62 protein-coding genes, 1 tRNA gene and 3 pseudogenes (1 of these 66 only partly in view) are annotated in these 54,471 nt (G+C 56.3%); 44 read left to right on the top strand and 22 right to left on the bottom strand.

The features are described from left to right. Positions 1-582, bottom strand: a pseudogene (locus tag L9059_RS16140) (endonuclease); it reaches 392 nt to the left of the window's first position. Between the two features lie 57 nt (positions 583-639). On the opposite strand from L9059_RS16140, the gene L9059_RS16135 reads away from it, so the two are divergent. Both L9059_RS16135 and L9059_RS16130 read left to right on the top strand, forming a co-directional pair. Further along, positions 640-1,323, top strand: coding sequence for a hypothetical protein (locus tag L9059_RS16135; RefSeq protein ID WP_247291988.1), 684 nt, complete (start codon positions 640-642; stop codon positions 1,321-1,323). An 899-nt stretch (positions 1,324-2,222) separates the two neighbouring features. After that, positions 2,223-2,552, top strand: a complete 330-nt coding sequence (locus tag L9059_RS16130; RefSeq protein ID WP_247292057.1) for a hypothetical protein — start codon at positions 2,223-2,225, stop codon at positions 2,550-2,552. Between the two features lie 678 nt (positions 2,553-3,230). On the opposite strand, the gene L9059_RS16125 is transcribed toward L9059_RS16130, so the two are convergent. The 8 genes and pseudogenes from L9059_RS16125 to L9059_RS16090 all read right to left on the bottom strand — a co-directional run bounded on the left by L9059_RS16125 (position 3,231) and on the right by L9059_RS16090 (position 12,319). Beyond that, entirely contained in the window at positions 3,231-4,289 is a 1,059-nt protein-coding gene (locus tag L9059_RS16125) for a hypothetical protein (RefSeq protein ID WP_247291987.1), read from the bottom strand. 319 nt (positions 4,290-4,608) lie between these two features. Continuing rightward, the gene (locus L9059_RS16120) at positions 4,609-5,175 is read right to left on the bottom strand and encodes a hypothetical protein (protein ID WP_247291986.1); all 567 of its coding nucleotides are present in this window, start codon (positions 5,173-5,175) and stop codon (positions 4,609-4,611) included. 1 nt (position 5,176) lies between these two features. Continuing rightward, positions 5,177-7,048, bottom strand: coding sequence for a hypothetical protein (locus L9059_RS16115; RefSeq protein ID WP_247291985.1), 1,872 nt, complete (start codon positions 7,046-7,048; stop codon positions 5,177-5,179). A 10-nt stretch (positions 7,049-7,058) separates the two neighbouring features. Continuing rightward, the gene (locus tag L9059_RS16110) at positions 7,059-9,176 is read right to left on the bottom strand and encodes a hypothetical protein (protein WP_247291984.1); all 2,118 of its coding nucleotides are present in this window, start codon (positions 9,174-9,176) and stop codon (positions 7,059-7,061) included. Further along, complete coding sequence (locus L9059_RS16105) at positions 9,169-10,320, bottom strand: tyrosine-type recombinase/integrase (RefSeq protein WP_247291983.1); 1,152 nt, start codon at positions 10,318-10,320, stop codon at positions 9,169-9,171. The genes L9059_RS16110 and L9059_RS16105 overlap by 8 nt, the downstream gene beginning before the upstream one ends. 95 nt (positions 10,321-10,415) lie before the next feature. Further along, positions 10,416-10,784 (bottom strand): annotated as a pseudogene (locus tag L9059_RS16100) (endonuclease); the annotation flags it as partial. Between the two features lie 4 nt (positions 10,785-10,788). Continuing rightward, on the bottom strand, positions 10,789-10,989 hold the full coding sequence (locus tag L9059_RS16095) for a DUF1654 domain-containing protein (protein ID WP_282615502.1): 201 nt from the start codon (positions 10,987-10,989) through the stop codon (positions 10,789-10,791). Between the two features lie 235 nt (positions 10,990-11,224). Then, complete coding sequence (locus L9059_RS16090) at positions 11,225-12,319, bottom strand: asparaginase (protein ID WP_247291981.1); 1,095 nt, start codon at positions 12,317-12,319, stop codon at positions 11,225-11,227. Positions 12,320-12,668: 349 nt separating this feature from the next. On the opposite strand from L9059_RS16090, the gene L9059_RS16085 reads away from it, so the two are divergent. From L9059_RS16085 to L9059_RS16050, 8 genes are all read left to right on the top strand, one after another. Beyond that, positions 12,669-13,106 carry a hypothetical protein gene (locus L9059_RS16085; protein WP_247291980.1) on the top strand — a complete coding sequence of 146 codons (438 nt, stop codon included), beginning with the start codon at positions 12,669-12,671 and terminating at the stop codon, positions 13,104-13,106. 175 nt (positions 13,107-13,281) lie between these two features. Further along, positions 13,282-14,238 carry a sugar ABC transporter substrate-binding protein gene (locus tag L9059_RS16080; RefSeq protein WP_247291979.1) on the top strand — a complete coding sequence of 319 codons (957 nt, stop codon included), beginning with the start codon at positions 13,282-13,284 and terminating at the stop codon, positions 14,236-14,238. Between the two features lie 56 nt (positions 14,239-14,294). Next, positions 14,295-15,848, top strand: coding sequence for a sugar ABC transporter ATP-binding protein (locus L9059_RS16075; RefSeq protein WP_247291978.1), 1,554 nt, complete (start codon positions 14,295-14,297; stop codon positions 15,846-15,848). After that, positions 15,845-16,822, top strand: a complete 978-nt coding sequence (locus tag L9059_RS16070) for an ABC transporter permease (RefSeq protein ID WP_247291977.1) — start codon at positions 15,845-15,847, stop codon at positions 16,820-16,822. The genes L9059_RS16075 and L9059_RS16070 overlap by 4 nt, the downstream gene beginning before the upstream one ends. A 3-nt stretch (positions 16,823-16,825) precedes the next feature. Beyond that, positions 16,826-17,845, top strand: coding sequence for a LacI family DNA-binding transcriptional regulator (locus tag L9059_RS16065; protein WP_247291976.1), 1,020 nt, complete (start codon positions 16,826-16,828; stop codon positions 17,843-17,845). A 41-nt stretch (positions 17,846-17,886) separates the two neighbouring features. Continuing rightward, positions 17,887-18,804, top strand: coding sequence for a ribokinase (gene rbsK / locus L9059_RS16060; RefSeq protein ID WP_247291975.1), 918 nt, complete (start codon positions 17,887-17,889; stop codon positions 18,802-18,804). Beyond that, positions 18,801-19,205 (top strand): D-ribose pyranase, encoded by a 405-nt coding sequence (gene rbsD / locus L9059_RS16055; protein WP_247291974.1) that lies wholly within the window; start codon positions 18,801-18,803, stop codon positions 19,203-19,205. The genes rbsK and rbsD overlap by 4 nt, the downstream gene beginning before the upstream one ends. A gap of 41 nt (positions 19,206-19,246) precedes the next feature. Further along, positions 19,247-20,275 carry a nucleoside hydrolase gene (locus tag L9059_RS16050; protein WP_247291973.1) on the top strand — a complete coding sequence of 343 codons (1,029 nt, stop codon included), beginning with the start codon at positions 19,247-19,249 and terminating at the stop codon, positions 20,273-20,275. A gap of 34 nt (positions 20,276-20,309) precedes the next feature. Here L9059_RS16050 and L9059_RS16045 read toward each other — a convergent pair whose 3' ends face one another. Next, complete coding sequence (locus L9059_RS16045; protein ID WP_247291972.1) at positions 20,310-20,522, bottom strand: hypothetical protein; 213 nt, start codon at positions 20,520-20,522, stop codon at positions 20,310-20,312. Positions 20,523-20,655: 133 nt separating this feature from the next. Here L9059_RS16045 and L9059_RS16040 point away from each other — a divergent pair, with 133 nt between their 5' ends. Together L9059_RS16040 and L9059_RS16035 are read left to right on the top strand one after the other, a co-directional pair. Continuing rightward, a complete protein-coding gene (locus tag L9059_RS16040) occupies positions 20,656-20,961 on the top strand; it encodes a hypothetical protein (protein ID WP_247291971.1) in 306 nt (101 codons plus the stop codon). Positions 20,962-21,127: 166 nt separating this feature from the next. Next, on the top strand, positions 21,128-21,448 hold the full coding sequence (locus L9059_RS16035; RefSeq protein ID WP_247291970.1) for an I78 family peptidase inhibitor: 321 nt from the start codon (positions 21,128-21,130) through the stop codon (positions 21,446-21,448). Positions 21,449-21,520: 72 nt separating this feature from the next. Here the strand turns inward: L9059_RS16035 and L9059_RS16030 are convergent, their stop codons facing one another. Together L9059_RS16030 and L9059_RS16025 are read right to left on the bottom strand one after the other, a co-directional pair. Then, positions 21,521-21,733, bottom strand: coding sequence for a cold-shock protein (locus tag L9059_RS16030; protein WP_003179963.1), 213 nt, complete (start codon positions 21,731-21,733; stop codon positions 21,521-21,523). Between the two features lie 290 nt (positions 21,734-22,023). Next, a complete protein-coding gene (locus tag L9059_RS16025) occupies positions 22,024-22,326 on the bottom strand; it encodes a hypothetical protein (RefSeq protein ID WP_247291969.1) in 303 nt (100 codons plus the stop codon). Between the two features lie 373 nt (positions 22,327-22,699). On the opposite strand from L9059_RS16025, the gene thrS reads away from it, so the two are divergent. The 9 genes from thrS to L9059_RS15980 all read left to right on the top strand — a co-directional run bounded on the left by thrS (position 22,700) and on the right by L9059_RS15980 (position 30,155). Beyond that, the gene (gene thrS / locus L9059_RS16020; protein WP_247291968.1) at positions 22,700-24,622 is read left to right on the top strand and encodes a threonine--tRNA ligase; all 1,923 of its coding nucleotides are present in this window, start codon (positions 22,700-22,702) and stop codon (positions 24,620-24,622) included. Next, entirely contained in the window at positions 24,622-25,173 is a 552-nt protein-coding gene (infC, locus tag L9059_RS16015) for a translation initiation factor IF-3 (protein ID WP_176469887.1), read from the top strand. Before thrS ends, infC begins: the two co-directional genes overlap by 1 nt. A gap of 60 nt (positions 25,174-25,233) precedes the next feature. After that, a complete protein-coding gene (gene rpmI / locus L9059_RS16010; RefSeq protein ID WP_008145659.1) occupies positions 25,234-25,428 on the top strand; it encodes a 50S ribosomal protein L35 in 195 nt (64 codons plus the stop codon). 27 nt (positions 25,429-25,455) lie between these two features. Further along, positions 25,456-25,812 carry a 50S ribosomal protein L20 gene (gene rplT / locus L9059_RS16005; protein WP_007905879.1) on the top strand — a complete coding sequence of 119 codons (357 nt, stop codon included), beginning with the start codon at positions 25,456-25,458 and terminating at the stop codon, positions 25,810-25,812. Between the two features lie 109 nt (positions 25,813-25,921). Beyond that, entirely contained in the window at positions 25,922-26,938 is a 1,017-nt protein-coding gene (gene pheS, locus L9059_RS16000) for a phenylalanine--tRNA ligase subunit alpha (protein WP_247291967.1), read from the top strand. A gap of 26 nt (positions 26,939-26,964) precedes the next feature. Continuing rightward, positions 26,965-29,346, top strand: coding sequence for a phenylalanine--tRNA ligase subunit beta (gene pheT / locus L9059_RS15995; protein WP_247291966.1), 2,382 nt, complete (start codon positions 26,965-26,967; stop codon positions 29,344-29,346). 3 nt (positions 29,347-29,349) lie between these two features. Next, the gene (gene ihfA / locus L9059_RS15990) at positions 29,350-29,652 is read left to right on the top strand and encodes an integration host factor subunit alpha (protein ID WP_002553164.1); all 303 of its coding nucleotides are present in this window, start codon (positions 29,350-29,352) and stop codon (positions 29,650-29,652) included. Then, a complete protein-coding gene (locus L9059_RS15985; RefSeq protein ID WP_247291965.1) occupies positions 29,633-29,989 on the top strand; it encodes a MerR family transcriptional regulator in 357 nt (118 codons plus the stop codon). Before ihfA ends, L9059_RS15985 begins: the two co-directional genes overlap by 20 nt. An 89-nt stretch (positions 29,990-30,078) precedes the next feature. Continuing rightward, positions 30,079-30,155, top strand: a tRNA-Pro gene (locus L9059_RS15980). 83 nt (positions 30,156-30,238) lie between these two features. Here L9059_RS15980 and L9059_RS15975 read toward each other — a convergent pair. The 7 genes from L9059_RS15975 to L9059_RS15945 form a co-directional block, all read right to left on the bottom strand. Beyond that, the gene (locus L9059_RS15975; RefSeq protein ID WP_247292056.1) at positions 30,239-31,390 is read right to left on the bottom strand and encodes a tyrosine-type recombinase/integrase; all 1,152 of its coding nucleotides are present in this window, start codon (positions 31,388-31,390) and stop codon (positions 30,239-30,241) included. Continuing rightward, positions 31,291-31,707, bottom strand: coding sequence for a hypothetical protein (locus tag L9059_RS15970; protein ID WP_247291964.1), 417 nt, complete (start codon positions 31,705-31,707; stop codon positions 31,291-31,293). The genes L9059_RS15975 and L9059_RS15970 overlap by 100 nt, the downstream gene beginning before the upstream one ends. A gap of 133 nt (positions 31,708-31,840) precedes the next feature. After that, positions 31,841-34,534 carry a toprim domain-containing protein gene (locus tag L9059_RS15965; RefSeq protein WP_247291963.1) on the bottom strand — a complete coding sequence of 898 codons (2,694 nt, stop codon included), beginning with the start codon at positions 34,532-34,534 and terminating at the stop codon, positions 31,841-31,843. Positions 34,535-34,536: 2 nt separating this feature from the next. After that, positions 34,537-34,782, bottom strand: a complete 246-nt coding sequence (locus L9059_RS15960) for a hypothetical protein (RefSeq protein ID WP_247291962.1) — start codon at positions 34,780-34,782, stop codon at positions 34,537-34,539. 72 nt (positions 34,783-34,854) lie between these two features. Beyond that, a complete protein-coding gene (locus L9059_RS15955) occupies positions 34,855-35,220 on the bottom strand; it encodes a hypothetical protein (RefSeq protein ID WP_247291961.1) in 366 nt (121 codons plus the stop codon). Continuing rightward, the gene (locus L9059_RS15950) at positions 35,217-35,696 is read right to left on the bottom strand and encodes a YmfL family putative regulatory protein (RefSeq protein WP_282615496.1); all 480 of its coding nucleotides are present in this window, start codon (positions 35,694-35,696) and stop codon (positions 35,217-35,219) included. Before L9059_RS15950 ends, L9059_RS15955 begins: the two co-directional genes overlap by 4 nt. A 29-nt stretch (positions 35,697-35,725) precedes the next feature. Continuing rightward, complete coding sequence (locus L9059_RS15945; protein WP_155001762.1) at positions 35,726-35,926, bottom strand: DNA-binding protein; 201 nt, start codon at positions 35,924-35,926, stop codon at positions 35,726-35,728. A 92-nt stretch (positions 35,927-36,018) separates the two neighbouring features. On the opposite strand from L9059_RS15945, the gene L9059_RS15940 reads away from it, so the two are divergent. Together L9059_RS15940 and L9059_RS15935 are read left to right on the top strand one after the other, a co-directional pair. Next, positions 36,019-36,366: a helix-turn-helix domain-containing protein gene (locus tag L9059_RS15940; RefSeq protein ID WP_247292055.1), complete on the top strand. Its 348-nt coding sequence runs from the start codon at positions 36,019-36,021 to the stop codon at positions 36,364-36,366. Between the two features lie 99 nt (positions 36,367-36,465). Then, complete coding sequence (locus L9059_RS15935) at positions 36,466-36,663, top strand: hypothetical protein (protein WP_247291959.1); 198 nt, start codon at positions 36,466-36,468, stop codon at positions 36,661-36,663. Between the two features lie 52 nt (positions 36,664-36,715). On the opposite strand, the gene L9059_RS15930 is transcribed toward L9059_RS15935, so the two are convergent. The 3 genes from L9059_RS15930 to L9059_RS15920 form a co-directional block, all read right to left on the bottom strand. Then, on the bottom strand, positions 36,716-36,973 hold the full coding sequence (locus L9059_RS15930; RefSeq protein WP_247291958.1) for an Ogr/Delta-like zinc finger protein: 258 nt from the start codon (positions 36,971-36,973) through the stop codon (positions 36,716-36,718). A 65-nt stretch (positions 36,974-37,038) separates the two neighbouring features. Next, positions 37,039-37,893 carry a phage portal protein gene (locus tag L9059_RS15925; protein ID WP_191637792.1) on the bottom strand — a complete coding sequence of 285 codons (855 nt, stop codon included), beginning with the start codon at positions 37,891-37,893 and terminating at the stop codon, positions 37,039-37,041. Further along, entirely contained in the window at positions 37,829-39,892 is a 2,064-nt protein-coding gene (locus L9059_RS15920) for a terminase large subunit domain-containing protein (RefSeq protein WP_247291957.1), read from the bottom strand. Before L9059_RS15920 ends, L9059_RS15925 begins: the two co-directional genes overlap by 65 nt. A gap of 162 nt (positions 39,893-40,054) precedes the next feature. On the opposite strand from L9059_RS15920, the gene L9059_RS15915 reads away from it, so the two are divergent. From L9059_RS15915 to L9059_RS15815, 21 genes and pseudogenes are all read left to right on the top strand, one after another. Further along, the gene (locus L9059_RS15915) at positions 40,055-40,963 is read left to right on the top strand and encodes a GPO family capsid scaffolding protein (RefSeq protein WP_247291956.1); all 909 of its coding nucleotides are present in this window, start codon (positions 40,055-40,057) and stop codon (positions 40,961-40,963) included. A gap of 1 nt (position 40,964) precedes the next feature. Then, a complete protein-coding gene (locus L9059_RS15910; RefSeq protein WP_247291955.1) occupies positions 40,965-41,981 on the top strand; it encodes a phage major capsid protein, P2 family in 1,017 nt (338 codons plus the stop codon). Further along, a complete protein-coding gene (gene gpM / locus L9059_RS15905) occupies positions 41,981-42,697 on the top strand; it encodes a phage terminase small subunit (RefSeq protein WP_247291954.1) in 717 nt (238 codons plus the stop codon). The genes L9059_RS15910 and gpM overlap by 1 nt, the downstream gene beginning before the upstream one ends. A gap of 97 nt (positions 42,698-42,794) precedes the next feature. Next, positions 42,795-43,256: a head completion/stabilization protein gene (locus L9059_RS15900; protein ID WP_247291953.1), complete on the top strand. Its 462-nt coding sequence runs from the start codon at positions 42,795-42,797 to the stop codon at positions 43,254-43,256. Next, entirely contained in the window at positions 43,253-43,699 is a 447-nt protein-coding gene (locus L9059_RS15895; protein WP_247291952.1) for a phage tail protein, read from the top strand. The genes L9059_RS15900 and L9059_RS15895 overlap by 4 nt, the downstream gene beginning before the upstream one ends. Then, positions 43,689-44,369 (top strand): phage virion morphogenesis family protein, encoded by a 681-nt coding sequence (locus L9059_RS15890; RefSeq protein WP_247291951.1) that lies wholly within the window; start codon positions 43,689-43,691, stop codon positions 44,367-44,369. Before L9059_RS15895 ends, L9059_RS15890 begins: the two co-directional genes overlap by 11 nt. Positions 44,370-44,381: 12 nt before the next feature. Further along, complete coding sequence (locus L9059_RS15885; RefSeq protein WP_247291950.1) at positions 44,382-45,497, top strand: DUF2586 domain-containing protein; 1,116 nt, start codon at positions 44,382-44,384, stop codon at positions 45,495-45,497. A 6-nt stretch (positions 45,498-45,503) separates the two neighbouring features. After that, positions 45,504-45,956 (top strand): phage protein, encoded by a 453-nt coding sequence (locus L9059_RS15880; protein ID WP_247291949.1) that lies wholly within the window; start codon positions 45,504-45,506, stop codon positions 45,954-45,956. Continuing rightward, positions 45,956-46,168: a TraR/DksA C4-type zinc finger protein gene (locus tag L9059_RS15875; RefSeq protein WP_247291948.1), complete on the top strand. Its 213-nt coding sequence runs from the start codon at positions 45,956-45,958 to the stop codon at positions 46,166-46,168. Before L9059_RS15880 ends, L9059_RS15875 begins: the two co-directional genes overlap by 1 nt. Continuing rightward, entirely contained in the window at positions 46,165-46,371 is a 207-nt protein-coding gene (locus L9059_RS15870) for a hypothetical protein (RefSeq protein ID WP_247291947.1), read from the top strand. The genes L9059_RS15875 and L9059_RS15870 overlap by 4 nt, the downstream gene beginning before the upstream one ends. Continuing rightward, complete coding sequence (locus tag L9059_RS15865; RefSeq protein ID WP_247291946.1) at positions 46,368-46,895, top strand: lysozyme; 528 nt, start codon at positions 46,368-46,370, stop codon at positions 46,893-46,895. The genes L9059_RS15870 and L9059_RS15865 overlap by 4 nt, the downstream gene beginning before the upstream one ends. Continuing rightward, entirely contained in the window at positions 46,892-47,359 is a 468-nt protein-coding gene (locus L9059_RS15860; RefSeq protein ID WP_247291945.1) for a lysis system i-spanin subunit Rz, read from the top strand. The genes L9059_RS15865 and L9059_RS15860 overlap by 4 nt, the downstream gene beginning before the upstream one ends. Before the next feature lie 33 nt (positions 47,360-47,392). Further along, a complete protein-coding gene (locus L9059_RS15855; protein ID WP_019407714.1) occupies positions 47,393-47,680 on the top strand; it encodes a putative phage tail assembly chaperone in 288 nt (95 codons plus the stop codon). A gap of 23 nt (positions 47,681-47,703) precedes the next feature. Further along, a complete protein-coding gene (locus tag L9059_RS15850) occupies positions 47,704-47,844 on the top strand; it encodes a DUF6890 family protein (RefSeq protein WP_191637791.1) in 141 nt (46 codons plus the stop codon). Positions 47,845-47,850: 6 nt separating this feature from the next. After that, on the top strand, positions 47,851-49,812 hold the full coding sequence (locus L9059_RS15845; protein WP_247291944.1) for a phage tail tape measure protein: 1,962 nt from the start codon (positions 47,851-47,853) through the stop codon (positions 49,810-49,812). Next, positions 49,809-50,126 carry a DUF2590 family protein gene (locus tag L9059_RS15840; protein WP_247291943.1) on the top strand — a complete coding sequence of 106 codons (318 nt, stop codon included), beginning with the start codon at positions 49,809-49,811 and terminating at the stop codon, positions 50,124-50,126. Before L9059_RS15845 ends, L9059_RS15840 begins: the two co-directional genes overlap by 4 nt. Next, the gene (locus L9059_RS15835) at positions 50,123-51,298 is read left to right on the top strand and encodes a baseplate J/gp47 family protein (RefSeq protein ID WP_247291942.1); all 1,176 of its coding nucleotides are present in this window, start codon (positions 50,123-50,125) and stop codon (positions 51,296-51,298) included. The genes L9059_RS15840 and L9059_RS15835 overlap by 4 nt, the downstream gene beginning before the upstream one ends. After that, the gene (locus L9059_RS15830) at positions 51,291-51,884 is read left to right on the top strand and encodes a phage tail protein (RefSeq protein WP_247291941.1); all 594 of its coding nucleotides are present in this window, start codon (positions 51,291-51,293) and stop codon (positions 51,882-51,884) included. The genes L9059_RS15835 and L9059_RS15830 overlap by 8 nt, the downstream gene beginning before the upstream one ends. Positions 51,885-51,892: 8 nt before the next feature. Then, positions 51,893-53,509 carry a phage tail-collar fiber domain-containing protein gene (locus L9059_RS15825; RefSeq protein WP_247291940.1) on the top strand — a complete coding sequence of 539 codons (1,617 nt, stop codon included), beginning with the start codon at positions 51,893-51,895 and terminating at the stop codon, positions 53,507-53,509. Positions 53,510-53,517: 8 nt separating this feature from the next. Beyond that, the gene (locus L9059_RS15820) at positions 53,518-54,228 is read left to right on the top strand and encodes a phage tail protein (RefSeq protein ID WP_247291939.1); all 711 of its coding nucleotides are present in this window, start codon (positions 53,518-53,520) and stop codon (positions 54,226-54,228) included. Beyond that, positions 54,225-54,471, top strand: a pseudogene (locus tag L9059_RS15815) (hypothetical protein); the annotation flags it as partial. The gene L9059_RS15820 and the pseudogene L9059_RS15815, both read left to right, overlap by 4 nt.

The raw sequence follows: 54,471 nt of genomic DNA, 5'->3' as shown, positions 1-54,471 counted from the left end.
TGCTCAATTTGTATCGGTCGAACATGTAAAACGTTGTCCTAGCTACCAAACCCTTAACTTCGTCGCGCGGCTCAGCGGCTCAGCGGCTCGCTGGTCGAAATCAACCTTTGTCTTGCATTGACCATACTGCGGAGCCACTCCTGCGGCCATACCATAGTTGAAATTGCTTCGGTCGCCGTTGACCTCACCAACTGATGGATACAGATTGAACAAATCAGCTTCCATCACGCCGAACATTGGGTCATCTTTCACACATTGCTCACGACCTCCGTTTTGCCAGCATTGCCGTTGGTGACCGAATGTCCAAGCTGGAACAATGTGTTCCCATTCAGTTCGCTCTGCGCGGTTCTCTTGCTTTCTAGCTTGAAGGCCGCAGGATTCAGCATCGATGCGCCCACCCGATTTCCCCACCCACGTCCATTTGCAGCCGCAGTACAGCTCGCCCATTGAGCTGCTTGCTTGGTCAAGGTAGATCTTCTGCTTTGCTATGACTTTGGCGTCGGTAAAATTCGATGGAGGGGCGGAAAAGGCAGGATTGATTATCGAGAGAGATAGCGTTAGGACGTAAAGCAATTTTTTCATGAGTGAGCATATTCAAATTTCGGGTGCCACATTGAACCCATGACTCAAGGAGGGGAGATGGATACTGGAATCGGATTATTGAATCGATCGAATTTTAATCCCGTAAAAAGCCCTTTTTGCGAGCAACTGACACAAGGAGCTAAAGGCCTTCAATTGCAGCTTCGTCATTGCCTTCATAGGATGAAACATGAGCCAGACAGGCCCATAGATGGTTACGTCAAGGATTTTAAGCGCTGTGCGGAAAGGCTGACCGATGAAGTTGATCGATTGACGAGCCAAACCCGCGCAGCCACAGCGGTGCTCGAAAGTTCAGCCAAGTGCACTGAGCATGTCGAAGCTGTCGGTCGACAGATCGCGCAGCAAATGCAGCTGGCAGAAAAAGCGTCGTCAAGAGCAGACGAAGTCGCTGCTCAGGTGGCGAAACAAGCGCCTGGTGCAGCTTTCAAGAGTGTCGAAGACTCCGTGAAGTCGGTAGTTACCACGCTAGCTCGCTCAGCTCAAAAGAACGAAGACACTGCCGGCCAAATTGAACAGTCAGCGCGCCAAGTTAGAGGGTCGATTTACTACCTATCTGCAGCATTCCTTGCCATCGCCGCGAATGGTGTAGTGGCAGCGTTGTACGTCCCAAATGGTAGAGAGTCTGGTCTCGAGACGGACGTGAGATTAAACGCGGCGCGGTTTGAGCTGCTGTGGGGTAATGCTAAGCCTGGGGAGAAAAAAAAGATCGTCGAAATTATCTAGCATCAGCCAAATTAGATAACCGATCTTTGCACTCTTTGCACTCTTTGCATTGTGAGGCTTGTCTCAACGACCCTCGTCATCACGGGTGGATTCTTCTTGTATCAACAGGTCATCTCTGCTGAGAGGCATTTACGGCAGATCATTGCGACTGCCGCCTAGCACAACGGGTTTCACACGGGGGAGCGCGCCCTAAGCCAACGACGCCCGCAAGGCCGCTTGGGCAGATTGATTTGGTTTAGGGTGAGGGCGCACAATCCATTGACAGACAAAGTGTGGCCGTTGGAGAGGGCATTTGTGTAGAACTGTAGAACTGTAGAATCTGAAGCTTCATTAGCTTGTTGCCGCCATTTTCCATTTGCCTTTAGACGCTGGAGAGCGTGCGCTGAGAAATTTCTCCGGGTCAAAGCCCGCAAGTGCAAGGTGACATGACAGTTCATGCGCTTGTTCTGTCGTTGAAAGAATTTGGAACTCACCAAGGGTAATCTCGACCATTTTTTAGATAGTTGGGCAATCGTAACGTCAAAGTACCTATCGGTTACCGTTGATATTTACGAATTTATTGGTACGCTTTTAAAGCGCTCAGCTGAAAATCAAAAACCATTGTAGTATTCTTTGAATATTTCGAGGTGTTTCATAATTTTTCCTAGCTTAGCTTTCCGTTGAGTAAATATATTTTGTCGGCCAGACGCCGTGAGCTTTGCCGTTATTTATTGAACGGAAGGAGAGACCAAAAGCTTTAGCGATGGTTAGACTTTCTTTTTTACCAAAATTTCAAGGGAAGTGATCACTACGAGTTGATCAATCAATAGAACCATGTTCTTCATGGGCAAATTAGTGGCCCGTCGCCCTCGCAACTCCTGTCAGAATCTCAGCTTTTGATCGAATGGAGATCGGGATTGATGCGCATTCTTGGTTACACCATGGGAGCGTTTCTCATGGCGATAGCAGTGTTACCCGCACAAGCACAAGACCTCAACGCTCGTCAGCTAGAAATTTGCAAATGGGGTGCAGGAGTCGCTGGCAATGCCCAGCAGTCGAAGCTTTCTGGCACCACGCTGTACAGCACTCAAAACAAGCTAAAGAAACGGAAGTATTCGAAGTCTTGGATGCCAAAGATGGCGCTGGGTATCACAGAGCAAACCTACAAAAGCAAGTCGAGGCTTCAGCCTTCAGTCGTCAAAAAGACGTATTACGACGGCTGCATCAAACATGAGTTGGTTAGGAAGTAACGCTCTGTGGAATGCGCCGCGCCGCACACGCATATGCTGACCTAGTGCGCAGTCCCTCATGAGGCTGCGCCGTCGGTCATCAGGCTTTCTGACTGTTAAAAGCCAAGCGCTAATGTTGAGCGCGGGGCGCCAGACTCGCTATCAATAGAGCCACTGTTTTTTCCGATACGGCGTCGTAGGAAGCGCCGTCAGGGCGGTAGTGAATCAGCATCTTCCGGTTGCAGATGATGGAGATTTTAGCTGCATACTTATCCTGTTGAACCTTACTTTGCGTATGTTTGGCGGATGCCTTTGCAGGAGCAGTTGCTGCTATTTGGACAATGATCATATGGTCTACCAGCCACCAAAAAGTTTGGCATTGACTCGTACTAATAATTTCCAAGTTTATCGCGCCATCGCTGCTAGCTAGCCTTCTTACCCTCATCGCGCCATTCAGTCACTCCGGTGTAACGATCGCGACCTGGAATCTCGAGCATCTTAGTATTCGCCCTACCAGGAGCTTTCAAGCAATCGCCAAAGTTGCGAAGGACGTTGACTTCCTCGCTGTCAAGAGCTTATGAACGGATAGTCGCTAAAGCCTCTGGTCAAAGAGCTCACCAAGCAAACCGGTCAGACGTGTAGCTTTATGGCCTCCCATTCAGTCGGCCGATCGACATACAACGAGGTGGTTTAAATTTGCTAGCGACACCGAATCCTCTTAACTCTGGATCGGTCGGAATGAAATCGTTTGAGATACTCATAAGGGTAGCTTCGGGCGGTAACGATCTTGTAGCTGTCAGAAAGCTTTTCTTTCAAATGTCGGAAAAGTTGCCTAGTTCCATCGGGCACCACAATCCAGGTTTCACCTGGGATAGCCTTTTCAGAGTAATAGCTGAAAATCGTATGCGCGGAATGAGTAGCTACTGGGTCAAGATTTATTCTATTCCCGTTTTCAATTATCGATAAACCAGGCCTGGACTCATTCAGTGTAATCGTTTCGCTTGTGCTAGCAGGTACCAATTTTTTTAAATATTTCATGATGATTGTTTCAAAAACTAATGGGCTAGCGATCGTGCGCCAAGCCAATTGGTTAAGTTTCAATTGCTTTTTGTAAACGGTCTTGGTGATATGTTCTTTTCGAGTGTGGTAAGGGATCTCTCTGTGCGGTGGTAGCCGGGAGTATTTGGTGGTCGGGCAAAAAGGTGAGCTGCACTGTAAAACATCTGCTGTGTGATCTAAAGGTGAAAGACATCCAGGACAGCTATAGATGTAGTCATCGTGCTGAGTGGTTGGTATTTTGGTGTAGAAACGAGACTTAAAGCTCAATGGTTTGATTTCTTCAGGCTTAATAAGGCCTGGAAAGGTGAATGCATTATGCAATTCACGAAAATTTTCATATGAGTAGTTGTCTTTTCTACAGCCTACCAGAGCATCGTTAATCACCCTATCTCGTAAGGAAAGTGCATCCCCCGACAAATCAAGTAAAATTATGTCGGATAGCATTGTTGGTTGGCCCTTGCAAATGAGTGGCCCTGTATACATAAGGTTCACCGTCTTAGGAAGCCAAATGTTAATGTCGAATGTTAATAAGTTACGGATTTCTTCTGCCTTTCGTGGTAAGACCTCATTATCGAATCGCCAGAGAAGGACACTTGCCTCATTAAGCAGTAAGGTTTGTTCGTCAGATTGGTCGGGGGCTTTTGCTGCGTTAGCCAGCAATGTAAGGATCTCCTCTTTGAATCCCCAGTGGATGCGCATCCTCAACTCCATCGCTTGCCATGCGTAATGTAATGCCGTTATATTAACTGTTTTTAGGAATAGGCCATTGCTACTGACTTTGCAAGTGGTTACAGGTTAAAAGTTTGGCAATATATGTAATAATATTGGTGTCAAACTTAGTAACTTGTTGATTTTTAATGCGACGGATTTTTGGCGCGTTAATTTTTTTTTGTTTTTTTAGTGGGCGGATGGCGATTGACTAGAATGGTCATGAGAGGGCGCGACAAGGATGCCGCTACTCGGGACGTAATTGATACCTAGCTTGGGGTTGGAAACACGTACTATGCTCACTTCTAGCTTATTTGCTGAGCGATTCCATATACCTTCTATTTTGTTCCGCTTGATTGTCAATAACAGTTTTTTGTCGCTCTATTTCTTCTTTAAGTTTGTCTATTGTTAAAGTGTAAGAGCGAGTGTCGGCCAGGATGCTGCTTTCTAGTATTGCAGTAGCAAAGGCACCGAGAGAAAGTTTCCTAAGTTCAACGTTTTCAGTCTTGAGGTTTTTGTTCTCTTTAATTAACTCCTCTTTAGTAAGTTTTCTCCCGCTTTGCCATTTTTTTGCAGAGACACTTTTGAAAACGATGGCGAGATCTGCATTCAGCTCTTTGATCAGATCTACAATGTTCGGTTGTCTACGATCAGTGATAATGCTTGGGCTAAAGCCACATTGTACGGCTATACGTCTAGCTATAAGTTGACGATCGCGCGGGCTCAAATTTGAACTGTTTTCTATATTCAATTTGATCTGATTGTAGTTTTCAATTATAAATGTATATAGCTTTCTCGTTGTCTCAGAAACTGCCCAGCACGGAAAGTTGCTAGGCTCGCCTTTTGTTTTTCTGAATTGCTCAAGGGTAACCGGCATTTTATTTTTTAGTCCTGCGTGATATTTGGTTGGCCATGTCCTTGCACAAATCGCCGATAGCCTTTATCGGATGGGTTTCGCTCATTTCTGAATAGGCTAGTTCGATTCGCAGCAAATTTCCCTTTTGGATTGTGTTGACCATGTTGTTTGGACAGCCGGAGCATCGGCCTGGAGTTGCTAATGCGTCGACGTCAGGAAGTCCGGTAACAAAGTCGCAGCAATTAGCCTCACGTTTGGATGAGGAGAAAAGAACACAGAATCCCCATTCAAATACAGCAAATCGCTCAATACTGTCCAAGATTTGTTGATAGTGCTCCCCTGGCTTGTTAGGATGCAAAAACTTGATGCGGTTGATCTCGGCTTTAATTCTTTGAAAGGCTGGCCCCCAGAAACGTGCTTCGAGCTTACCTTCGGCCGTTTTTCCAATTAGTTCATAGAGATAGTTTTTCTCTAACATCGATTGAACTGCGGGGTTTAATTTCCAGTGCTCGTAAATTTTCGTGGAGTATTCGGATCGATGGATGAAATGTTCGCGTAAACTCTCATGGACGTCTTCGTCGAACCTGCGCAATGAAAATTCGGCAAAAGAGTGCCTGAACTGATGTGTACTAAGGATGGGGTGGATATTATGAGCTTCTGGCATTATTGGTAGTACATCAGATTGGTAAAATGCATTCAAACGCGCATTTAGAGAGCAGTTGTCAAAAGATGTGAACGCATCAACCGGAAATTCGTTATGTATAACCATTTCCGCAAATCGGGTGTCATGGAACGAATGCTGAAGCGGCATTGGGTAAAGATCGGGGTTGACGAAGCTTAAATTCCACAAAGTTTCAGCCGCTCGCGTAGATAGCTTTGCAAGAGGGCGGTACGCTTTAAGGCCATTCAATGATTTGTCCAGTTTTTGTTTGACCATCAGCAATCCACGTCTCAATCTACGATCGTTCGATACTGTGGATTGAAATTCGTGGCTACGGTGGCCACTTTGAATCAGCATGATGTTTAGGCAAGCGCCTATCAGCCGCCGACGAAAGCGTCTAAATTCTCTTCTGTTTCTCCATGGTAATTCATGGACATGCCCAACGTTGTGAGCTTCGAGTGCTTCTTTTATTCCAAAATTATCACCTTCGATAATTTTTGATTGCTGGATAATATCGGAGTTGCACGTTCTTGTTGGAAACCACTTCTGGTGGAGTTGGCGCGATTTTCTCCACGCAGAGTAAAGTGATAACGCCACAGCAGTCTCATCGGATTCCAGCAAATTAATCGCGCTGCTAAGAATAACAGCTGAAATACCTAGGGGGACTGGAGGGTGGCTCTGGCCTTTCAACCACTCCTCAATTGTCAGGCCCATATCATCTAAAAGTGGTTCCATAATGAGGTGTTTTAGTTTGGTTGTGATAGGAAAGCCTAAACCATCACTGATCTTTCCATTTAAACGAGCAGCATGACTGATTTTAAAAATGTTAGAGTAATTACTAAAGTTCTGATTAGCGTAAATAGGGGATGGGTGGTGGTCGGAAATATCAGTTTTGACCATCTTAGTATGGAAAAAATCAGTCAGATTTTTTTCTGTCCAATTCCACAGAGGTTTATTTGGCAAGTAAGTCTGCCAATATTCGCATATGCCTCTCAAGGCAGCGCAGCAGTTAATAGCCTGGTGTAAATTAGTAACCTGCAAAGGTTTGCCACGTTCTTGATGTGACACAAAGGACATTTGCACGAAGATCTCCTGCGCCCAAATAATCTTCTTTCGATCACATGCGTAATTGAACGGGGCAGGTATGATTCTTGATGATGAGCTTTCATATATGAAGAAAGCAGAATCACCGAGTTTGTTACTATAGGAAACGGTTCGCTCTTTACTTTTCATTTGAGATATCTCAGATGATAGCCGGAGGGAAATCAAACTCTTCAAGCATTTCACGGCCGTCGGCAACTGTGCGTCTGTCAAATGACCTCAAAACCATCTTGGCATAGCATAGCTGCACAATTATTGCATGATTGCGCGCTTGCGAGCTGGAATTCTTCAACTCAATCTGACAACCTTTAATGAATGATAGTATAAGCGCTGCAGTCACGGGAGCGACAATAACAATGCGCTCTATAGATGTAGGTTTTGATAGCCAACCAAAGGGTGCGCAGTTATAACCGTCTGCCTCTGCAGTGCTTATGAGTTTATTGAAGTCGTCTACATCATTAGGTTTGAAGGAAGAGACATTCCAGCCGAGTATGTCATTGACTTTGTCCAACGTTATGATAGTGGTATTGCTCATCAGAGAAGATAACTTGCGTGCGTCCTCCTCTTGAAGCCTCCCTACTGCCCCAACAAATTTAGATCGTTGGCCTAGTCTATGGGCTGTCTGGCTTCGGTTTTTGTAAATATCATGACTGGTGTTAACGCTGTGAGCATTGCCGTCCGCAGCTACCTCAGCTTTAGTACGTCTATTGAACGCTGATGTGACTGTTGGGTCTTCAGGGTCGATAATGGCACGGGACTGTGCGATTACATTTGCGGTAAGATTTCTCGTTAATGGAGAATCAGTGTTTGGTTTCTTTTTCTCTTTAGAGTCATGAGGTTTGTCCGTTTCGCTATTAGCAGAAGTATTTTCATCTACCAGCAGTTTAAAATACTCTTGAAAAAGCTTAGCCCGAGGAAAAATCGAACCTATTTCTTCATACAAATTGGTTCCAGGCGTACAGGCCAAAATGATAGGGCGAAAAGTGACCGAAGAATGGTTTTGTTTTCGCGCGAAGGGGTTGTCGAATTGGAAGAATTTTTGTTGATCAGAATTGGTTGCACTAAAAAACTTTTCGAAACGCTCTCTTAGCTGAAGTACGTAGCTAATCACACGATAATTGTAAGTTTTTCTCTTGTGTGACGTCGAATCCCGCTGGGATTCGTTAGAGCGACGCTTGAAAAATGACATTGTCACATGAGTTGGTGTTAAATCAATATCCTGAAGTGTTAGTTGTTGTTGGCCACTTAGCTGAACTCGATCAATTCCGAGTAGCCATCGCAAACATATTTCTTCAGCTTCGCAGGGACTGAGAAGGCTTCTGATGTCCAGTTGTTCAAAAGTGACATATTGGTTTTCTTCGCTAAGTAAATGTGTGAAGCAAAGAGATCCTACCTCTCGAACGCAGCTTTTAAGCTTGGTATATAGCTCTCCAAGCGTATTTGGCTTCTTTGCGTCCATAAATGCATTTTGAAAACGTTGATTTGAAAGGAGTAGGCGTTCTACTAGAGTCGCATCCCGTGAGTCTACGATGGCATTGAAAATTTCATTGTAGTCATCCCAGTTTGGATGCAAAACGCGCCAGTCGATGTCTGGTTTCTCAGATGCTCGCGCTAATTCTAATCTGGCTTTGACTCTGCGATTTGAAGTAATAAGGTCTCGATGTCTCTTGAATATCAACAGGAAGCCAAAGCAAAATCGAATCAGAGAGTCCAAAAGCTCAAGGTCATCAAACTCTTTGCCTTTTACTAACTCTGACATTGCTGGTGCGGTGCCGTCCAGCATACTGTTTTTGGGTATTGATATTTTTTTATCATAAGCCGACAAGACAAAAATACGGTCTTTTTCTGCGAATTTCTTAAACCAAGGTTGAGCGATGCTCCACTGTAACATAACACTAAAAACTGAAATGTTTGTACGAATACTAGCGGTGACCTGCTCTTCAGTATCGCTCAAATAGTCTGCATAGTTTTGTAAAATGTTCGTTGGTATTGATCTGGGGTTCTCGTAGTTGTCATTTAGATAGGTGATTAGCGCTTGAGATCCACCTGCAAACTTATATAAACTATAAAAGCCTTCTGAAGATTTATCTTGGAGAAAGCGAATTAGGCATTGAAGGAAGACAAATCCATGCAGCTTGGGGGGGATAGAGACAGTCTTATGGACAACCGATTTGTAAAAACCCTTGTATTCGATCTCAGCGATATGTGGGTCGAGATTTTTCGATTTTTGTTTTGATTGGTTAGAGGCTAACTTACTCAAGGTTTTGATCCTCTAAACTATATCGGCTTCGACCTTTGTCTCGATTATAGATTGTCGCTTGACAATTTATGTACTGCTTCGTTGTCTTTGATTTTGTATGACCCAGTTGGTCTGGTAAGTAGCTACAAGGGTCGATGTTGTTCTCGTCGCAATACGTTACGAGGTTTGTAGCATATGTGTGCCTAAGGCAATGAAAAGTTAGAAGCTGTACTGAATTCCAACTGATGGTGTACGGTGCGTCATCTTGTTTGCGAAGCTTATTAAGTTTTGACTTAAGCTTCGGAAGAGCAGCATCTCTGACGGTCTTGAACAGTCGGCTCGCAAACGAAGGACTTAATATCGAGCCATCTTTGGCGCAGATTAAATTGTTGCCTTGGATATCGGTGCTGTACTCTGCGATAAATTCAGAGATTTTCTCCAATAGTTCGGGTGGAACATTTACGTCTCGATATTTTTTTCTTTTCCCGAATATAGTCAAGGAAATCGATAGACGATTGGTTTTTTTACTCAGTGACAAAAGATCTTTCAGGTCATTCACTATCAAATTTCTAGAGTGAGTGACCTCGAATGATCTTAAGCCGAGTTTATGACCAAGTTCTAATATTAGTTCATTTCTAGCACGCAAGAAGCCCGAGGTCTCGGAAGCGTGTTCAAGAAGTGTTTCAAATAGTGGGTCATTGATATACTTTCTTTTAGGTTTGGGGTTGTCTGGGTAACGTGAAAGTCCCTCTTCGTTTTCACCATTCTTATTCTGGTAATTAAAGCTGTATTTGAAGTTTTTGTCGGTAAATCCTGATTGGGAGAGTTGGGAATACATTCCTTGAATGCTAGAGCAGTGGCGTGCGATGCTTCGTTTAGAAAGGTTGTATTCCGCTAGAAGAGTACGCTCTATGTACCCGGACATTTGATCATCGCTGAGCTGATCCCATGGTACACCGGCTACTTCCAGGGATTCGAAGAGTCGTTTGAGGTCTGCCCCAATAGCCATCTGTGTGTTGATTGATGCGATTTTGGCTAAGTGTAGAAGGTGGAGGGTGGGAGGGAAGACGACTGACTCGTTCGACAGGGGGCCGTCTCTAAGGATCATCACTGCCGTGATCTGCCTTCCCTGCCAGTTTATCCCTGGGACTTTTTCTAAATGCATGGCCGAAGCCTCGCGCTAGCTGTCTGTCTACATCCAAGGCTAGCAGGGGATTGAGGTCTGTCAACAAATCACGAGATTTCGACCGCAGGTAAATAAACTTCGCCGATGCTCGGCACCAGGTTGTGCAGGTCGGCCTCGGCCTTCTGGTACACCGAGTCGTAACGGGTGCAGTTCTTGCGCCCACCTTCCTGCCAGCACTGGCGCTGATGACCTATCTGCCAGGCCGGCACGATATGCTCCCACTCGATGCGCGCGGCGCGCTTGGCATTCTTGCGAGGCACGTAACCGCAGGCGGACAGGTTGACCTTGTTGCCAGTGTACTTGCAGCCGCAATAAAACTCGGTCGACTGCGGCGCGTAGAGTTTCCAGGCGACTTTCTTGGCTTCCGAAAAGGTTCGAGGGGCGGCTGCCTGGGCGCCCATGGCAAAGAACAGCAACAGTAAAGCTAAAAACCGGACACTCATTGAATCAATCTTCCTTCGGTACAACCCAGAAAATCTGCACTCCGCCATCGTCGCGATAAGCGAGGGTGACGTTATCGTTTTCGTCGATTTCTTCGAGTAACTGCTCCCACTCGTCCGCCGGTTCGTCGGGCAGGCGGAAGATCAGCGCGGCTTTGGCTTTCTGGGCGGTGGGAGAGTTGATGATTTTCTGAACGCGCATGCCCATGCGTTCGTAGGAGTCTGGAGAGGAGGGGGTGGTGGCCACGGAATTATCCTTATTAAGCTGTACGTGTATACAGTATTAAACTGTAGGCATTATCGCAACTGCTTAAAATTCAAGAAATTCCTCTGACAGCGGTTTTAGCGTTTTGGTGTAGGAGGGGGCAGATTTTTTATCAGGCCCTGGCCACTTTAAAAGTGGTCAGGGCTGCCCGACCGGAGTGGGCCCGGCGAGGAGGGGATCAATACTCCCAGAACATCCGTTGCAGTTCCTTGCTGTCATTGGTCTTGGTCAGTGCGACCATCGCCAGGATCCGGGCCTTCTGCGGGTTCAGGTCGTGGGCAACCACCCAGTCGTACTTGTCGTCCGGCTGTTCGGCATTACGCAGGACAAAACCACCGGCATTGACGTGGGAAGAACGGATGATTTGCACGCCATCCTTGCGCAGCGCCTGCAGGGCTGGAACGACGCGCGAAGATACCGAGCCATTGCCGGTGCCGGCGTGGATGATGGCTTTGGCGCCAGATTGCGCCAGTGCTTTGTAGGCGGTATCGCTGACATTGCCGTAGGAATAGGCGATTTCGACGGCAGGCAGGCTCTTGATGTTCTTGATGTCGAATTCCGAGTCCATGGTGTGACGCTTGGCCGGCAGACGGAACCAGTAGGATTTGCCTTCGACTACCATGCCCAGCGGGCCCCAGGCGCTCTTGAACGCTTCAGTCTTGATGTTGATCATTTTGCTGACGTCACGACCCGACTGGATCTCGTCGTTCATGGTCACCAACACGCCTTTGCCCCGTGCGTCCTTGCTGCTGGCGACGGCAACGGCGTTATACAGGTTGAGCATGCCGTCAGCGGACATCGCGGTGCCCGGGCGCATGGAGCCGACGACGATGATCGGCTTGTCGGTTTTTTCCACCAGGTTGAGGAAGTATGCGGTTTCTTCCAGGGTGTCGGTGCCGTGGGTGATCACGATGCCGTCGACGTCACTGCTGTCGGCCAATTCTGCGACGCGGCGGCCCAGTTGCAGGAGATTGTCGTTGGTAATGCTTTCGGAGGCGATTTGCATGACTTGTTCGCCACGCACGTTGGCCAGTTGGCTCAGTTCCGGAACGCCGGCGATCAGTTGCTCGATGCCGACTTTCGCCGCCTGGTAGGTGGCACTGTTAGCCGCGCTGGCGCCTGCGCCGGCAATGGTGCCGCCGGTGGCGAGGATTACCACGTTGGCCAGTTTCTGTTCGGTCTGGGTCGGTGTTTCTTTTGCCTGGAGCGCGGTAGGCAGGAGGAGTAGCAGGGCCAAAGTGCCCGGAACGAAGGACTTAAGAGCAGATGTCATTATTTTTTTCTCTCTTGTGGTGAGACGGTGCTGATTGCAGGTCTTCCAGGTGGCCCCGGCACATCTGAATGCCAGGGTGAGAGTGAGAGAGCAGGATCCATACCAGCTGTAATGTGTGACGAAATTAATTGTAACGTAATGATATATAACGATTATTTGTATCATAGGCATGCAGGCGTGAAGTCGTTTTGTCCGGGGTTCCGAACAACTGCGGTTTTTTTGTTCGGTCTACCGAAAGCCCCTGCAAATTCTGTTGAAATGTCCGTTCATGCTCAATCCTGCTCGCAACCTAAAGAAACCGCTGCCTCGGTCGATGCCTTTGTAATGGATTGTTCAAGAGGGATTGAAAATGTCGTTGACCGTCGGTTTATCGAATGCGCGTGTGATCATTATGGGTAACAAGGCAGCGGATGCCCCTGTTCGAACAGAAACCGAGGCCAGCGCCCAGGTTGTGACTGCGCAGGAGGGTGATAAAAGACCGTTGACCCTCGCGCCTGCCCAGCAAGACGCAAAAACCGAAGACAGCAGTAGCAGTCAAAGTATCACGGTGCAGATGTTGCTCAAGCGCATGAAAGAACTGCAGCAGCAGATGCGCGAGCAACAGCAGCAACTGGCAGCGACCCAGGCCACCACATTTGCCAATGAGGAAGCCAAAGCCACGGCGGTCATGGCTATTCAACAACGTATTGCCGACACCGCCGGAGCAATCGCCCAAGTAGCAGGCGCGTTGGCCAAGGCCCTGACCGAAGGCTCCGCCAGTGGCAGTATGGTCAGTACGTCTGTCTGACTTCAGTTCGACACACCATCGCCGTTGCAGGTCGTTGACAAATCAGCGCAGGGTTCGCATAGTTCGTCTTCGCAAACGTTTGCGCAGTGTTCTGATAGCCTGGTCCTACAGAGCGTTGCAATGCCTACGCCAGCGCAAGCGTTGCTCACAATAATCATAAGATCGGAGTGAACCCATGAAGCTGCCATTCGCTGGACGCCTTCTCGCTGTCGCCATGCTGGCTGCCGCATCCGCCACATTGCCCATCTCCTCGGCCTTCGCCGAAACCCCGGAAAAACCTAAAGTCGCGCTGGTCATGAAATCCCTGGCCAACGAATTCTTCCTGACTATGGAAGACGGCGCCAAGGCTTACCAGAAAGAACACTCCGCCGATTTCGACCTGATCTCCAACGGCATCAAGGACGAAACCGACACCGCCGGGCAAACCCGTATCGTTGAACAGATGATCCTGGCCAAGGTCAACGCCCTGGTCATCGCGCCTTCGGATTCCAAGGCCATGGTGCCGGTGATCAAGAAAGCTATCGATGCCGGTATCACCGTGATCAACATCGACAATCAGTTGGACCCGGCCGTGGTCAAGAGCAAGAACATCAGCGTGCCCTTTGTCGGGCCGGACAACCGCAAGGGCGCACGCCTGGTGGGTGAGTACCTGGCCAAGCAGCTGAAGGCCGGTGACGAAGTCGGCATCATCGAAGGTGTGTCCACCACCACCAACGCTCAGGCTCGTACCGCAGGCTTCAAGGATGCAATGGAAGCGGCACAGATCAAGGTGGTGTCCCTGCAGTCCGGCGACTGGGAAATCGACAAGGGCAACAAAGTAGCCGCCTCTATTCTCAGCGAGTACCCGCAAGTCAAGGCGCTGCTGGCCGGGAACGACAGCATGGCCGTTGGCGCTGTATCCGCAGTGCGCGCTGCTGGCAAGGCTGGCAAGGTCCAGGTGGTGGGCTACGACAATATCAATGCCATCCAGCCAATGCTCAAGGACGGTCGGGTTCTGGCCACCGCCGACCAGTTTGCCGCCAAGCAAGCGGTGTTTGGCATCGAGACTGCTTTGAAGATCATCAAGGGCGAGAAAGTCGACAGCGGCGCCAACGGCGTGATCGAAACCCCGGTCGAACTGGTGACCAAGTAGTCCATCTGGTGACAAAAGGTGCTCGCTCCTGGTGAGCGAGCGCATGGAGAGTTTCTATGTCAGTTTCCGCTGCGAACGCTGTCCTTTCGGTCAGCGGTATCGGCAAGACCTACGCCCAGCCTGTCCTCACCGGCATCGACCTGACGCTGCTGCGCGGCGAAGTGCTGGCGCTGACCGGCGAAAACGGCGCGGGTAAAAGCACGCTGTCGAAGATCATCGGCGGGCTTGTCACGCCGACTACCGGGCAGATGCAGTTCCAGGGCCGGGAGTACCGCCCCGGCAGCCGTACCCAGGCCGAAGACCTGGGCATCCGTATGGTGATGCAGGAGCTCAATCTTCTGCCGACCCTGTCGGTGGCGGAAAACCTGTTCCTGCACAACCTGCCGAGTACCGGTGGGTGGATCAGTCGCAAGCAATTGCGCAAGGCGGCGATCGAGGCCATGGCGCAGGTCGGGCTCGATGCGATTGACCCGGACACCCTGGTCGGCGAGCTCGGCATTGGCCATCAGCAGATGGTGGAGATTGCACGCAACCTGATTGGCGACTGCCATGTGCTGATCCTCGATGAGCCGACAGCCATGCTCACGGCCCGGGAAGTCGAAATGCTCTTTGAACAGATCACTCGCCTGCAGGCACGCGGCGTGTCGATCATCTATATCTCGCACCGGCTCGAAGAGCTGGCGCGGGTGGCCCAGCGCATTGCGGTGTTGCGCGACGGCAACCTGGTCTGCGTCGAGCCGATGGCCAACTACAACAGTGAGCAACTGGTCACGCTGATGGTTGGGCGCGAGCTGGGCGAACACATGGAGATGGGGCCGCGCAACATCGGCGCGCCCGCGTTGACGGTCCGGGGGCTGACCCGTTCCGACAAGGTTCGCGACGTATCCTTCGAAGTGCGCGCTGGCGAGATCTATGGCATTTCCGGGCTGATCGGGGCTGGGCGCACCGAGTTGCTGCGGCTGATCTTCGGTGCCGATATCGCCGACACCGGTACGGTGGCGCTGGGTTCGCCGGCGCAGGTCGTGAGTATCCGTTCGCCGGCCGACGCGGTCGGTCATGGCATTGCGCTGATCACCGAGGACCGCAAGGGCGAAGGCCTGCTGCTGACCCAGTCGATCAGCGCGAATATTGCCCTGGGCAACATGCCGGTCATTTCCAGTGGAGGCTTCGTCAACAACGGTGACGAGACGTCCCTGGCCCAACGCCAGATCGACGCGATGCGCATTCGCAGCTCCAGCCCGACGCAACTGGTGTCGCAGTTGTCCGGTGGCAACCAGCAGAAGGTCGTGATCGGCCGCTGGCTTGAGCGCGATTGCTCGGTGATGCTGTTCGACGAGCCGACCCGGGGCATTGACGTCGGCGCCAAGTTCGACATCTATGCCTTGCTGGGTGAGTTGACCCGTCAGGGCAAGGCGCTGGTGGTGGTCTCCAGCGATTTGCGCGAATTGATGCTGATCTGCGACCGAATCGGCGTGCTGTCGGCCGGGCGCCTGATCGACACGTTCGAACGCGATACCTGGACCCAGGATGATTTGCTTGCTGCCGCCTTTGCCGGCTACCAAAAACGTGATGCGCTGCTCAACGAAGCAGCGCCTAGGGACCCTCAATGAAAACTGCAACGTCTGTTGGCAAGCGAAGTGGCAACTTCTACGGCCTCGGTACTTACCTGGGCCTGGCCGGTGCCCTGCTGGCAATGATTGCGCTGTTCTCGGTGTTGAGCAGCCACTTCCTTTCCTATGACACCTTCAGCACCCTGGCCAACCAGATCCCCGACCTGATGGTGTTGGCGGTGGGCATGACGTTCGTGTTGATCATCGGGGGCATCGACCTGTCGGTGGGCTCGGTGCTGGCTCTCGCCGCGTCGGCAGTCAGCGTGGCGATTCTCGGCTGGGGCTGGAGCGTATTGCCGGCAGCCTTGCTCGGCATGGCCATTGCCGCGCTGGCCGGAACCATTACCGGCTCGATCACGGTGGCCTGGCGCATTCCGTCGTTCATCGTGTCCCTGGGGGTGCTGGAGATGGCGCGAGGCGTGGCTTATCAAATGACCGGCTCGCGCACGGCGTACATCGGCGACGCCTTTGCGTGGCTGTCCAACCCGATCGTCTTCGGCATCTCGCCGTCGTTCATCATCGCCTTGCTGATCATTATCCTCGCCCAGGCCGTGCTGACCCGTACCGTGTTCGGTCGTTACCTGATCGGCATCGGCACCAACGAAGAAGCCGTGCGGCTGGCAGGGATCAATCCCAAGCCCTACAAGATCCTGGTGTTCAGCCTCATGGGGCTGCTGGCCGGCATTGCCGCACTGTTCCAGATATCGCGCCTGGAGGCGGCGGACCCGAATGCCGGTTCCGGCCTGGAGCTGCAGGTGATCGCGGCGGTGGTGATCGGCGGTACCAGCCTGATGGGCGGCCGGGGTTCGGTGATCAGTACCTTCTTCGGCGTGCTGATCATTTCCGTACTGGCCGCCGGCCTGGCGCAGATCGGCGCCACCGAGCCCACCAAACGCATCATCACCGGTGCGGTCATCGTGATCGCAGTGGTGCTCGATACTTATCGCAGTCAGCGCGCAAGCCGGCGGACCTGAGTCATGGCAACCATCAAGGACGTCGCCGCACTGGCGGGAATCTCCTACACCACGGTGTCCCACGTGGTGAACAAGACCCGCCCAGTCAGCGAGGAAGTGCGGATCAAGGTCGAGGCGGCCATCAAGACCCTCGACTATGTGCCGAGCGCGGTGGCGCGGTCGCTGAAGGCCAAGACCACGGCGACCATCGGCTTGCTGGTGCCCAACAGCCTCAATCCCTACTTCGCCGAGCTGGCGAGGGGGATCGAGGATTACTGTGAGCGCAATGGCTACTGCGTGATCCTGTGCAACTCCGACGATAACCCGGACAAGCAGCGCAGCTACCTGCGGGTGCTTTTGGAAAAGCGCATCGACGGCTTGATCGTGGCTTCGGCCGGCGGTGATGCCGGGCTGGCGGAAGGCCTGGCGGGCGTGCGCACGCCGATGGTGATCGTCGACCGCGGCCTGGAAGGCGTGAACGCCGATATGGTGCGCATCGATCACGAATATGGCGCCTACCTGGCGACCCGGCACCTGCTGGAGCTCGGGCATCGGGACATCGCCACGATTGGCGGCCCGGCGAGTACCAGCGTGGCGCAGATGCGTCTGGCGGGGTTCTGCCGGGCCTTGCACGAGGCAGGCATTGAGGTGCCGGACGAGCGCATGCTCGAAAGCGATTTTACCAGCACCGGCGGTTACGCTGCGGCGGCGCTGTTGCTGGAAAAAAATCCGCCCAGCGCCATTTTCGCCGGGAACGACATGATTGGCATCGGCGTACTGCGCGCCGCTGCCGAGCGCAACATTCGCGTACCGAGCGAGCTGTCGGTGATCGGCTTTGACGACATCCAGATGAGCCGCTATGTATACCCGGCGCTGACCACCGTCGGCCAGTCGATCCTGCAGCTCGGGGAAATGGCCGCGCAAGTGCTTTTGCGCCGGATCGCCACCCCGGCCATGACGACCGACCAGCGCATCGTGACCCCCAGTATTGTCCTGCGAGAATCGACAGCGCCATTGGCGGGAGTCTTTGTCGAGTACCGCTAAATCAACAGCATCACTGAAACAGAATTGACGAGTAGTGACGAATGTCAGCAAAAGTAGCGGTAATAGGCAGCCTGAACATGGACCTGGTCACCCGGGCGCCGCGGCTGCCTCGCGGCGGTGAAACCCTGATCGGTGAATCGTTTGCCACGGTGTCCGGTGGTAAGGGCGCCAATCAGGCGGTTGCCGCCGCCCGGCTGGGCGCGCAGGTGTCGATGGTTGGCTGTGTCGGCAACGACGCTTACGGTCGGGAGCTGCGCGACGCACTGCTGGCAGAGCAGATCGACTGCCAGGCGGTCAGCACCGTCGAAGGCTCGAGTGGGGTGGCATTGATCGTGGTCGACGACAACAGCCAGAACGCTATCGTGATCGTTGCCGGGGCTAACGGCGCGCTGACCCCGGCGGTCATCGGTTGCTTCGATTCGGTGCTGCAGGCGGCCGATGTGGTCATCTGCCAGCTGGAAATACCCGATGCCACGGTGGGTCATGCACTCAAGCGTGCCCGTGAGTTGGGCAAAACCGTGATCCTGAATCCGGCGCCAGCCAGTCGCCCGCTGCCGGCAGATTGGTACGCCAACATCGACTACCTGATTCCCAATGAAAGTGAGGCCACGGCTCTGAGCGGTATGCCCGTGGATTCCCTGGACACCGCCAAGGCGGCTGCCGCCCAGCTGATCGCCTTGGGGGCTGGCAAAATCATCATTACGCTCGGAGCCCAGGGCTCACTGTTTGCCAATGGCAGCCGCTTCGAGCACTTCCCGGCGCCGGCCGTGAAGGCGATTGATACAACGGCCGCCGGCGACACCTTTGTCGGTGGTTTCGCGGCGGCCCTTGCAGATGGCCGGGGCGAAGTCGCAGCGATCCGTTTTGGCCAGGTAGCCGCCGCGCTGTCGGTAACCCGTGCCGGCGCGCAGCCTTCGATTCCCACCTTGTCCGACGTGCAGGCGTTCAAACCATCATGAAAAAGACTCCTTTACTCAACGTCGCCTTGTCGCGCTTGATCGCCTCCCTGGGGCATGGCGACATGGTGGTCATCGGCGATGCCGGCCTGCCGGTGCCCGCCGGCGTCGAACTGATCGATCTGGCCCTGACCCATGGCGTCCCGGATTTCATCGGCACCCTGAAGGTGGTGCTCAGTGAAATGCAGGTCGAAAGTCACGTACTGGCCCAGGAAATACTCGATAAACAACCGACGGCGCTGGCTACCCTGGACGAGCTTGATGCCGCCGGCGAACTGGGACGTCGAGATTTGCTCAGCCATGACCAATTCAAGGTGCTCAGCCGACAGGCGCGGGCGGTTGTTCGTACGGGCGAATGCCAGCCGTACTGCAACATCGTGCTGATCGCCGGAGTGACCTTCTAGAAATTCGACATCAATGTTTCCCCACGCACAAGGAGTGCGCTATGCACCGCTATGCTCAGAAACTGCACCAACTGATCCGGAGTTTGCTGCTTTTGTCCTTGATTACTGCAACAGGCGCCCAGGCGGCGGAAAAGATCGACCTGATCATCGACACCGACCCGGGTGCCGACGACGTGGTCGCCTTATTGTTTGCCTTGGCTTCCCCTGAAGAGTTGAACATCCGTGCACTGACCACGGTGGCCGGCAACGTGCGCCTGGACAAGACTTCGCGCAATGCGCGACTGGCCCGCGAGTGGGCAGGGCGTGAAGAGGTGCCGGTGTACGCCGGTGCACCCAAGCCACTGATGCGCACGCCGATCTACGCCGAAAACATCCATGGCAAGGAAGGCCTGTCGGGTGTCACCGTGCATGAACCGAAAAAAGGCCTGGCCGAAGGCAATGCGGTCAACTACCTGATTGATACATTGAAAGCCGCCAAGCCCCACAGCATCACGATAGCCATGCTCGGTCCGCAGACCAACCTGGCGCTGGCGCTGATCCAGGAGCCCGAGATCGTTCAGGGCATCAAGGAAGTAGTGATCATGGGCGGTGCGCATTTCAACGGTGGCAACATTACGCCGGTGGCCGAGTTCAACCTGTTCGCTGATCCCCAGGCGGCAGAGGTTGTGCTCAAGAGTGGCGTGAAGCTGACTTACCTGCCGCTCGATGTGACACACAAGATACTCACCAGCGAATCGCGCCTGAAGCAGATCGCGGCCCTGAACAACAAGGCCAGCAAGCTGGTGGGCGATATCCTAAATGAATACGTCAAGGGCGATATGGAGCACTACGGCATTCCCGGTGGCCCGGTGCACGACGCCACGGTCATCGCTTACCTGCTCAAGCCCGAGCTGTTCAGCGGTCGTGCGGTCAATGTGGTAGTCGATAGTCGTGAAGGCCCAACCTTCGGCCAGACCATCGTCGACTGGTACGACGGCCTGAAGGCACCGAAAAACGCTTTCTGGGTTGAAAGCGGCGACGCTCAGGGTTTCTTTGATCTGCTGACCGAGCGCCTGGCTCGCCTCAAGTAAACCGCCGATTCCCGCAGGTCCCAGCCTGCGGGAGTTACTTGCCTGCCGTGTACGCGACGCCCCTATAGTTCACCGGGTATTTCTCGAATACCTGGGTGATAAATGACTGGGCCGCTTCGGTTCCCAGTTCCTTGACCAGAAGATCTATGCCAATGATTGCCAGTTCTTCAGGGCTGCCGGGGCTGTAGGAGCTGTGGCCCTGTGGCCACTTGGCCTTGATGTCGGCATCGATACTTACGGTGGTCATGAATGGCGCTCGTGAATGGGTAGAAGTCTATTTGCGGAGTTAACCATTTTGCGCGACGTTTAGCACTCCGACTTAGGAATGAGGGGAAGGCTATGCGACACTTGGTCTTTGAAGATTGTCCAAGGACCGCCCCGTGCAGATTGATTTGAACACACCCGACGGCTTGACCCTTGATGTCGTTCGCCAATTGCTGGCCTCTGCCAGTGACGATGAGCACACCCAGTTGCGGGTCACCAAAGGCGGTATTGCCTATATCTCCTCAGGCGTCGTCGGTGGTACTGATATCGGCGACCTGTTGTTTCGCCTGGAGACTTGGGCCAAGGGTTCCGGTTATGTCGGGCGGGTCGCTGCCAGCGATGGGGTGTGGGTGATGCAGATCTACAACGCGTTGAAAGAGAACTGGCCGAATCCGCCGTTTGACTACATCGACGTCTACTAAGAGTTGTTCATATTCAGTCACGATTGAAGAATGATCAGCAGGGTGGTGCTCAGGCAAACTTGGCAATTATCCTGTCTGGGGGCAGGGTGCTATCACCCACGGTGAAACCAATCGTCAGATTGGTGGTCGCACGATCTCAGCTTAACTATTGAAAAGAGGAGGCTTCATGCCTTGGAAGCTCGCGTCATTGGGTACTTTGTTGGCCGCCACGTTGCTGGCTGGTTGCAGCAGTACGTCCTCCGAATCGGCAGCAGACCCTGTAACGGCGACGGAAACGGGTCACAGCCGCTGCGAAGCAAAGGCAGCCGAATTCGCCATCGGCAAGAAGGCTTCGTCTGAATTGCTGGAGCAGGCTCGCACTCGCGCTGGCGCGCAGAATGCCCGGTTCCTGTTGCCCGATGACATGGTCACCCTGGAATACCGCTCCGACCGCCTGAACCTCAATACCGATGCGGCTCGAGTGGTCACCCGCGTCAACTGCGGCTGACCGTACCAGGCTTTTGTTGCACGCATAAAAAACCCCGTCACATGGACGGGGTTTTTTTAGTGCGCCAGAAACTTACTCTGGGCGAACTTGTGCAGCTTGCATACCCTTTTGGCCTTTCTCAGCCACGAAGGAAACGGTCTGGCCTTCTTTCAGGCTTTTGAAACCGTCGCTTTCGATAGCTTTGAAGTGTACGAACAGGTCGTCACCGCCACCTTGAGGAGTGATGAAGCCGAAGCCTTTTTCATCGTTGAACCACTTAACGGTGCCGGTTTGGCGATTAGACATGGTGTATCTCCAAGAAACATATATTTTTCAGTACTGTGCTGCTCAGGCCAACTGGGCACACCGGGGTATCATAGTCGAAATGTTCGCTTTGGGAGCCCCCCGGAGGCGCTGTTTGCCTTGCGGTCACGCTTGCTTTGCTGCTCATATTGGCTGAAAGCCCCGATTTAAAAGGCTTCCAGTCGAAAGTAAAGACGATAAAAAAAGCTTAAAAACCTGAAGAATTTGTAGGAAAAAACGGTTTTCAGGGGCTTTTTGGCTCTCGTCCACGCTGAAAATGGGCTCCGATGGGCTTATTTTTTCGCCTTCGGATCGGCTTTGCAGGAGGCGATCTGGGTCAGTGCTTTCTGTTTCAGCGCATCACTGGCCTTGTTGTCCATCAATGCCTGGATGTCGCTGGCCGGGTACGACTTGATCGCATCGGCGCCACAGGCGCAGTGGGCCTTGGCAGCCGCGGCGCCGATTTGCGGCGTGGCTGCCTGGGTGCACTGAGCCATGTATTTCTCGCGCTCGCCCTTCGGCCAATCCGCGTGGGCGGCCAGTGGCAGCAGCAGGACGACGGGGGCGACGATGGCGAATAAACGATTCAGACGCATGCGGGGATGCTCCTTGTGGGTCAATGTCTTATTATCTGAGGGGTAAAACCCTGTTCAAGTTCAGCACTCTGGCATAAAAAACGTCGATTTGCCCTCGCCGCGAGCGCCATCGCATCGATGACCGTTCATCTGTGCTAGCATGCATCGCTCGGGCGTTTCCAGGCTCCGGATGACCTTCAGTCCCGGTGGCGGCAGAGGCCCGAATAACCCTGATTTGAATCCCAGTCACTCTGGTTCGGTTTCCGGTTGGCCGCAAGGCTCCTGCCGCTGTAAGGCAGGCGTTCGTCATTGAATGGCCTGGATCGGATCTTGTACTGGCTCATCCCAACCCACGTGACCTTTGGTAGGGGTCACCACTAGGAGAGGAGGCGCCATGCCAACTATTACTCTTCCCGACGGCAGTCAACGTTCATTCGATCACCCGGTTTCGGTAGCCGAAGTCGCCGCATCTATTGGTGCTGGCCTGGCCAAAGCCACTGTGGCCGGCAAGGTCAATGGGCAACTGGTCGACGCCAGCGACATCATCGGCAGCGATTCCACGCTGCAAATCATCACGCCAAAGGATGAAGAGGGGCTGGAGATCATTCGCCACTCTTGCGCCCACCTGGTTGGCCACGCGGTCAAGCAGTTGTACCCGACGGCCAAAATGGTGATCGGTCCGGTCATCGACGAAGGCTTCTATTACGACATCGCCTTCGAACGTCCTTTCACTCCGGACGACCTGGCCGCTATCGAACAGCGCATGCAGCAGCTGATCGAGAAAGATTACGACGTGATCAAGAAAGTCACTCCGCGCGCCGAAGTGATCGAAGTGTTCAAGGCCCGTGGCGAAGACTACAAGTTGCGTCTGGTCGAGGACATGCCGAACGAACAGGCCATGGGCCTGTACTATCACGAAGAATACGTCGACATGTGCCGCGGCCCGCACGTGCCGAACACCCGTTTCCTGAAATCCTTCAAGCTGACCAAGTTGTCCGGCGCCTACTGGCGCGGTGATGCCAAGAACGAGCAATTGCAGCGCGTCTATGGCACTGCATGGGCGGACAAGAAGCAGCTGGCGGCTTACATCCAGCGCATCGAAGAAGCGGAAAAACGCGATCACCGCAAGATCGGCAAACGCCTGGGCCTGTTCCACACCCAGGAAGAGTCGCCGGGCATGGTGTTCTGGCACCCGAACGGCTGGACCCTGTACCAGGTGCTCGAGCAGTACATGCGCAAGGTTCAGCGCGACAACGGCTATCTGGAGATCAAGACTCCTCAAGTCGTTGACCGCAGTCTGTGGGAGAAATCCGGGCACTGGGCGAACTACGCCGACAACATGTTCACCACCCAGTCGGAAAACCGCGACTACGCCATCAAGCCGATGAACTGCCCGTGCCACGTGCAGGTGTTCAACCAGGGCCTGAAAAGCTACCGCGAGCTGCCGATGCGCCTGGCCGAGTTTGGTGCCTGCCACCGCAACGAGCCATCGGGTGCGCTGCACGGCATCATGCGCGTACGTGCGTTCACCCAGGATGACGCCCATATCTTCTGCACCGAAGAGCAGATGCAGGCCGAATCCGCCGCGTTCATCAAGCTGACCATGGATGTCTATGCCGATTTCGGCTTTAAAGACGTCGAGATGAAGCTGTCCACTCGTCCGGAAAAACGCGTTGGTTCCGACGAACTGTGGGATCGCGCCGAGGCTGCCCTGGCTGCAGCCCTTGATAGCGCGGGCCTGCCGTACGATCTGCAACCGGGCGAGGGCGCTTTCTACGGTCCGAAGATCGAGTTCTCGCTGAAAGATTGCCTTGGCCGCGTCTGGCAGTGTGGTACCCTGCAGCTCGATTTTAACCTGCCTGTCCGTCTGGGAGCCGAATACGTCTCCGAAGACAACAGTCGCAAGCACCCGGTTATGTTGCACCGGGCGATCCTCGGATCCTTCGAACGTTTCGTCGGAATCCTGATCGAGCACTACGAGGGAGCATTCCCTGCGTGGCTGGCTCCGACCCAGGCAGTGATCATGAATATCACTGACAAGCAGGCTGATTTCGCCGCTGAAGTTGAAAAAACTCTCAACGAAAGCGGATTTCGTGCCAAGTCTGACTTGAGAAATGAAAAGATCGGCTTTAAAATCCGCGAGCATACTTTGCTCAAGGTTCCCTATCTCTTGGTTATCGGAGATCGGGAAGTCGAGATGCAGACTGTCGCTGTGCGTACTCGTGAAGGTGCTGACCTGGGCTCGATGCCCGTCGCCCAGTTCGCTGAGTTTCTCGCGCAAGCGGTTTCCCGGCGTGGTCGCCCAGATTCGGAGTAATTACTATTAAGCGTGAAATGAGACAAGATAAACGAGCTGCACCGAAAGCCCCGATCAACGAGAATATCTCGGCACGCGAGGTTCGGTTAATTGGGGCTGAAGGCGAGCAGCTTGGGATTGTGTCAATTGAAGACGCGCTTCTTAAGGCTGAAGAAGCCAAGCTCGATTTGGTGGAAATTTCCGCCGATGCTGTACCTCCTGTCTGCAAGCTGATGGACTACGGCAAATCGATCTTCGAAAAGAAGAAGCAGGTTGCCGCAGCCAAGAAGAACCAGAAGCAGATTCAGGTTAAAGAAATCAAGTTTCGTCCAGGGACGGAGGAAGGGGATTACCAGGTAAAACTGCGCAACCTGGTACGTTTCCTGAGTGATGGGGACAGGGCCAAGGTATCCTTGCGATTCCGCGGCCGTGAGATGGCCCACCAGGAGCTGGGGATGGAACTCCTCAAGCGAGTTGAAGGTGACTTGCTCGAGTACGGTTCGGTCGAACAGCATCCTAAGATGGAAGGACGCCAACTGATCATGGTCATCGCCCCGAAAAAGAAGAAGTAATCATTTGGGCACGGCAGGCCTACTGATTATGTTTATCAACTGAATGCGGAGTATCCGAACATGCCAAAAATGAAAACTAAAAGTGGTGCTGCTAAGCGGTTTCTGAAAACTGCTAACGGTATCAAGCACAAGCACGCTTTCAAGAGCCACATCCTGACTAAAATGTCGACCAAGCGTAAGCGTCAACTGCGCGGTAGCAGCTTGCTGGCACCGTGTGACGTGGCAAAAGTCGAGCGCATGCTGCGCCTTCGTTAATTTAGTCAAGAATAGAGGAAGTAACTCATGGCTCGTGTAAAGCGTGGCGTCATTGCCCGTAAACGTCACAAAAAAATTCTGAAACTTGCTAAAGGCTACTACGGCGCTCGTTCGCGCGTATTCCGTGTTGCCAAGCAAGCGGTAATCAAGGCAGGCCAATACGCCTACCGTGACCGTCGTCAGAAAAAACGTCAGTTCCGCGCTCTGTGGATCGCTCGTATCAACGCTGGTGCACGTATCAACGGTCTGTCCTACAGCCGTTTCATCGCCGGCCTGAAAAAAGCGTCCATCGAGATCGACCGTAAGGTTCTGGCTGATCTGGCAGTGAACGAAAAAGCGGCGTTTGCTGCGATTGTCGAGAAAGCTAAAGCCACCTTGGCTTAAGTACCCCCGACAGTCACCCTGCCTCACCTTTGTGGGGCCAGGTGTTAAACGTCATAAATAGGGGAAGAGCCTTCAAGCTCTTCCCCTATTTTGTATCTGGAGTCTGTACATGGAAAACCTGGATGCGCTCGTCTCTCAAGCACTAGAGGCTGTGCAAAGCGCTGAAGATATCAATGCCCTGGAGCAAATCCGGGTTCACTACCTTGGCAAGAAGGGCGAATTGACTCAGGTGATGAAGACCCTGGGGAATTTGCCGGCAGAAGAGCGTCCGCAAGTCGGCGCCCTGATCAACGTTGCCAAGGAGCGTGTCACAGAGGTTCTCAATGCCCGCAAGGCACTGTTTGAAGAGGCCGACCTGGCCGCCAAACTGTCTGCCGAGTCCATTGACGTGACCCTGCCTGGCCGCGGCCAGACCTCGGGTGGTCTGCATCCGGTTACTCGTACTCTGGAACGAATCGAACAGTTCTTCACCCACATTGGCTACGGCATTGCCGAAGGCCCTGAGGTCGAAGACGATTACCACAACTTCGAAGCGCTCAACATCCCAGGCCACCACCCGGCCCGGTCGATGCATGACACCTTCTATTTCAATGCCAACATGTTGCTGCGCACCCATACCTCGCCGGTACAGGTCCGCACCATGGAATTGAAACAGCCGCCGATCCGCATCGTCTGCCCAGGCCGCGTGTACCGCAGCGACTCCGATATCACCCACTCCCCGATGTTCCACCAGGTCGAAGGCCTGCTGGTCGATCGCGACATTAATTTCGCCGACCTCAAGGGCACCATCGAAGAATTCCTGCGGGTGTTCTTCGAGAAAGAGCTGGCCGTGCGGTTCCGACCTTCGTATTTCCCGTTCACCGAGCCATCCGCTGAAGTCGACATGGAATGCGTGATGTGCAGCGGTAAAGGCTGCCGAGTCTGCAAGCAGACGGGCTGGCTGGAAGTCATGGGCTGCGGCATGGTCCACCCGAACGTGCTACGTATGTCCGGGATCGATCCGGAAGAGTTTTCGGGCTTTGCCTTCGGCATGGGCGTCGAGCGTCTGGCCATGCTGCGTTACGGCGTGAACGACTTGCGTCTGTTCTTCGACAACGACTTGCGGTTCCTCGCGCAATTTCGCTAGTCGTAACGAATTCTTAGGAGAGCAGGATGAAATTCAGTGAACAATGGCTGCGCGGTTGGGTAAGCCCGCAGGTAAGTCGTGACGAGCTGGTTGCTCGTCTGTCGATGGCCGGTCTTGAGGTCGATAGCGTTACGCTGGCCGCCGGTGAATTCAGTGGCGTGGTCGTGGGCGAGGTGCTGAGCACCGAGCAGCACCCGGACGCCGATAAGTTGCGTGTGTGCCAGGTCAGTAATGGCGCCGAAACCTTCCAGGTCGTTTGCGGTGCACCAAACGTGCGCCCAGGCCTGAAGATCCCGTTCGCCATGATCGGCGCCGAGTTGCCAGGCGACTTCAAGATCAAGAAAGCCAAGCTGCGTGGCGTCGAGTCCAACGGCATGCTGTGCTCACAAGCCGAGTTGCAGGTTGGCGAAGGCAACGATGGCCTGATGGAATTGCCGGTCGATGCACCGGTTGGCCAGGACATCCGTGAATACCTGGGCCTGGACGACGCCAGCATCGAGGTCGACCTGACCCCGAACCGCGGTGACTGCCTGTCCGTGGCCGGCCTGGCGCGTGAAGTCGGCGCGCTGTACGCCGCCGAAGTCACCCGTCCCGTTGTGGTCAGCGTGCCAGCCGTGCACGACGAAGTGCGCTCGGTTGAAGTTCTGGCGCCGGCCGCTTGCCCTCGCTACCTGGGCCGCGTCATCCGTAACGTCGACCTGTCCAAGCCGACTCCGCTGTGGATGGTCGAGCGCCTGCGCCGTTCCGACGTACGCAGCATCGACGCCGCCGTCGACATCACCAACTACGTGATGCTCGAGCTGGGCCAACCGCTGCATGCCTTCGATCTCGCCGAAATCAATGGCGGCATCCGCGTGCGCATGGCCGAGGAAGGCGAGAAGCTGGTATTGCTCGACGGTCAGGAAGTCAGCCTGCGCAGCGATACCCTGGTCATCGCCGACCACACCCGCGCCCTGGCGATTGCCGGCGTCATGGGTGGCGAGCACAGCGGCGTCAACACCGCGACCACTCGCGACGTATTCCTCGAAAGCGCCTTCTTCGACCAGATCGCCGTTGCTGGCAAGGCCCGTTCCTACGGCCTGCACACCGACGCCTCGCACCGCTACGAGCGTGGCGTAGATTGGCAGTTGGCCCGTGAAGCCATGGAGCGCGCCACCGGCTTGCTGCTGGAAATCACCGGCGGCGAAGCCGGCCCGATCATCGAAACCGTCAGCGAACAGCACCTGCCGTCAATCGCTCCGGTCACCTTGCGTGCACAGCGCATCAGCCAGATGCTCGGCATGGAGATGGAGTCGACCGAAGTCGAGCGCCTGCTCAACGGCCTGGGCCTGAAGATTTCCGCCGACGGGGCAGGGCAGTGGCGCGTAGAAGTGCCAAGCCATCGCTTCGACATCAGCCTGGAAGTTGACCTGATCGAAGAGCTGGCTCGCCTGTACGGCTACAACCGCCTGCCGGTTCGCTACCCGCAAGCCCGTCTTGCTCCGCAAGCCAAGGCCGAAGCCCGTAGCGACCTGCCAGAACTGCGTCGCCTGCTGGTCGCCCGTGGTTATCAGGAAGCGATCACCTACAGCTTCATCGATCCGAAACAATTCGAGTTGTTTAATCCAGGCGTTGAACCGCTGCTCCTGGCCAATCCGATCTCCAACGACATGGCAGCCATGCGCTCTTCGCTGTGGCCGGGCCTGGTCAAGGCGCTTCAGCACAACCTGAACCGCCAGCAGGATCGCGTCCGCCTGTTCGAAAGCGGCCTGCGCTTCGTCGGTCAACTCGACGGCCTCAAGCAAGAGCCGATGATCGCCGGTGTGGTCTGCGGCAGCCGCCTGCCGGAAGGCTGGGCACAAGGTCGCGATGTCGTCGACTTCTTCGATGTCAAAGCCGACGTGGAAGCGGTATTGGGTTTTGCCGGGGCGCTGGATTCGTTCACTTTCGTGCCGGGCAAACACCCAGCGCTGCACCCGGGTCAAACCGCTCGCATCGAACGTGAAGGTCGCCTGGTCGGTTTCGTGGGCGCCATTCACCCGGAATTATCGAAAACCCTCGGTCTCGACCGCCCGGTGTTCGTATTCGAGCTGGTTCTGGCAGAAGTGGCCCTGGGTAAAATGCCTAAATTCCAGGAGTTATCGCGCTTTCCTGAAGTGCGACGTGACCTGGCCCTGATCGCGGAAAAAGACGTCGCAGCGAGTGCCGTACTCGACGTAATCCGTGAAAATGCAGGCGAATGGCTGACAGACCTCAGGCTATTTGACGTGTATCAGGGTAAAGGCATTGATCCTGATAGAAAAAGCCTTGCAGTCGGCTTGACCTGGCAGCATCCATCGCGCACTCTTAATGACGATGAGGTGAATACCACGACGCAAAACATCCTCACCTCGCTCGAACAAAGGTTGAACGCCACGCTAAGGAAGTGACGTATGGGGGCTCTGACGAAAGCTGAGATGGCGGAACGTCTGTATGAGGAACTGGGCCTGAATAAACGGGAGGCCAAGGAATTGGTCGAACTGTTTTTTGAAGAAATCAGGCACGCTCTGGAAGACAACGAACAAGTCAAATTGTCCGGTTTCGGCAATTTCGACCTTCGGGACAAGCGCCAGCGGCCTGGCCGCAATCCGAAAACGGGAGAAGAAATCCCGATCACGGCTCGCCGTGTGGTCACCTTTCGTCCAGGGCAGAAGTTGAAGGCCCGAGTTGAGGCTTATGCTGGAACCAAGTCATAACGACGAGCTACCCGTCATCCCAGGCAAACGCTACTTCACCATTGGTGAAGTCAGCGAGCTGTGTGCGGTAAAACCGCATGTGCTGCGCTATTGGGAGCAGGAGTTTCCTCAACTCAACCCCGTTAAACGCCGCGGAAACCGCCGGTATTATCAGCGTCAGGATGTACTGATGATCCGGCAGATCCGCGCGCTTCTTTACGATCAAGGCTTCACCATCGGCGGCGCACGCCAGCGTTTGTCCGGCGACGAAGCCAAAGATGACACCACCCAGTACAAACAGATGATCCGGCAGATGATTGCCGAATTGGAAGACGTGCTGGTTGTACTCAAGAAATAATTTTTCGCTTTTAAATACTTCCAGTTTTCAAAAGCTTGCGATATATTCTTGAGCATTCCTCGAGTTGAGGGATGGGTTTCACGCCTAGTCGGGGCGTAGCGCAGTCCGGTAGCGCACTAGCATGGGGTGCTAGGGGTCGAGTGTTCGAATCACTCCGTCCCGACCATATTTTTCAATGACTTAGCCACCTTATTGGTGGTTTTTTCATTTCCACCCCAGTGACTTTTCGAGTGACCTTGAGTTTTCCTACTATCCCTGCCTCCTCTTCAGGATCGTCAGCGCTGGTGCGCGTGAGTCGGTTACTGATACCTTATTTGCAGCCTCAATCAGTTGGTCCAGCTCTGCCGCTGAGTAGTGACTGGTGATGCTGCCGTTCTTATGGCCGAGCAATGCTTTGCGATCTTCCTCAGTCACACCTGCTGCACGTAGCCTTCTGCCAAAGGTGTGCTTCAAGTCGTGAATGCGGATCCGGGCGAAACCATCGTGTGCCGGCCGCAAATATTTCTCCTGCCATTTCTTCGCCGCCCTGACCCTGGCCTTCTTCCAAGCTGAGTCGTTCATGCGGTGAACTGTCGTTTCATTCCCTTCGCCGTCAGGCTTGCCAAACGGAAACACGAAAAGCTGGTTCTTGCCGCGCTGCTTTTCAATGACTGACTTGGCCACATCATTTAGCACGACCAGGCGCTCGTCCCGGTTCTTTACCCCGGCCCGGATGCTCCTGCCGCCAAAGCTTGCCGGGATCAGGAACACACTTGACCCTAGCTCCGGCACCGCAATTTCCCAATCCCACTGAAGCTTGCATACCTCCTGCTCCCTGCAGCCTGTGTTGACCTTGAACATTGCCATGGTCTGAAGGTGGGCTGGGAGTTCGGCGAATAGGATCGACTGCTCTTCCCATGAAAGCGGGTAGGGCTTTCGACTGGTCGTCTTTTCGTCCAGCAGTGAGATCATCGGGACCACATCCAGCCACGGCCGACGCTCATCATCCCTCCACTTCCTGGCACTTAGATTCAATACCCGGATCACTCGCTGAAGGGCGATGTTCACTGTCCGGTTAGTCACTGGCTTGCCCGTTGCCGGATTCAGCTTCGAGCGGATGTAGGGGGCCAGGGCATCATCATCGACGTGTGTGATTGGCATATCCCCAATGAACGGATCCAGCTGTGCCATGTACGTTGCCGAAATATGGATCGAGGCCTGATCCTTCACTTCCAGCAGGAAGCGAGTTGCCGCTTCCCGCCAGGTTCTTACCTTCTTGATACCGTATACCTTCTCCTGTCGGCGCTGCTCCAAGAGATGGATCAGGTACTGCTCCGCTTCTGCGCGGTCACAAGTGCCAGTGCTCTCTTGAATTCGTTCACCTCGGTACTTCTTGTCGATCTTCCAGATGCCGCTCGGCATTCGCTGGAGCCCGGTGATTGCTTTTTGTGCCATTGCGTATCTCCTTTGGATCCGCCCTGGCGCTCGCTGCGGGGCCGATTGTTGTCCTGATTGGCTGCTTTTTCAATCGCCATGGCCTGAATGTAGGCGTCTGCCCACTCGTCAAGCTCCAGTCGGTCGAAGCCGACACCCTGTTTTCCGATTGGGAACTCCCGAACGTGTGGCCGGACGGTTTTGTTGAATTCGTCCCGGCACATGCCGAGATAGCCGTATGCCTCGCCGGCGCGAATGAAACGCGGGAGGATGGGTGCGACTTGAGCAGCGCTTCGATTGGCCATAACTTTTTCCATGCCGTTCGTGGCGGCAGAATGTGGGGAGGGTGGTTACAAGGTGAGTTCGTGTCCCAAGAGCACCCAGCTCAATGGACGAGTACTGCGATGGCAGTCATCTGCGATTTCTCCCTTGGTGGTTTTAGGCAGCCTGGAAAATCCAGCACCGCACGGTTTTCGGTTTATCAGCGGCATCGGTATCCCATGCCGAGCAGACGTTCCTGTTGGTCTCAACGAACTTGGGACACTTGCTTGTTTTCAGATGGCGCTTGAGCTCCGTCAGGTCTGGGACTTTCTGGCGTTTCTCCGCGGCTTCCTTGGCGAAATCGTTGAGGTTCACCGCGATAAGGCTGTCATTGCGGGAGTGGTTGAGCCCACCTGCAGTGCTGTTCAAGTACTCGTACAGCTCCCAGAACTCGACGACGATCGGGTGATCAGCGTTGATCGCCAGCTGGCGTTCCTTTGCCATGCTTTGGATCTCCGCGTGGGCCGCGTCCACCTGGTGCTTTTTCAGTGGGACAACGTGTTCAAGGGCGTCGACTAGGGCGTGCAGTTGGGCGTGATTCTTCGCGATCCGGACGGTGCGGATCTCGGGTAGGGCCAGCAGTTGCTGTTCGTATTTGGGCCCCTTTTCGCGGAGGGTCTCCATCACCTTGCTTTCCATCATGGTGGACTTGACCAGGAACCCGCTGACGCGGTCGACCGGCATACGCTCAAGCTTCTCCACCAGCAATTTGGTTTGCGGCGTCTGGCCGTCCTTCGTCATGGCGATGTGCACCAGGCGTTGCAGAATGGGTTCTGAAGCGTTTACCGCGTGGTTTTGGCCGATGACCACAGCGCCACGGAACGGAGGTTCTCGGGTGTCGTTGCCGTTGTTCTTCACGCCAGTGGAGCGAACACTGCGGCCGTTGTAGGCGGTTTTTAGTTCGTCCCAGTCATACTGTTTGGTCTGGCTGCCATCGGTCTTTTCCCGCTCCGATTCGATCAGCACCACTGGCAGATTGCCGACCTGGGCGAAGTTACGTGCTCGAGCAACTGGGGTGCCCTTGGTTGGGTCGAAACCTTCGTAGTCGATACGACCGCAGAGCTTCCATAGGAACTCGATCAGCGTGGACTTACCGGCACCTGGCTCACCGATGATCTCCATAAAGGGGTAACTTTTCTGGTGCTGCCGGATCTGCTCGGCGAACAGCGAGCCGAACCAGAATGCGAGCGCGACCAGCCCTTTGGCACCGAAGCATTGCCAAATGATGTCCAGCCACTCGGTGTCGAACTTCTCCAGGTCCGTGTTCAGGTTGAGGATCACCGACTGGCTGAGTGTCTTGATGCTCAGCCGGTCCATGTCAAAGAAATCCTCCTCGTTCAGCTTGAACACTTTCCCATCGCGCACCGCCACGTCGCCGTAGACGTAGGCGCTGTGCTCACGGGTGTAACCGGTGAAGTCAATGGTCTGTACGGTTTTGAGGGCGTCGGTTTGCTCCTCAATGAAGGCGTCCAGCTGCGGGGTGGTACCTGTGAACATCCCGCCAGGAGCAATGCCGAGCAGCCGCTTCTTGAACTCTGCAGACGAGGCGATCTGCGAGCTGGTGAAGGTGTTCTTGATCGGCGCCGCATCGTGGGCGAACGTGATCCGGAAGTAATACCAGGACTCGTCGGTGAGCTTGTTTTCCTGGTAGTACAGTGCCTTCGGATTACAGGTAGCAATGCGCTGCAGCGCGCCGCACTGCTGCATTGCCTTGGACCGCATCTGTTTGTTGTTCAGCTGCTGGTCGTCGTGGTGGTCGCTGTCCTCGAGCTCCTGGATCGCCTTGTTGTATTTCTCCAGATCGAGTTTGAACCAGTACAAGCGGTTGCCGAACTCCAAGTGGAATTCGCTACGGCGCTTCCAATCGAACATCACCAGCGCTTTCTCGGTGGCGTTCTCAGCGATCAGCAGGGCGCCGTGATGCCGGGCGGTGGTGATGTCTTTGTCGACCTGAGCATCACGCTTCTCGCCTTCGTCCAAAAACTGCCAACGTTGGTGCAGATCGTTCCAGTCGACCTTCCTGTTATCCCGCTGTGGGATTTGGGCGGCTTCGCAGGTGAAGCCCAGTTCACGGGCCATACGGACCCAGCGCTTGGTGTAAGCGTGTGCACCAGGTTCATTATCCAGCGCCCAAACCAGCTTTGGCAGGTTGCCCGGGCGAGCAGCTACCAGCGAATTCAACGAGTCGGCCGGGAAGGCGTTTGAGGACATTGCCGACACGGCGGCGATGTTGTGATGTACCAAGGCAAGCGCATCAAAGATCCCCTCGACAATCCAGATCTCTTTCGCCTCGAGCACGTCGACGCACGGCGGACACCACCAAAAGCCTTTGTAGGATTCACCTGGCTTGAAACGGGCTTTCATCTTGCCAAAGCGCGAAGGCCTGTCGATCAGGCGTTCCCAATAGCCGCCTTTCTCCAGGGCGAAGCGCACCGTCGCGCTGCCAGCGTCATGCTGGGCCGAGTAGTACGTTTCCTGTGTGAACCAACCGGCGATCAATGAAATATCGAAGCCGCGGGCAAACTCAAGGTATGCGCGCGCCGTCGCTGTAGGGGCGTTTTCAGTAGCTGGAACCCGCTTGCTCCAGTCTTCAAAGAGATCGTCGTAAATCTCCTTCACATGCACCGTATGGCCGCACTTTTCTTGACGTCCACAGATCAGCTGCCAGGGACTGTCGAAACGGGTGTACAGCTCTTTTTTGTTGCACTTGGGACAAGTTCCCCCACGCATGTAGTTAGTGGGCGCACGGTGTTTGAGGCCGAATTCGGACTCGATGCGCTGCAGAACGTCGTGACGCAGATCGTCTCTCATGATTACTTCACTGCCTTGAGGCTAAGGCCGAGGCTTTGGGTTAGGGCGCCGATCAGGTGCTTTTGAGCAGCCATCACCGGGCTATTGGCGAGAATTGATCCGTGACGCAAGCCATCGGGAATCATGCGGTACTGATCTGCATACCAGAGGTCATTGAGGCTGAGACGGTATTGCTCGCGCAGGTTGGCCAAGAGCGCTTGGGCCTGACCTGATGTCAGTTTTGCGTTGATGTTCATGGCGTTTTCCATCGTCAAACCTCTATTCCGGGCGCAGCTCACCCAAACCCACAGCGGCGGGACGGGCGATTCAGTGGGTGGGTATTACGGTGCGGCTATGCGGAAACGACCGTTGTCCGGTGCGTTGAGAATGCGTTCGTAGATCAGGCTGACAGGAACAGCCCAAGCGTTGCCGGTGGCGGGATCGATGATGACTGTGTGCGTCGACGTGCTGCTGATCATGTCCAAGCGTTGCCGATCGCGTATCGCCGACATATCGCTGCATGCGAGGTGAACAAGCTTTTCGGCGGTTGTCGTCAATACGTCGTAGTCGGTCACCAGGTGCTGAACTGCGCGGTCGAACAGCTGCTGGTCATCACCCAAGTGTTCGCATTGGTGGCGCTCCAGAAATGTGAGCGCAGCGGCTTTAAGCACGTCCTGGTATTCAAGTACTGCAGGCAGATGGTTCATTGAGTAACCCCTGATTTATTGCGGTACAGGTCGATGGCTGCCAGCACTTCGGCATGACGTGCTGCCATGTGCAGGTTGTGGGCATTGAGGATGTGTTCGGCTTCGATCTCGGAAATGCAGCCGTCCGCCAACGCCTTTGCGATTTCTTGGTCAACACATCCGCGCTTGGCCGCAACGTTCACCGAAAGGGTGTACATCTCGACATTGTCCAAGCTCTCCGGATCTGCCACCGGAACAAACAAGCCGCCGTACATTGCTGCGACGTAGTTGGGTAGATGCTGCGTGCCGGCTTCCTGCTCCAGCTGGTAGAGCTGGGCGTCTGATAGCGGGCGACTGTTGTTGTTTTCGTAAGCGTGGTTGTCGAACTTTTTCAGCGCCAAACCGATACGTGCTGCAGCGCATTCCCGGCCACCTGGGTAACTGCAAATGATTGCGCTGACTACTTCCCGGCGAGTCTTTAGAACCGAACTTTTCATGTTCTGCTTTTCCCTGTGGTTCAGTGCCATTACTGTTCGATTACGCCGTCTTTGATACCTAGCAATACTGCGGCGCGATGTGCCTCCCCACGGCGACCTTTGATCCGACCGTTCAATAGGTCGCTGACTAAATTTTTGTTCAATCCGTGCTTTCGGCTGAATTCCGCGATGCTGATACCTCTGCGATCCAGATCCGCGCGGGCTTGCTCCGGTGTAATGGTGGCGGGCATAGTGTTCACTCTGTTCGGTTGTGTTTGTTCGCGTTTGTGTGTGGTGATTCTTGGTCAAAAAATTGATCAAGTCAATGGTGGTGAATAAAAAAATGCTCATAGCAGATCAAGTAGGTGAACGCCTGAGAGAAGAGCGCGAGCGCTTAGGGTTAAATCAAACAGAGTTTGGAGCACTTCTTGGGGTGAGTCGGGGAACCCAAAAAAACTATGAGCTGGGGGCTAATTCGCTCGACCTTCGCTATGTGTCCGCTCTTGAAGAGCAGGGTGTCGACGCAGCGTTTGTGTTGACTGGCCGGCGTTCCACACCGCTTGGGCAATTGTTTACTCCAGAAGAGGAAGAATTGATCACCCAATACAGAAGCATCACGCCATTCGATAAGGAGGCGATCCGTCGCTTCTTGCAGGCCATGGCCGATGACGCTGCCCGCCTTCGGAATTAATCCCAAACAATCCATCTGCGTCATTCGTCAAGCCTTTAACTAAAGCTATGGCCGCCCCGATAACGTCGATTCAGCAATGCACTTTATGGAGTAGTAAGCATGTTGGATCGCACGAAAACTGAGCCTTTCAGCGTTGAAACCAATGAGTTTGAATGGCGGGATCTGTCCACAATTGAACGTCGCCTTATCCGCCTGTACCGCCTGTTGAATGAGCAGGAGCAAATTCAGCTTCGCCGGATGTCCCAAGTACTCGCGACCAATCCTAAGAGCCCGCGAGCAGCTGATTTCAATCGCTGAAAACCAGTTCACGTAACCGATCGCCGACACCATTGCGTCGGCGGTTTGAATTTCACGCCACCGCCTGTGACCCCAGCTGCTCAAACAGCTCCCGCTGCTTTGCTCTGGGCATATCCCTCAAACGGTCGAACAACATCCTTTCGAATGACTGAGCCGATGGGCTCAACGTGTGCGAAAACGTCAGATTCGCGACCCATGTGTGCCCGCACTTTGCGTCCAGGCACTGGCAATAGAGCTTGGCAAAATCCTCCGATAACTGTTCCCGCGAAGCGATCCGTCCTTTGTGTCCGCATTTGCATATAACTCGCATTGTGTCCCTCCCCAGGGCAGCCAATCGCCACTATTTTGCCACAATATGTAGTGGCAATCTCTTGCCTATGCGCCTGATGTAGTGGAATCAACTGTTTCTTTAGGAGTTTTCCAGGTGAATCGCCTGTCATCTCGTAGCGTGTCGTTCAGCTGATTGAACAGCTGGCAGATGGGTCTGATCTCGTTGCTGGTGTACACGCGATCAATCTTTTCAATGTCGCCAAAACCGGCGCTGTTTTCCGGGATGATGCCGGCAAGCGCAGGGTTCATGCGCCAGGCAGCGATCACGTCGTTGCGCGTGATGTTCTTGACCTTCTCCAGCTCGTCCTTGGCTTGAAAGTCACCCACCGGGATGATCTGAATCGCTTTCTCGGCGCCACCCGGGATGTTCACAAACATCGATCGAAAGTTGCCCACGCCTTTGCTGGCACTGATCTGTTCCTTAAGCTTCTCTTCGTCGTCTTCGCTTAGGTTCGGGTCGTTGGTGTAGAAGATGTAGCCCGCATGCGCACCGTTGCTGTAGTACCGACGGCGGAAGAGGGTAGCGGCTTCGTTGAGCAACAGCGCCTGCATACCACCGAGGTAATCGGGCACGCCGTAAATGTCCTGTTCCACGTCGTAGTTCAGAACATGCTCAACTTCGTCCTCCTCGAATTCCACCTTTTTGCCGTCCGGCAGCAACATCACAAACCCGCCGCCAACCTTGACCCGCATGTTGATTGCCGGCAGATGGTCCATCTCCAGCACCTGGCCGAAAGCGTTTCGATTACGGCGAAAATACGCCTCGCCGAACACGTTGAAATCGAGCCCTGCGCGGCTCATCGTCTGGATTGAGCATCCGGGTGAGGGGATGAACTCACGCAGCAGTAGGTTGCGTTTGAAGCCGGGAATGGCGCCGTGGTGAGCGTTGGCGCGCAGCAACTTGGCCAGACCCTGGCGTGACACCGGAGGCGTGTAGGTTTGTCCGTCGTGGCTGGCGAACACGCCCAGGTAGTGCCCGATGTTCTCGGTGAGCACCTGTTCCGGTGCGCCGAATGAAAACGCCCGCATGGGCCCGGGAGCCGCTGTGCTGTGCTGGGTTTTTGCTGGTTTGCCCATGGGTGTTTGGTCCGCTGAGTGTGTAGCGGCTGCGCCGCTGCTTGTTGGTGTTGAGGGGTTCATGGGCCAGGGCGTGCATGATCGCCCAGGCGATATCGGCATGACCGGACGCGTCGGTCCGTGACGCGCTGTACGTGACCTGACCGCCGTTTGTGGTGCCTCGCTTGATCGTCAGGAACGCCTGAGCGATGTCGTTCCAACCGGCATCCCACTCGATTCGGCTGCCCTGAATCGTGTCCTGCGCTTTTAGCACCAGGGTGTTCTTGGTCTCGAGGCTGTAGTGGATCGAGGTCGCACGCGGGTAGAAGTCGCGCACCAGGTCGAACACGCCGTAACCGATGCCGGTGGTATCGATGCCGATGTGCTGCACGTTGAAACGCTCAGTGAGCTTCTTGACCTGGTCGGCCTGGTACTTGAACGACTGCCCGCGCCAGCTGTGTTTCTCAAGGATCCGGAACTTGCCACCATTCTCCAGTGGCGGGGCGACCACCACGCAGCTGGCGTCATCGCGTGTGCGGCTGGGGTCGTAACCGATCCAGACGGGACTGTTGCCGAATGGGCGGGGGTCGTCGGGGTCGTAGTCGGTCCACAACGACAGGTCGGAATAACAGCGCTCGAGATCGACCAGGGAAAAGGCGCTCTGCGTGCTGTCGATGAACTTGCACAGGAACAGCTGCTGAAACTTGTCCTCGTCGTACTCCAGCTGCAGCTGCTCGAGGTCGAACAGATCGCACCCGCCAGCGATCGCGTCGAGAATCGTGATGACCTTGCGCCATTGCCCATCCGGACAGAGTGATCCAGCGGCGGCTTGGGCTTCGCTCGGCCACGGATCTTTGGCGTTTTTGCGCTTGCTGTTGCGAAACTTCTCACCGGTCCAGAACGGATACGCCTGGTGTGACACAGCGCTGGGGGTCGAGAAATAGGTTTTGCGCCACTTCTTGTGGGTGGCCATGGCACTGGCGACGGTGTTCAGCTTCTCGAAATCGCGGATCCAGAAGTACTCATCCACATAGACATGGCCGTGGTGACCCTGAGCGGTGCTGCTATTGGTGCTGAGAAAACGCAGTTCGGCCCACGGTTTGCCGTCTTTACTGAGCACGATCGGGTTGCCGGTCAACTCCAGGCCGAACCACTCCTGAGCGAACGACACGATGTAGCTGCGGAAGATCTCGGACTGGGCGCGGCTGGCTGACAGGAAGATCTGGTTGTCACCGGTCAGTACGGCGTCCATGAACGCTTCGCCGGCGAAGTAGTACGTCAGACCCACCTGGCGGCTTTTGAGGATGTTACGGATTCGGCTTGTCAGCGGGTTCTGTTTGGCCGCAAACAATTCCTTCTGGTAGCCGTACATTTTGCTGATGAACTTGTCGAGAAAGTCCACCTCGGTCAGTTCGCCTACTTCGTTCTTGGTCTTTTTCTCGCGCTTCTTTCCGCCCTTATCGTTGCGCTCGCCTCGCTCCCGGCGTTCGTTGCGCTGTCCTTCTTTGCGCTGGCCATCGTCCGCCAGCGAATCGCCGATCGGTGCCGGTACCGGCTTCGCGGATTGCTTCAATAGTCGCTCGCGAACGGTGGTCAATCGATCGAGCTCGTCCAGGTCGGCCTTGGTCAACGACGTGGATTTGTCGAGGATGAGGGTGATTCGCCGGCCGACGGCCGTCAGCGGTTCTTCATCCGACAGCATGTCGTCCCACTCTCCCTGGCGGATCCAGTAGTAAATGATCCGGATGTTGGGCAGGGACAGTTGCGCCTGAATTTCACGCGGCTTGCAGCGGCGTAAATAGAGGCGTCTTGCGGCTTCTTTAAGTTCGGGGGCGTATGGCATGGCCGCAGTCTATGCGGCGAAAACGCTGGAAACGTGGGCTTAAAATCCGGGTTAAACCTATAACGTGAAAATAGGACCGAGGCAAAAGTGAATCGTTTGTTTGGAGGTCTGCAGCTCCCTATCGTGGCGGCTCAAATCACCGATTGAGCGCAGTTATCGCCCATGCCCCGTTCCCTTGTTTCGTTCTGGAAACGTGTCGCCACCAGCGGCACTACCGCTGACGGTCGCGAGATCCTTCCCCAGGAACTGCGTGATATCGCTGAGACCTACAACCCAGCCAAATACACGGCAGTGATCTGGTGTGAGCACGATCGTTGGTTCGGCTCCCACGGCACCGTCTTTTCGGTGCGCCTGGTTGAAGAAGCCGAAGGTCTCGAACCAGGCCAAGTCGCACTAGAAGCTCAGCTCAAGCCCAACGACAAGCTGCTCTGCCTCAACGACCAGGGTGAAAAGCTGTTCACCAGCATCGAAATCACCCCGAACTTCGCAAACAGCGGCAAAGCCTACTTGTCCGGCCTTGCCGTGACCGATTCGCCGGCCAGCCTGGGCACCCAGGAGCTCTACTTTTCCCGAAAAACCGGCGAGCCCGTGCATTACGCCGCGTCTGTACCTCTTGGCGTGCTGGGTGAGGAGGAGCCCAAAGGTGAGATTGGCATGTTGACCAACATGCTAAGCCGCCTGTTTAAGCACTTCGCTGTTGAAGACACCTCCACGGAAACGACCCAGACCACTCCCACCGAGAGCAAACCCCCAATGGATGAAGCTACAGCCAAGGCTTTGAAAGCCTTGAACGAACAACTCGGCCTTGTCGTCACCGGCCTGGCCGCTGTGATCGAACCGGCGACTGTTGATGTCACCGCCCCTGTTACCACTGAAGTTGAAGACGTAAAGGCAGCTGTCGACATCGTCGTGAGTGAAGCCGAAACGGAGCGTGAATTCGCCAAGAACGGCAGCGACAGCAAGCGTCTCGATCGTATCGAAGCGCTACTGGAAAAAGCCTTCAACACCACCACCGGTTTGCCACTGCCGAAAACCACCGGTTCCACCGAAATCAAAAAGCGGGTGTTGTGACATGAGCCAGCAATCTTTAAGCAATCGTGCCGTGCTGCAATATTCTGCGCTTTGCCTGGCCATCGCCGAGACCTACAACGTCGATGTGACGCGTCAGTTCAACGTCGAGCCGAGCATTGCCCAGGAACTGAACGACAAAATCACCGAGCGCGCCGACTTCCTCGAGCGCATCAACGTCGTGCCCGTGACCGAGATCAAGGGCGAGAAGGTCATGTTTGGGGTGAATGGTCCGGTTACCAGCCGCACCAACACCAAAACCACCGATCGCGAAGCTAAAGACGTTTCCGACCTGAACGGCTTGGGTTACGAGCTGTTCCACACCGAGTCGGACGTCGGTCTGCCGTTTGCCAAGATCGACAGCTGGGCCAAGTTCCCGGACTTCGCTGATCGCTACTCGGCGGCGGTGCAGAAGCAAATCGCTCTGGACCGGATCATGATCGGCTGGCATGGCGTTGCAGCTGCGCCCCAGACCAATCTGGCTACCAGCCCGATGCTGCAGGACGTGAACAAGGGCTGGCTGCAGATCGCCCGCGAGCAGATCCCTGAGCAGGTTCTCGAGGAGGGCGCGACTGCTGGCAAGATTACCCTCGGCGCTGGCGGCGACTATGAAAACCTCGACGCCCTGGTGCACGACGTCAAGCAGATGATCAGTTCGGTTTTCCGTGACGGCGGCGACTTGATTGCCATCGTGGGCAGCGATCTGCTGGCCGCTGACAAGGCCAAGCTGTATTCCAATCAGGCCGGCAAGCCCACCGAGAAAGAGCGCATTGAAAGCGCCCAGGTCATTGCGACCTACGGCGGTCTGCCGACCTTCACCGTGCCACATTTCCCAGTCAACGCTGTGGTCGTCACCAGCTGGGACAACCTGTCGATCTACTTCCAGGACAGCAGCTGGCGTCGTCACTTGATCGAGAACCCGAAACGGTCTCGCGTCGAGGATTACAACGGCCGTAACGAAGGCTACGTGATCGAGCAGCTGGAGAAATTTGCCGCTGCTGAAAACGTGGAGCTCGTCTGATGAGCCTGGCACTGGCGCACAAGCGCCGCGTTCAAGCCGAAGGTCCAGCCGCCGCTGTACGCGCCGGTGCCGAAGCGATGGTGTATTCATCCGCCACCGCGCTTTCCAGCCCTGCCAACGGCAAAAAGCACCTGAAGCTGATGGAAGACGCCTTGGCTGTGGATCTGGAGCGCATTGGCGCGATCAACAGCCGCGAACTGCGTCAGCAGCTCAAGCGTGACGAACTGCTGCCCAAATACCTGGACTACGTGCAGCGCTATCGCGATTCCGGATTGAGTTTCCCGAACTCGGTGGTGATGCAGGTTCTTGTCTGGCTGTTTGACACCGTGCAGTTCGAAGCGGGGTTGGACCTGGCGAACTTCGTCATGGAGCAAGGTCAGGCCATGCCGGAGCGCTTCAAGCGTGACGTGCCGACCTTCGTCGCAGATGCGGTGATCGAGTGGGCCGAAGCTGAGCAGAAGGCCGGTCGTAGCCCTGAGCCTTACCTGTCCGATCTGTTGCCCCGTGTAGATGGCGAATGGCAGCTAACTGAGCAGATCCCGGCCAAGTACCACAAGTTGATTGGCATCCGAGCGATGACGGCCAAGGACTGGGCGAAGGCCGTCGTTCACTTCGAGCGCGCCACCGAGTTGCACGCCGCTGTCGGTGTGGGCACGCGTCTGGAAGGCGCTCGCAAGGCACTGGCAAAAGAACTGGCTGAGAAAGCCGCCGAATAACCGACTACCCCCCCGGCGAGAAACTGTGGATGTGAGCCAGCCATTTATGGCCTGACCCACTGAAACAGTTTTCCCGCCCCTATTCGAGTGCCCAGCAATGAGCTTTTCCGGGAAACCCACCACCTTTGTGGAACAGGTGATCGAGAACGACGGCTTCTGGCCGAACCTCTCTTTGGCCGAATTTCAGAAGGGTTACCGCCTGCCGGCGGAGTACCTGGTAGACATGCTGGCCACTGATCTGACCACGGCAATGATCGAGGTCAACGGTGATCTCTCCAAGCGCAAGGCTGCATGGCAAAACGCGGGCGTCACCAGCGTGGAATCTGCAGACCCTATGGTGCTGCCGGAGCGCACATTTCACGCAGCGACGTACAAGCGCGCCGTGTACTGCCGCGCCAAAGCCAGTTTGCTGACTCAGTTCGCCACCGTCACTCGCCGTGAAAGTGCGGAGAACACCGGCAAAGAGCTGCCCGAGCGAGGTGAAACCTTTCTGGAGTTCAGCCAACAGTCCATTCGTTCACTCCAGGGCCGTGGCCGCATCACGGCGGCACTGCTATGAACAAGCTCCGCGCCCTTACCACCTTCCTGATCAAGCGCGAACTGGTACTGCCTGAGCAGCTCGACAGCTTCACCGATCAGGTCAACCTGGAACTGATCTGGAAGCCGGACGTTGCCGGCCTGCACATGGGTGATATGCGCTATCGCGCCGTCATCATCATGGAGCGCTTCGCCGATCACCCGGGCCGGCTGATGGCGTTGGTGGGCAGTTGGCTGGCCAGCAATGACCCCGATCGCGATGAAGACTTGGCCGCGCCGGCGTTCGCCATCGAGATGCTCGACCAGGACCTGGCTGACGTCGAAATCACCCTGGAATTTGTCGAGCCGCAGTACCTCGCCGAAGATCCGGCCGGCGAGATCGAGGCTTTCGGCGCCACCTGGTCATTCATCCCGTTTGACCTGTGGATAGCGGAGCAGGGCGAGGTGGCCACCCATGGCGCGTAGCACTTTTGACCTGGACGTGCGCGGCCAGCTGGGCGTGCGCGAGCAGTTGGCATTGCTCAGCCTGCCGCCGCGATTGCGTCGGCGGCTGTTGAACAACGTCAGCAAGCGCGTACGCACCATGAGCCGCAAGAACATCCGCAATCAGCAGAACCTGGACGGCTCGCCCTTCGAAGCTCGCAAGAATCCAGAGAAGGGTAAGAAGAAGATGGAAGCCGGCCTGGGCAAGTTGCTGCAGGTCACCAGCGTGACGCCTGACCAGGCTGTCCTGGGCTGGCGCAATGCGCTGACCAGTTGGGTCGCTGCCCAGCAGCATAACGGCACCTCCGAACGCCGCACCGCTGCCCAGATGAAGCGCTGGAACCGGGTACCTGAAGGCCTCGCCGCTACCGAAAAGCAGGCCAAACGCCTGCGCAGGTTGGGCTTCAAGGTGCGCCAAGCGGGCAAAAAGAGTCTGAGCCGGCCCCCGGTGGCCTGGATTCTGGAGCATGTGAACTACGCCCAGGCCGGGCTGCTGATCCGCATCCTCAGCGAAGAACAATCCGAATCAACCGGCAAGCAAAGCTGGGAAATCACCCTGCCTAAACGGCAGTTCCTCGGCGCAAGCACCGAGCGCGACACTGGTCTGCTGCTCAACCAGGTGCTGCAACAAATCCTCAACTCACCCCGCTAAGCGAGGCACTGCATGGCACTCGGCAAAGTCAGCGTCAACAATCTCAACCTCGGCCAGGGTGCCGTGACCGAGATCGAGCGCTATTTCCTCTTCATCGGCCCAGGCGCTAAAAACGTCGGCCAGCTCATTCCGCTTAACACCCAGAGCGACCTGGCCGTCCAGCTGGGCATCCCCGACAGCAGCCTGAAAACCCAAATCACCGCCGCCCGTGCCAATGGCGGCGACCGCTGGGCCTGCCTGGCAGCGCCGATCGCGGCCGATGGTAATTGGCAAGACGCACTGACCTACGCGCAACAGCAGGGCTATTCGGTGGAGTCGATCGTCATCACCAAACCGGTGACGACCGGCGCCGAGCTGACCGCCATGCATGACGCGGCCATTGCGCTGAACAACACCTACGGCCGTCGTGCCTTTGTGATCGCGGCCACGGCCGGCATCCAGTTGGTGCAGACCTGGACGCAGTACCTGACCGAGCAACGCCAGATCACTGACAGCATCGCGGCACCGCGTGTATGTGTCGTGCCGCTGCTGCACGGCAACGACCAGGGCGTGCTGGCCGGGCGCCTGGCCAACGCGGCCGTAAGCATTGCCGACAGCCCCATGCGTGTGGCCACCGGTGCAGTGCTGGGTCTGGGCTCTGTTCCTGTCGACTCTGAGTCGATCCCGTTGCCGTCCGCGATCCGTGCCGAGCTGGACACTGCCCGTTTCTCGGTTACTCAGACCTATCCGGACTACCCCGGCGTGTTCTGGGCTGACGCCAATATGCTCGATGCCCCGGGTAGCGATTACCAGGTGGTCGAGTACCTGCGTCTGGCCGACAAGGCGGCGCGCAAGGTCCGGATCCTGCTGATCCAACGCGTGGGCGATCGCCGCCTGAACAACACCGCCAACAGCATGGCTGCCAACACCAGCGCGCTGATGGCGCCACTGCGGGCGATGGCCAAGTCCGTGACCTTCGCGGGCCAGGTGTTCCCCGGCGAGATCCAGCCACCCAAGGACGGCGACATTGTCCTGGTCTGGCAGAGCAAGACCAAGATCGAGGCCTACATCACGCTGCGACCGCACAACTGCCCCAAGGATCTGACGGCCAACATCGCCCTCGACCTTTCCACCGACGATTCGGAGTAATCCCGCATGTCTGCACGCATTGGCGGCAAAAACTTCGACGTGAACCTGGGCGACAGCTTGATTCACGTCCAAACCTGCACCCTGGACATCACCGACAACACCGCCGTGGCGCAATCGCGAGGAGTGCCCAATGGGCACGTCGATGGCGACGTCGCCGCCGGCGGCGAAATGGAGTTCGACACGGTCAACTTCAATCTGCTGATCGATGCGGCGCGCGCTGCCGGCAGCTTTCGGGCGCTTGAGCCGTTCGACATAGTGTTCTTCGCCAAGACCCCGGTGGATGAACTGCGCGTGGAGGCCTTCGGCTGCAAGTTGCGCGTATCGAGCCTGCTCAACATCGACACCAAGGGCGGGGAGACGTCCAAGCACAAGGTGCCGTTCGACGTCACCAGTCCGGACTTCGTCCACATCAATGGTGTGCCGTATCTCGACGCTACCGAGATCGAGGGGCTGAGCTGATGACTTGCCCGTTCGATCGCGCCCAGGCAACGGAGCAACGCCAACGTGACCAGGCCATTGCCGCCCAGTTGGCCCAGCCGCGCCCGATCGGGCCAAGCCGTAGCGAATACCTGGACTGTGACAACGAGATCCCCAGAGCGCGCCAGGCGCTCGGTGGAATCTTGCGTTGCGTGCCATGCCAGTCAATTTTCGAGAAAGAGGGTCGCCGATGAGCACAAATCAAGTCGCTCAGGACACCGCCCTTGCATTCGTAAAGGCGTCACCGGCCATCGGCGTGGCCGCTACCGGTGCGACAGGTGCCGTCGACTGGTCGTCGGTAGCCTACATGCTGACCGCGCTTTATATGGTGCTGCAGATCGTGCTGCTAGTCCCCAAGTACAGACAGATGCTGCGCGACTGGAAGGGCAAGTTATGAACCTGCGCGCCAAGATCGCGACCGGCGCCATTGTCATGGCCAGCGCCTCTTTGGTCGGCCTCCTGGGCAAGTGGGAGGGCAATGGCCAGAACGTCGTCTATGCCGACAAGCTGGCCCGTGAACTGCCCACAGTGTGCAAAGGCATCACTCGTCACACCAGCCCCTATCCGGTGGTGATCGGCGACTACTGGTCGGACGCTCGCTGTGACGAGGTGGAGCAGCTGGTGATCGAGAAAGGCCAACTGGCCCTGGCTGACTGCCTGACCAACCAACAGATCGGACAGAACACCTTTGATGCCCTGAGCAGTCATGGCCACAACGTGGGTGTGCCCAGCACCTGCGCCAGTCGGGCAGTGGGCTTGATCAACGCCGGGCGTATTGCCGAGGGCTGCAGGGCCTTGGCCTGGGCGGCTGATGGCAAAACCCCGGTCTGGGCGTATGTCACCAATGCCCAGGGCCGCAAGGTGTTCGTGCCCGGGTTGCACGCCCGCCGGCTCGACGAAGCGAGGCTTTGCAGCCAATGACTATTTCCCCCGTGCGCCTGGTGCTTTTCGTGCTCCTGGTCGGGCTGTTGGCTTGGGTCGGTTTCGACCTGGTGGCCGATCAGCGCGATGACGCCCGCCGCGAGCGCGACAGCGCACAGGTTGAGGTTAAAGGGCTGCGCGAAGCCGCCCGAATCAGCGGCGAGATGCTGGCCGCACGCGATGAGATCGATCTTCAACGCACCCAGGAACTGACCAATGAGCGCAATCAGAACGATGGCCTGCGCCGCGATGTTGACGATGGCCGTAAGCGGCTGCGCCTCGCTGCCACCTGCAGCACCACAAAGCCCACCAAAACCGGCTCCGGCGGCGTGGCTGATGCAGAAACCGCCGAACTCACAGCAGACGCTCGATCGGATTATTTCACCCTCAGAGATCAACTCGCCCTCAGCCGGCAAATGATCCTGGGTCTGCAGGACCACGTGCGCCGGATCTGCCTGCGCTGACTACCACCCCTAAATTTGAATGGAACAACAGCCATGACCGAACGCCGCGAAATCACCCTGGAAGTGGGCGAACAGGAATTCAACTTCACCCTGACTCCGCAGGACGTGACCAAGTACTTCAACAGCATGACCGCCAATAACAAGGTCTCGCCCTCGCACAACCTTCTGGTCGGCACCGTGCACCAGGACGAGCGCGCAACCCTTAAGGAGCTTTTGAAAAACCCGGTCATGACCATGCAACTGGTGGGCTCGCTGCTCGAGGAGTACGCCCCCGACATCGACATCATCGTAAAAAAGCGCTCAGCCACGCTGAGCGCCTAAAGGAAGACGGCCTGGGTCAGTTGATGGCCCTGACCAACCGCTGGCTACCTGGTGCAGAGCCCACCATTGAAAACATGGGCACGGCCAAGTGGTTGGAAGACGAACACTGGAAGCGCATGGAATTTGCCGTCGCCAACGGCATTTCCCATGCGTTTAACGGATAGAGAACCATGGCAGATCGCAGCTCCCGTCTCGACTTCATCCTGGCCCTGACCGACAAGGTCACCGCACCGCTGGCCAGGGTGAAGACAAGTTTTTCCGACCTCGCAGAGCAAAGCGAGGGGAACATCAAACAGATGGGGGTGGGCCTGGCCGGTGTTTGGGGCGCGGCTACGGGCATCACTGAATCATTGGCGCCTGCCTTGGAGATGAATCGCGCCCTGGGCGAGGTTCGCTCCCTGGGCGTGGCCGAGAACGCGCTGACCTCGCTGCAGGAAAAGTCCCTGCAGTTTTCCGTGGACTACGGTGAGAACGCCCAGGCCTTCGTGGCCTCTGCGTACAAGATCGATGGCGCGATCAAGGGCCTTGCCGGCAATCAGTTGGCGGTGTTCACCAACACCAGCAACCTGCTGGCCAAGGCCACCAAATCCGACGCTGACACCATGAGCGACTACGTCGGCACCCTTTACAACCTGCAGAAGACCCAGGCCGATGCCATGGGCAAGAACACCTGGGTGGAGAAGCTGGGCGGACAGACCGCACTGGCGGTGCAGCTGTTCCGCACCGATGGCGCGCAGTTGAAGGACGCCTTCAAGGAAGTCGGCGCGATCGCCACCACCGCCGGCGTGGATCTGGCCGAGCAGATGGCGGTGATCGGCTCTCTCAGCAGCACCATGGAAGGCGGCGATGCCGGCGGCCGTTACAAGGCGTTCTTCGAGAATATCGGTGCAGCGTCGGAAAAGCTGGGCATGAAGTTCACCGACCAACAGGGCAAGGTCCTGCCGATGGTGGACATTCTGACCAAGTTGGAAGGCAAGTATGGCGACCTGACCAGCGCTTCCGCCGGCACCAAGCTGATGGAGGCGTTTGGCGGGGAGGGCGCCCAGGTGATCGGCGCCCTGGCCAAGGACACCGATCGGCTGCGCAATGGTATCGACCAGCTGGGGAAAGTCCGCGGCTTGGAGAATGCCGAGCGCATGGCCAAGGCCATGGTTGACCCGTGGCAGCAGTTTGGCGCGGCGGTGCAGGCACTGCGCATTGTCTTCGGCCAGGCGTTGATTCCGATGCTTGCGCCACTGATGGAGCGCCTGACCGGGATCGCCGGAACGCTGCTGCGCTGGTCGCAACTGTTCCCGAACATCACGCGGGTGGTCGGTATCACCGTGCTGACGGTGTTGGGACTGATCGCTGGCATGGCCTTACTGACCTTCACCGTGGGGGCCAGCAAGATGGTCTGGCTGTCCATGCTCACGATCTGGAAGGTGCTGACCTGGACCGGTTTCAAAAGCATCGCAATGTTCCTCTATCACGTGGTCATGATCGCCGCCTTCACCGTGGGGCTGATTGCGATGGTCGCCTGGATGGGCCTGGTGCGCGGCGCAATGCTTTTGTGGCAGGCCGCAATCTGGCTCACCAACGGCGCGCTGATGGCCAACCCGGTCCTGTTGATTGTCCTGGGCGTTGTCGCCCTGGTCGCCGCCGTGGCCGCTGCCATTTACTACTGGGACGACTGGACCACCGCGCTGATGAACACCGAGGCGTTCCAGTGGGTGGTCGACCAATTGCAGGCCGTGTCGGACTGGTTTGGCAGCATGGGGGGCTGGTCCAGCATGGCCAAGGCCGCGTGGGACGGCATCGCCTCGATCTTTCAAAACGCGATCAATGGCTTGGTCGAGATGCTGAACAAGATCCCAGGCGTGAGCATCGACGCGCGCCTGGGCAGCCTGACCGACTCGCTGCCTGACGGCGGTGACCGCGCCATGGCGGCCAAGGAATCGATGGGCAGCGGTGTGGGTAGCCTCTCGCCGAACCGGCCGACGGCTGTAGCCCAGGGCGGTCTGCTCAGGACCATCCAGAACACCACGCAAACCCAGAACAGGGGCACCCACGTGGAGAAGGTCGAGATTCACACGGCCAAGCCTATGACCCCGATGGAGCTGGAAAACATGATCAGCATGGGGGTGGCCGGATGAGCCTCTACATCGATCTGCTGATCACCAACAACGACCTGACCTTAGATCCGTCCAACCAGCCCGTGCTGGTCGAGGACCGGGCCAGCATCGCCCAGGACATTGCCCACATGATCCGCGAAAGCGGTCTGTTGGTGACGCTGGTCGCCGAGCGCGATCGCTTTCGCCAGGCCGACTGCATCCAGCAGCTGGAGCTGCTGGTGGAGAACGATGAACGCCTGGTACCGGGCACCGTCCGGATCATCACCCAATCCCCTGGCCAGTACCTGGTCACCGCAAAAACCGTAGCATTCGGAGCTGTCGAGGTGGTGTTTTGAGCGACGTAGATTTCAAGCAAGCGCTGGCCGATGCCGGTATCCCGACCACAGAGGCGAAACTGCGCCAGGCCTGGGAGGCGGAAGTGGTCGCCCAGGGCAGCAAGCTGAGCAACACCGGCGCCTGGTCGCCGTTCTGGCGGGTTGTCACTGCCCTGGTGACCAAGCCAGTGATGTGGCTGATCGAGTTCCTGGTAGTTACCGTGCTGCCGAACTTCTTCGTCAAAACTGCGAAAGATGGCTGGCTGGACATGCTGGCCTGGGCCGTCAACGTCACCCGCAAGCCTTCCACCAAAGCCCAAGGGCTGTTGCTGTTTACCCGCAGCGCGATCGCCGGCACGCTCGAAGTGCCCGCTGGTACCCGGGTGCAGTCGATCGCCATCAATGGCAACGTCTATGAGCTCCTGACCAGCGCTGCAGCGACTTTCGCCGATGGAGTGGCCCAGTTGCTGGTTCCAGCCGTGGCCAAAGATGCGGGTAGCGGCTTCAACCTGGCACCCGGCTATTTCTCCATCCTGCCGGAGCCGGTACCGGGCGTTGTCCAAGTGGTCAATGCCGATGGTTGGCTGACCGTGCCCGGCGCGGACACAGAGAGCAATGACGACCTGCGTCTACGCACCCGTAACCAGTTTTCAGCCGTCAACCAGTGGCACACCGACGCCGTCTACCGCGCCATGATCGCCAGTTTTCCGGGCGTCCAGGCCGATGGGGTCTACTTCGAGCACAACGCGCCCCGGGGCCCCGGCAGCGCCAATGCCCTGGTGCTGTTTGAAGCGGATGCGCCGGCGGACACCTATCTGGAAACAATCAATGCTTACATCCGTGACCAGGGCAACCATGGCCACGGCGATGACCTCCTGGTGCAGAAGATGCCGGAGACCTTGCACACCATCAGCCTGACAGTCTGGCCGAAGGCCCAGGTGGGCATCGAGCAGCATGCCGCACTGTTCAGCGATATCGAACTGTTCATCCGCGCTGCCTTTCGGGAGAGCACGGACAGCGACTACCAGCCGACTGTCACCTACCCACAGTCGCGGTTTTCCTTCAGCCGCCTGGGCGAGGAGCTGCATGAGCAGTTCCAGGGCATTGACTCTTTGCGCTTCGAGAATGGCGACATCATCTCGGAATTGACCATCCCGCGCCTGTCCGGAGTCGAGGTGGCCATCGGTGCTTAAGTTGAGTTTGCCCTTTTGGCTGGATGGCCCAGAGCTGGCCAAGCTCAAGGCCGCCGCGCAGTCCTGGTGGAGCAAGGCTGAAGGTTGGCTGAACTGGCCACTTCTGCAGCTGGACGCCGAGACGTGCCACCTGTCAGTGCTCGATCTGCTGGCCTGGCAGCGCGATATCCAACGTTTCCACGGTGAGCCCGAGCGCTTGTATCGGTTGCGGGTGAAGTACGCCTTTATCAACGCCGTCGACGCCGGCAGCACGGCTGGCATGGTCCGGATCTTTCAGCGCCTGGGCGTCGGCTATGTCGAGATCGAGGAGCGCATGCCCGGGTTGGATTGGGACGTGGTGCTGTTGCACCTGACCGACAGCCAACTGAGCGAAAACCCGGTGCTGCTGCGCGTGCTCATGCAGCAGTACGGCCGCACCTGTCGCCGCTACGACTTCGTCACGATCACCCCGGTGACCCTGAGATTTGGCGTGGCCCACTTCAACGATGACCAGCAAACCTTGATCGCCACCCTGGACGAGCAATCGCCTCGCCTGGTGCAGATCAACGAGCTGGCCATCGTGACCATTGTTACTGACCCCCTTTAGGAGCACCCATGGGAGCAAGCATTACCCTCGCCGGCGAAAGCCTGATCGCCCAGAAACAAGGGGCGCAGGAAGTCCTGGAGGTTGCGCGCTTCGTCCTGGCGAACGTGCCTGGTCTGGATCCGACCAGTTCGGTCGATCGCGCCGCCGGCAAGCCGCCTGCCGCGCAGATCGTCCACACCGCCAACGTCAACCGCAAAGGCTACGTGAGCCCGCGCCAGGTGATTTACAGCCTGATGGTCGGCTCGGACATTGGTGATTGGGACTTCAACTGGATCGGTCTGGAGACGGCCGAAAATGTGCTGTTCGCCGTGGCCTATGTGCCGCTGCAACAGAAACGCAAGAACATCCCGCCGGAGCAGATCGGCAACAACATCACCCGCAACTTCCTAGTGGAGTTCACCGGCGCCCAAGCGTTGACTGGCATCGTGGTGGACGCGAGCACCTGGCAGCATGACTTTACGGTGCGGCTGAGTGGCATCGATGCTCGCGAGCGTTTGAGTAACCGTGACGCGTTTGGCCGCGCCTGCTTTCTGGCCGACAGTCTGAAAATGGAGCGCAACGCTTTTGACCTGTTCCAGCTCAAGGCCGGGGTGGCCTACGTGGAAGGGATCCGGGTCCAATTGACTGAACCTGTGCTGACCCAGCTACCCGTTTTTCCGGCCAAGGCCTGGCTGGATGTGTCGCTGACGCGAGTTGCCAGCGATGTGGTCGCCAGCTGGCAAGTGGTGTTCGGCAATGCAAAGTCGGACTACCAGGACAACAACAGTGTCCAGCACTACCTGGTAGAGGTGGCGAGCGTGGCCACTTCTGGCGAGATCACCGACCTGCGGGCCAGTCAGCCGATCACCCAGGAACTGGTGAAGCACTTCGCCGCCCGCGTGGGTGACTATCCGCAGCTGCGTGCTCGAGCAACCACCAAGGATGACGTGGACCTGGGCGAACTGCCCAACGCCAAGAGCGACGACCCGACGTCGAACAGCAGCGAGATCCTAGCGACGACCAAAGCGCTGCAGGCACTCAGGTTGGCTATGGATGAGGAACTGGTGGGTATGACCGGCCTTTTTTCCACACCAACGGCGCCACCCGGGTGGCTCAAGGAAAATGGGGCGGCCGTGTCGCGTGTGGCCTATGCACGGCTGTTCGCCAAGATCGGCACGAAGTTCGGCGCCGGCGACGGCGTCACCACCTTCAACCTCCGAGATTCACGCGCCAAGTTTCCACGGTTCGTGGATGACGGCCGGGGCATTGATGTGGGCCGGACAGTAGGCAGTGACCAGGCCGACGAGACGAGAATCCACACCCACACTGGAAGCTCGGCCGCTGCCGGCGGGCACACGCCTACAGCAACCACCGGTGCCGCTGGCAAGCACGCTCATCTGATTCGATCTGGAATCTATACCCCCGACGGAATTGACCAAGAGGGCTTCGAAGTAGAGCCCCGAAACATCGTCAACTACGGCGAGGCTGGCGCACACGACAAATTGACCAGTGAAAACGGCGATCACACGCACCCCGTTACCGTCGCGCCTGTGCCCGATCACAACCATGTCATCACTATCGGTAGCACCGGTGGCCTAGAAACTCGGCCGATCAACACCGCCTACCTTGCCTGCATTAAGTATTGAGACCCGCCATGACCATTAAAATCGTCTATCAGACTGATCACCTGGGTATTTACGTCGGCGAAACTGTGGCCGACGCATCCCCGCTAGAGCCCGGCGTGTGGTTGATTCCTGCGCGTTGCGTGGAAGCCAAACCGCCGGTTATCCCCGAGCGCAAGGCCGCGCTGTGGGACGGCGAGCGCTGGCAGTTGATTGACTCCTATCAGGGGCTGACCGCGTACAACACTCAGACCCGCGCCTCGATCGTGGTCGATCGCTTGGGTGCGTTGCCGGCTGGTTACACCCTGGAAGTGCCAGGCCCGGGGCAGATCTGGGCCGATGACCGATGGATTGACGACATCCCGGCGGTGGTGGAGCTGCGCTACCAGGAACAACTGCAGGCTGTGAACATCGCATGCCAGCGCGAGATCACCGGTGGCTTCTGGTCCACCGCCCTGGGTGAACGCTACCGCTACACCAGCGAACTGGACGACCAGGTCAACCTCACAGGTATGGCCGTGCGTGGTTTGAACGGTCCTTATGCCTGCTACGACGAGCAGGGCAGCAAAGCCTTTCGGCCGCACTCCGCCGCGCAACTACGCCAGGTCAGCGACGAATTCACCGAGTTCAAAATGCTGCGCCTGCAAAAGGTGGCCGACCTGACTGTGCAGCTGCAGGTTGCACGCCTGGCGCAGGACCTGGGCGCGATCAACGCCCTGACTTGGGAGTCGTTGTCGGTATGACTTGGACCCCTGTCACCATGCGTTGGCCGGAGCAGTCCACCCAGTGGCTGAGTGATCTTGACGCGGCCAAGACACTGGCCGGCGGCGAGCTGGTCAGCACGGCGGAACGATTGCTGAGCCTGGATTCACTGGCTACCACTCAGCCAGGACCGGTCGGCGCCGCTGCTGCAGGTGTGGTCGAATCCGGCCGTGCTGCGCTCAGCGAGTCGTTGAGCGAGGCACCGATGTGCCTGGCCGTCACTC

The organism is Pseudomonas violetae, from assembly GCF_023072615.1.
GTDB lineage: Bacteria > Pseudomonadota > Gammaproteobacteria > Pseudomonadales > Pseudomonadaceae > Aquipseudomonas > Aquipseudomonas violetae.
Note: the sequence above shows the minus strand (reverse complement) of the source record. Positions and strands in the feature narration are given on the sequence as shown.

What these genes read in the sequence shown, in the direction of transcription:
- L9059_RS16135 (WP_247291988.1), top strand. Translation starts at nt 640, where the DNA reads ATGGATACTGGAATCGGATTATTGAATCGATCGAATTTTAATCCCGTA.
- L9059_RS16130 (WP_247292057.1), top strand. Translation starts at nt 2,223, where the DNA reads ATGCGCATTCTTGGTTACACCATGGGAGCGTTTCTCATGGCGATAGCA.
- L9059_RS16125 (WP_247291987.1), bottom strand. Translation starts at nt 4,289, where the DNA reads ATGCGCATCCACTGGGGATTCAAAGAGGAGATCCTTACATTGCTGGCT.
- L9059_RS16120 (WP_247291986.1), bottom strand. Translation starts at nt 5,175, where the DNA reads ATGCCGGTTACCCTTGAGCAATTCAGAAAAACAAAAGGCGAGCCTAGC.
- L9059_RS16115 (WP_247291985.1), bottom strand. Translation starts at nt 7,048, where the DNA reads ATGAAAAGTAAAGAGCGAACCGTTTCCTATAGTAACAAACTCGGTGAT.
- L9059_RS16105 (WP_247291983.1), bottom strand. Translation starts at nt 10,320, where the DNA reads ATGCATTTAGAAAAAGTCCCAGGGATAAACTGGCAGGGAAGGCAGATC.
- L9059_RS16095 (WP_282615502.1), bottom strand. Translation starts at nt 10,989, where the DNA reads ATGGGCATGCGCGTTCAGAAAATCATCAACTCTCCCACCGCCCAGAAA.
- L9059_RS16090 (WP_247291981.1), bottom strand. Translation starts at nt 12,319, where the DNA reads ATGACATCTGCTCTTAAGTCCTTCGTTCCGGGCACTTTGGCCCTGCTA.
- L9059_RS16085 (WP_247291980.1), top strand. Translation starts at nt 12,669, where the DNA reads ATGTCGTTGACCGTCGGTTTATCGAATGCGCGTGTGATCATTATGGGT.
- L9059_RS16080 (WP_247291979.1), top strand. Translation starts at nt 13,282, where the DNA reads ATGAAGCTGCCATTCGCTGGACGCCTTCTCGCTGTCGCCATGCTGGCT.
- L9059_RS16075 (WP_247291978.1), top strand. Translation starts at nt 14,295, where the DNA reads ATGTCAGTTTCCGCTGCGAACGCTGTCCTTTCGGTCAGCGGTATCGGC.
- L9059_RS16070 (WP_247291977.1), top strand. Translation starts at nt 15,845, where the DNA reads ATGAAAACTGCAACGTCTGTTGGCAAGCGAAGTGGCAACTTCTACGGC.
- L9059_RS16065 (WP_247291976.1), top strand. Translation starts at nt 16,826, where the DNA reads ATGGCAACCATCAAGGACGTCGCCGCACTGGCGGGAATCTCCTACACC.
- rbsK (WP_247291975.1), top strand. Translation starts at nt 17,887, where the DNA reads ATGTCAGCAAAAGTAGCGGTAATAGGCAGCCTGAACATGGACCTGGTC.
- rbsD (WP_247291974.1), top strand. Translation starts at nt 18,801, where the DNA reads ATGAAAAAGACTCCTTTACTCAACGTCGCCTTGTCGCGCTTGATCGCC.
- L9059_RS16050 (WP_247291973.1), top strand. Translation starts at nt 19,247, where the DNA reads ATGCACCGCTATGCTCAGAAACTGCACCAACTGATCCGGAGTTTGCTG.
- L9059_RS16045 (WP_247291972.1), bottom strand. Translation starts at nt 20,522, where the DNA reads ATGACCACCGTAAGTATCGATGCCGACATCAAGGCCAAGTGGCCACAG.
- L9059_RS16035 (WP_247291970.1), top strand. Translation starts at nt 21,128, where the DNA reads ATGCCTTGGAAGCTCGCGTCATTGGGTACTTTGTTGGCCGCCACGTTG.
- L9059_RS16030 (WP_003179963.1), bottom strand. Translation starts at nt 21,733, where the DNA reads ATGTCTAATCGCCAAACCGGCACCGTTAAGTGGTTCAACGATGAAAAA.
- L9059_RS16025 (WP_247291969.1), bottom strand. Translation starts at nt 22,326, where the DNA reads ATGCGTCTGAATCGTTTATTCGCCATCGTCGCCCCCGTCGTCCTGCTG.
- thrS (WP_247291968.1), top strand. Translation starts at nt 22,700, where the DNA reads ATGCCAACTATTACTCTTCCCGACGGCAGTCAACGTTCATTCGATCAC.
- rpmI (WP_008145659.1), top strand. Translation starts at nt 25,234, where the DNA reads ATGCCAAAAATGAAAACTAAAAGTGGTGCTGCTAAGCGGTTTCTGAAA.
- rplT (WP_007905879.1), top strand. Translation starts at nt 25,456, where the DNA reads ATGGCTCGTGTAAAGCGTGGCGTCATTGCCCGTAAACGTCACAAAAAA.
- pheS (WP_247291967.1), top strand. Translation starts at nt 25,922, where the DNA reads ATGGAAAACCTGGATGCGCTCGTCTCTCAAGCACTAGAGGCTGTGCAA.
- pheT (WP_247291966.1), top strand. Translation starts at nt 26,965, where the DNA reads ATGAAATTCAGTGAACAATGGCTGCGCGGTTGGGTAAGCCCGCAGGTA.
- ihfA (WP_002553164.1), top strand. Translation starts at nt 29,350, where the DNA reads ATGGGGGCTCTGACGAAAGCTGAGATGGCGGAACGTCTGTATGAGGAA.
- L9059_RS15985 (WP_247291965.1), top strand. Translation starts at nt 29,633, where the DNA reads ATGCTGGAACCAAGTCATAACGACGAGCTACCCGTCATCCCAGGCAAA.
- L9059_RS15975 (WP_247292056.1), bottom strand. Translation starts at nt 31,390, where the DNA reads ATGCCGAGCGGCATCTGGAAGATCGACAAGAAGTACCGAGGTGAACGA.
- L9059_RS15970 (WP_247291964.1), bottom strand. Translation starts at nt 31,707, where the DNA reads ATGGCCAATCGAAGCGCTGCTCAAGTCGCACCCATCCTCCCGCGTTTC.
- L9059_RS15965 (WP_247291963.1), bottom strand. Translation starts at nt 34,534, where the DNA reads ATGAGAGACGATCTGCGTCACGACGTTCTGCAGCGCATCGAGTCCGAA.
- L9059_RS15960 (WP_247291962.1), bottom strand. Translation starts at nt 34,782, where the DNA reads ATGGAAAACGCCATGAACATCAACGCAAAACTGACATCAGGTCAGGCC.
- L9059_RS15955 (WP_247291961.1), bottom strand. Translation starts at nt 35,220, where the DNA reads ATGAACCATCTGCCTGCAGTACTTGAATACCAGGACGTGCTTAAAGCC.
- L9059_RS15950 (WP_282615496.1), bottom strand. Translation starts at nt 35,696, where the DNA reads ATGAAAAGTTCGGTTCTAAAGACTCGCCGGGAAGTAGTCAGCGCAATC.
- L9059_RS15945 (WP_155001762.1), bottom strand. Translation starts at nt 35,926, where the DNA reads ATGCCCGCCACCATTACACCGGAGCAAGCCCGCGCGGATCTGGATCGC.
- L9059_RS15940 (WP_247292055.1), top strand. Translation starts at nt 36,019, where the DNA reads ATGCTCATAGCAGATCAAGTAGGTGAACGCCTGAGAGAAGAGCGCGAG.
- L9059_RS15935 (WP_247291959.1), top strand. Translation starts at nt 36,466, where the DNA reads ATGTTGGATCGCACGAAAACTGAGCCTTTCAGCGTTGAAACCAATGAG.
- L9059_RS15930 (WP_247291958.1), bottom strand. Translation starts at nt 36,973, where the DNA reads ATGCGAGTTATATGCAAATGCGGACACAAAGGACGGATCGCTTCGCGG.
- L9059_RS15920 (WP_247291957.1), bottom strand. Translation starts at nt 39,892, where the DNA reads ATGCCATACGCCCCCGAACTTAAAGAAGCCGCAAGACGCCTCTATTTA.
- L9059_RS15915 (WP_247291956.1), top strand. Translation starts at nt 40,055, where the DNA reads ATGCCCCGTTCCCTTGTTTCGTTCTGGAAACGTGTCGCCACCAGCGGC.
- L9059_RS15910 (WP_247291955.1), top strand. Translation starts at nt 40,965, where the DNA reads ATGAGCCAGCAATCTTTAAGCAATCGTGCCGTGCTGCAATATTCTGCG.
- gpM (WP_247291954.1), top strand. Translation starts at nt 41,981, where the DNA reads ATGAGCCTGGCACTGGCGCACAAGCGCCGCGTTCAAGCCGAAGGTCCA.
- L9059_RS15900 (WP_247291953.1), top strand. Translation starts at nt 42,795, where the DNA reads ATGAGCTTTTCCGGGAAACCCACCACCTTTGTGGAACAGGTGATCGAG.
- L9059_RS15895 (WP_247291952.1), top strand. Translation starts at nt 43,253, where the DNA reads ATGAACAAGCTCCGCGCCCTTACCACCTTCCTGATCAAGCGCGAACTG.
- L9059_RS15890 (WP_247291951.1), top strand. Translation starts at nt 43,689, where the DNA reads ATGGCGCGTAGCACTTTTGACCTGGACGTGCGCGGCCAGCTGGGCGTG.
- L9059_RS15885 (WP_247291950.1), top strand. Translation starts at nt 44,382, where the DNA reads ATGGCACTCGGCAAAGTCAGCGTCAACAATCTCAACCTCGGCCAGGGT.
- L9059_RS15880 (WP_247291949.1), top strand. Translation starts at nt 45,504, where the DNA reads ATGTCTGCACGCATTGGCGGCAAAAACTTCGACGTGAACCTGGGCGAC.
- L9059_RS15875 (WP_247291948.1), top strand. Translation starts at nt 45,956, where the DNA reads ATGACTTGCCCGTTCGATCGCGCCCAGGCAACGGAGCAACGCCAACGT.
- L9059_RS15870 (WP_247291947.1), top strand. Translation starts at nt 46,165, where the DNA reads ATGAGCACAAATCAAGTCGCTCAGGACACCGCCCTTGCATTCGTAAAG.
- L9059_RS15865 (WP_247291946.1), top strand. Translation starts at nt 46,368, where the DNA reads ATGAACCTGCGCGCCAAGATCGCGACCGGCGCCATTGTCATGGCCAGC.
- L9059_RS15860 (WP_247291945.1), top strand. Translation starts at nt 46,892, where the DNA reads ATGACTATTTCCCCCGTGCGCCTGGTGCTTTTCGTGCTCCTGGTCGGG.
- L9059_RS15855 (WP_019407714.1), top strand. Translation starts at nt 47,393, where the DNA reads ATGACCGAACGCCGCGAAATCACCCTGGAAGTGGGCGAACAGGAATTC.
- L9059_RS15850 (WP_191637791.1), top strand. Translation starts at nt 47,704, where the DNA reads ATGGCCCTGACCAACCGCTGGCTACCTGGTGCAGAGCCCACCATTGAA.
- L9059_RS15845 (WP_247291944.1), top strand. Translation starts at nt 47,851, where the DNA reads ATGGCAGATCGCAGCTCCCGTCTCGACTTCATCCTGGCCCTGACCGAC.
- L9059_RS15840 (WP_247291943.1), top strand. Translation starts at nt 49,809, where the DNA reads ATGAGCCTCTACATCGATCTGCTGATCACCAACAACGACCTGACCTTA.
- L9059_RS15825 (WP_247291940.1), top strand. Translation starts at nt 51,893, where the DNA reads ATGGGAGCAAGCATTACCCTCGCCGGCGAAAGCCTGATCGCCCAGAAA.
- L9059_RS15820 (WP_247291939.1), top strand. Translation starts at nt 53,518, where the DNA reads ATGACCATTAAAATCGTCTATCAGACTGATCACCTGGGTATTTACGTC.